The 57,671-nt window shown below is 40.0% G+C and carries 43 protein-coding genes (2 of these 43 running past the window's edge); 21 read left to right on the plus strand and 22 right to left on the minus strand.

What is annotated here, in order from left to right; translation table 11 throughout:
• Positions 1-542 carry the 3' portion of a murein tripeptide/oligopeptide ABC transporter ATP binding protein OppF gene (gene oppF, locus VXS03_RS06180; RefSeq protein WP_327762613.1) on the plus strand. It extends 445 nt beyond the left edge of the window, so only the last 542 of its 987 coding nucleotides appear in the window; its start codon lies beyond the left edge, outside the window; its stop codon occupies positions 540-542.
• 41 nt (positions 543-583) lie between these two features.
• Here the strand turns inward: oppF and VXS03_RS06185 are convergent, their stop codons facing one another.
• The 6 genes from VXS03_RS06185 to VXS03_RS06210 all read right to left on the minus strand — a co-directional run bounded on the left by VXS03_RS06185 (position 584) and on the right by VXS03_RS06210 (position 8,322).
• Positions 584-2,185 (minus strand): diguanylate cyclase, encoded by a 1,602-nt coding sequence (locus tag VXS03_RS06185; protein ID WP_327762614.1) that lies wholly within the window; start codon positions 2,183-2,185, stop codon positions 584-586.
• Positions 2,178-3,752 carry an EAL domain-containing protein gene (locus VXS03_RS06190; protein ID WP_327762616.1) on the minus strand — a complete coding sequence of 525 codons (1,575 nt, stop codon included), beginning with the start codon at positions 3,750-3,752 and terminating at the stop codon, positions 2,178-2,180. Before VXS03_RS06190 ends, VXS03_RS06185 begins: the two co-directional genes overlap by 8 nt.
• 353 nt (positions 3,753-4,105) lie before the next feature.
• A complete protein-coding gene (gene purB, locus VXS03_RS06195; protein ID WP_327762618.1) occupies positions 4,106-5,473 on the minus strand; it encodes an adenylosuccinate lyase in 1,368 nt (455 codons plus the stop codon).
• Between the two features lie 88 nt (positions 5,474-5,561).
• Complete coding sequence (hflD, locus tag VXS03_RS06200) at positions 5,562-6,179, minus strand: high frequency lysogenization protein HflD (protein WP_327762620.1); 618 nt, start codon at positions 6,177-6,179, stop codon at positions 5,562-5,564.
• A 14-nt stretch (positions 6,180-6,193) separates the two neighbouring features.
• The gene (mnmA, locus tag VXS03_RS06205; protein ID WP_327762622.1) at positions 6,194-7,309 is read right to left on the minus strand and encodes a tRNA 2-thiouridine(34) synthase MnmA; all 1,116 of its coding nucleotides are present in this window, start codon (positions 7,307-7,309) and stop codon (positions 6,194-6,196) included.
• A gap of 362 nt (positions 7,310-7,671) precedes the next feature.
• Positions 7,672-8,322 carry a pseudouridine synthase gene (locus VXS03_RS06210; RefSeq protein ID WP_327762624.1) on the minus strand — a complete coding sequence of 217 codons (651 nt, stop codon included), beginning with the start codon at positions 8,320-8,322 and terminating at the stop codon, positions 7,672-7,674.
• Positions 8,323-8,465: 143 nt separating this feature from the next.
• Here VXS03_RS06210 and icd point away from each other — a divergent pair, with 143 nt between their 5' ends.
• A complete protein-coding gene (gene icd, locus VXS03_RS06215; protein WP_327762627.1) occupies positions 8,466-9,719 on the plus strand; it encodes an NADP-dependent isocitrate dehydrogenase in 1,254 nt (417 codons plus the stop codon).
• Between the two features lie 510 nt (positions 9,720-10,229).
• Here the strand turns inward: icd and cspD are convergent.
• Positions 10,230-10,451, minus strand: a complete 222-nt coding sequence (gene cspD / locus VXS03_RS06220) for a cold shock domain-containing protein CspD (RefSeq protein WP_080157901.1) — start codon at positions 10,449-10,451, stop codon at positions 10,230-10,232.
• A gap of 220 nt (positions 10,452-10,671) precedes the next feature.
• Between cspD and clpS the strand changes: the two genes are divergently transcribed.
• Both clpS and clpA read left to right on the plus strand, forming a co-directional pair.
• Positions 10,672-10,992 carry an ATP-dependent Clp protease adapter ClpS gene (gene clpS / locus VXS03_RS06225; protein WP_080157900.1) on the plus strand — a complete coding sequence of 107 codons (321 nt, stop codon included), beginning with the start codon at positions 10,672-10,674 and terminating at the stop codon, positions 10,990-10,992.
• Positions 10,993-11,039: 47 nt separating this feature from the next.
• On the plus strand, positions 11,040-13,310 hold the full coding sequence (gene clpA / locus VXS03_RS06230; protein WP_327762630.1) for an ATP-dependent Clp protease ATP-binding subunit ClpA: 2,271 nt from the start codon (positions 11,040-11,042) through the stop codon (positions 13,308-13,310).
• A gap of 160 nt (positions 13,311-13,470) precedes the next feature.
• On the opposite strand, the gene infA is transcribed toward clpA, so the two are convergent.
• From infA to trxB, 6 genes are all read right to left on the minus strand, one after another.
• Positions 13,471-13,689 (minus strand): translation initiation factor IF-1, encoded by a 219-nt coding sequence (gene infA, locus VXS03_RS06235; RefSeq protein ID WP_005368778.1) that lies wholly within the window; start codon positions 13,687-13,689, stop codon positions 13,471-13,473.
• A gap of 208 nt (positions 13,690-13,897) precedes the next feature.
• Positions 13,898-14,599 (minus strand): arginyltransferase, encoded by a 702-nt coding sequence (locus VXS03_RS06240; RefSeq protein WP_327762632.1) that lies wholly within the window; start codon positions 14,597-14,599, stop codon positions 13,898-13,900.
• An 11-nt stretch (positions 14,600-14,610) separates the two neighbouring features.
• On the minus strand, positions 14,611-15,315 hold the full coding sequence (gene aat, locus VXS03_RS06245; protein ID WP_327762634.1) for a leucyl/phenylalanyl-tRNA--protein transferase: 705 nt from the start codon (positions 15,313-15,315) through the stop codon (positions 14,611-14,613).
• Positions 15,316-15,441: 126 nt separating this feature from the next.
• Entirely contained in the window at positions 15,442-17,166 is a 1,725-nt protein-coding gene (gene cydC, locus VXS03_RS06250) for a heme ABC transporter ATP-binding protein/permease CydC (protein WP_327762636.1), read from the minus strand.
• Positions 17,159-18,931, minus strand: a complete 1,773-nt coding sequence (gene cydD, locus VXS03_RS06255; RefSeq protein WP_327762638.1) for a heme ABC transporter permease/ATP-binding protein CydD — start codon at positions 18,929-18,931, stop codon at positions 17,159-17,161. Before cydD ends, cydC begins: the two co-directional genes overlap by 8 nt.
• 112 nt (positions 18,932-19,043) lie before the next feature.
• Positions 19,044-20,006 carry a thioredoxin-disulfide reductase gene (gene trxB / locus VXS03_RS06260; RefSeq protein WP_327762640.1) on the minus strand — a complete coding sequence of 321 codons (963 nt, stop codon included), beginning with the start codon at positions 20,004-20,006 and terminating at the stop codon, positions 19,044-19,046.
• Positions 20,007-20,651: 645 nt separating this feature from the next.
• Between trxB and lrp the strand changes: the two genes are divergently transcribed.
• From lrp to VXS03_RS06300, 8 genes are all read left to right on the plus strand, one after another.
• Positions 20,652-21,146 (plus strand): leucine-responsive transcriptional regulator Lrp, encoded by a 495-nt coding sequence (gene lrp, locus VXS03_RS06265; protein WP_005368765.1) that lies wholly within the window; start codon positions 20,652-20,654, stop codon positions 21,144-21,146.
• 479 nt (positions 21,147-21,625) lie between these two features.
• Complete coding sequence (locus VXS03_RS06270) at positions 21,626-24,520, plus strand: DNA translocase FtsK 4TM domain-containing protein (RefSeq protein ID WP_327762799.1); 2,895 nt, start codon at positions 21,626-21,628, stop codon at positions 24,518-24,520.
• A 104-nt stretch (positions 24,521-24,624) separates the two neighbouring features.
• On the plus strand, positions 24,625-25,245 hold the full coding sequence (gene lolA / locus VXS03_RS06275) for an outer membrane lipoprotein chaperone LolA (protein WP_327762642.1): 621 nt from the start codon (positions 24,625-24,627) through the stop codon (positions 25,243-25,245).
• A 67-nt stretch (positions 25,246-25,312) separates the two neighbouring features.
• A complete protein-coding gene (locus tag VXS03_RS06280; protein WP_327762801.1) occupies positions 25,313-26,659 on the plus strand; it encodes a replication-associated recombination protein A in 1,347 nt (448 codons plus the stop codon).
• Between the two features lie 126 nt (positions 26,660-26,785).
• Positions 26,786-28,093 carry a serine--tRNA ligase gene (gene serS / locus VXS03_RS06285; RefSeq protein WP_327762644.1) on the plus strand — a complete coding sequence of 436 codons (1,308 nt, stop codon included), beginning with the start codon at positions 26,786-26,788 and terminating at the stop codon, positions 28,091-28,093.
• Positions 28,094-28,397: 304 nt separating this feature from the next.
• Entirely contained in the window at positions 28,398-28,586 is a 189-nt protein-coding gene (locus tag VXS03_RS06290) for a hypothetical protein (protein WP_327762646.1), read from the plus strand.
• Between the two features lie 204 nt (positions 28,587-28,790).
• Complete coding sequence (locus VXS03_RS06295; RefSeq protein ID WP_327762647.1) at positions 28,791-30,581, plus strand: bifunctional metallophosphatase/5'-nucleotidase; 1,791 nt, start codon at positions 28,791-28,793, stop codon at positions 30,579-30,581.
• A 346-nt stretch (positions 30,582-30,927) separates the two neighbouring features.
• Positions 30,928-31,845: a DMT family transporter gene (locus VXS03_RS06300; protein WP_327762648.1), complete on the plus strand. Its 918-nt coding sequence runs from the start codon at positions 30,928-30,930 to the stop codon at positions 31,843-31,845.
• An 81-nt stretch (positions 31,846-31,926) separates the two neighbouring features.
• Here VXS03_RS06300 and VXS03_RS06305 read toward each other — a convergent pair whose 3' ends face one another.
• Entirely contained in the window at positions 31,927-32,484 is a 558-nt protein-coding gene (locus VXS03_RS06305; protein WP_327762649.1) for a sugar O-acetyltransferase, read from the minus strand.
• 1,162 nt (positions 32,485-33,646) lie between these two features.
• Between VXS03_RS06305 and VXS03_RS06310 the strand changes: the two genes are divergently transcribed.
• Positions 33,647-33,805, plus strand: a complete 159-nt coding sequence (locus VXS03_RS06310; protein WP_327762650.1) for a hypothetical protein — start codon at positions 33,647-33,649, stop codon at positions 33,803-33,805.
• Between the two features lie 313 nt (positions 33,806-34,118).
• On the opposite strand, the gene VXS03_RS06315 is transcribed toward VXS03_RS06310, so the two are convergent.
• The 4 genes from VXS03_RS06315 to metG all read right to left on the minus strand — a co-directional run bounded on the left by VXS03_RS06315 (position 34,119) and on the right by metG (position 41,049).
• The gene (locus VXS03_RS06315) at positions 34,119-35,438 is read right to left on the minus strand and encodes a dicarboxylate/amino acid:cation symporter (RefSeq protein WP_327762651.1); all 1,320 of its coding nucleotides are present in this window, start codon (positions 35,436-35,438) and stop codon (positions 34,119-34,121) included.
• 419 nt (positions 35,439-35,857) lie between these two features.
• Complete coding sequence (locus tag VXS03_RS06320; protein ID WP_327762653.1) at positions 35,858-37,186, minus strand: CoA-disulfide reductase; 1,329 nt, start codon at positions 37,184-37,186, stop codon at positions 35,858-35,860.
• A gap of 71 nt (positions 37,187-37,257) precedes the next feature.
• Positions 37,258-38,658 carry an L-cystine transporter gene (locus tag VXS03_RS06325; protein ID WP_327762802.1) on the minus strand — a complete coding sequence of 467 codons (1,401 nt, stop codon included), beginning with the start codon at positions 38,656-38,658 and terminating at the stop codon, positions 37,258-37,260.
• Between the two features lie 348 nt (positions 38,659-39,006).
• Positions 39,007-41,049, minus strand: coding sequence for a methionine--tRNA ligase (gene metG / locus VXS03_RS06330; protein WP_327762655.1), 2,043 nt, complete (start codon positions 41,047-41,049; stop codon positions 39,007-39,009).
• A 259-nt stretch (positions 41,050-41,308) separates the two neighbouring features.
• Here metG and apbC point away from each other — a divergent pair, with 259 nt between their 5' ends.
• The 8 genes from apbC to VXS03_RS06370 all read left to right on the plus strand — a co-directional run bounded on the left by apbC (position 41,309) and on the right by VXS03_RS06370 (position 52,079).
• The gene (gene apbC / locus VXS03_RS06335) at positions 41,309-42,397 is read left to right on the plus strand and encodes an iron-sulfur cluster carrier protein ApbC (protein WP_327762657.1); all 1,089 of its coding nucleotides are present in this window, start codon (positions 41,309-41,311) and stop codon (positions 42,395-42,397) included.
• A 149-nt stretch (positions 42,398-42,546) separates the two neighbouring features.
• On the plus strand, positions 42,547-43,191 hold the full coding sequence (gene udk / locus VXS03_RS06340; RefSeq protein ID WP_080157880.1) for a uridine kinase: 645 nt from the start codon (positions 42,547-42,549) through the stop codon (positions 43,189-43,191).
• 187 nt (positions 43,192-43,378) lie between these two features.
• Positions 43,379-43,972: a dCTP deaminase gene (dcd, locus tag VXS03_RS06345; RefSeq protein WP_327762659.1), complete on the plus strand. Its 594-nt coding sequence runs from the start codon at positions 43,379-43,381 to the stop codon at positions 43,970-43,972.
• Positions 43,973-44,182: 210 nt separating this feature from the next.
• Positions 44,183-46,303, plus strand: a complete 2,121-nt coding sequence (locus VXS03_RS06350) for an AsmA family protein (protein WP_327762660.1) — start codon at positions 44,183-44,185, stop codon at positions 46,301-46,303.
• Between the two features lie 189 nt (positions 46,304-46,492).
• Positions 46,493-47,479 carry an inner membrane protein YhjD gene (yhjD, locus tag VXS03_RS06355; RefSeq protein WP_442957426.1) on the plus strand — a complete coding sequence of 329 codons (987 nt, stop codon included), beginning with the start codon at positions 46,493-46,495 and terminating at the stop codon, positions 47,477-47,479.
• 414 nt (positions 47,480-47,893) lie between these two features.
• Positions 47,894-49,216 carry an anaerobic C4-dicarboxylate transporter gene (locus VXS03_RS06360; protein WP_327762661.1) on the plus strand — a complete coding sequence of 441 codons (1,323 nt, stop codon included), beginning with the start codon at positions 47,894-47,896 and terminating at the stop codon, positions 49,214-49,216.
• Positions 49,217-49,550: 334 nt separating this feature from the next.
• Entirely contained in the window at positions 49,551-50,792 is a 1,242-nt protein-coding gene (gene codB / locus VXS03_RS06365; RefSeq protein WP_327762662.1) for a cytosine permease, read from the plus strand.
• Between the two features lie 9 nt (positions 50,793-50,801).
• Positions 50,802-52,079, plus strand: a complete 1,278-nt coding sequence (locus VXS03_RS06370; RefSeq protein WP_327762664.1) for a cytosine deaminase — start codon at positions 50,802-50,804, stop codon at positions 52,077-52,079.
• 101 nt (positions 52,080-52,180) lie between these two features.
• On the opposite strand, the gene VXS03_RS06375 is transcribed toward VXS03_RS06370, so the two are convergent.
• The 4 genes from VXS03_RS06375 to rne all read right to left on the minus strand — a co-directional run.
• A complete protein-coding gene (locus VXS03_RS06375; protein WP_080157875.1) occupies positions 52,181-52,615 on the minus strand; it encodes a phosphate-starvation-inducible protein PsiE in 435 nt (144 codons plus the stop codon).
• Positions 52,616-52,773: 158 nt separating this feature from the next.
• Complete coding sequence (cobO, locus tag VXS03_RS06380; RefSeq protein WP_327762667.1) at positions 52,774-53,379, minus strand: cob(I)yrinic acid a,c-diamide adenosyltransferase; 606 nt, start codon at positions 53,377-53,379, stop codon at positions 52,774-52,776.
• Between the two features lie 122 nt (positions 53,380-53,501).
• Positions 53,502-55,058: a SulP family inorganic anion transporter gene (locus tag VXS03_RS06385; RefSeq protein ID WP_327762669.1), complete on the minus strand. Its 1,557-nt coding sequence runs from the start codon at positions 55,056-55,058 to the stop codon at positions 53,502-53,504.
• Between the two features lie 245 nt (positions 55,059-55,303).
• Positions 55,304-57,671, minus strand: the 3' portion of a protein-coding gene (rne, locus tag VXS03_RS06390) for a ribonuclease E (protein ID WP_327762671.1). It continues 911 nt past the right edge of the window; the window shows 2,368 of its 3,279 coding nt (coding positions 912-3,279); the start codon falls outside the window, past its right edge — the gene reads right to left on this strand; its stop codon occupies positions 55,304-55,306.

Below are 57,671 nucleotides of genomic sequence, written 5' to 3' on the forward strand. Positions count from 1 at the left end.
GGTTATTACCAAATGTTATCAACCGTTACCCACATGAATTTTCTGGTGGGCAATGTCAGCGAATTGGTATTGCACGAGCACTCATTTTAAAACCAAAAATGATTATTTGTGATGAGCCTGTTTCAGCACTTGATGTATCAATTCAAGCACAGGTAGTGAATCTGCTTAAATCATTACAAAAAGAGATGGGATTAAGCTTAATCTTTATTGCTCATGATTTATCAGTTGTTAAGCATATTTCTGATCGTGTTTTAGTTATGTATCTAGGTAATGCTGTTGAAATGGGAGATAGTAAAACATTATTTGCTAATCCTCAGCATCCTTATACCAAAGCATTAATGTCTGCGGTGCCAGTTCCTGATCCCGAATTAGAACGTAATAAACAGATTGAATTGTTAGAGGGGGATTTACCATCACCAATGAATCCACCATCGGGATGTGTATTCCGTACTCGTTGCCCTAAAGCTGTTGCTCTTTGCGCCCAAGAAAAACCGATATTAGTAGGCACTCACCAACATGCTGTTTCATGCTTACAAATTTAAAGGAAAAAATATGAGTAACGCTTTAATTGACTATGTGAGCGTTACTCTTTTTTCGAAAAAGAGGGCGGAGATTTAAAAACATAATTTTTTAACTGTTGTTGTAGGGCTTTTCTATTTTCAGATTTATTTTTTTTATTTTGATATAACGCTTTATCAGCACGTACTAATGCATCATGTAAGTTTTCATTAGCTTTAATCACCGTACAACCAGTAGAGATCGCTACTTTTATATGATAATGACAAAAATAGCCGCTAAAAATAGCTAACTCAAGGCGATCTGCCATTAGTAAGGCTTGTTCTAAATCGGCATTGGGTAAAATAATACAAAACTCATCACCACCGAGTCGAATACAAATATCACTATCGCGTGTTATATCGCTAATGGTTGATGAGATATGTTTTAATGCTAAGTCGCCAATATCATGTCCATAAGTGTCATTAATTGTCTTAAAATCATTGGCATCAAAAACAATTATTGAGATTGGTTTATTTATTTTTCTATTTTCTTCGAGTGTTTCTTGGATAACGGTATCAAGCACTCGACGGTTGAATAATCCTGTTAATTGATCTGTATATGCCTCTAATTGATAATATTGTTTTTGATATTTATATTTTCGTAAAGTGGCATTCATATAATTTAGCGTGATCAAGATAAGCACTCCAAACGTTATAATTTGGATAGCAAAAGAAATAAAAAACGCTGATGAAATATTCGCGTGTATCAGAATATTATTACTTAAACGAGTATAAACCTCTATTGCTGGCAACAAGGTTGATTTATATCCTTTATAAATATCAATCCTCTTTTCCTTATTAACATCATATAGATATAAATTTAATGAAGATTTTAATTTATTAGGTAAGGTGATTGACGATAACAATGATTTAACAGGAATGTCAACCCCAATATCACCGACGACCTGATCTTTATTATAAACGGGTGATTTAATCGTAATAACCATGCGGTTAGAGAAAAAATCAAGATAAGGCGCCGTATAATAAAAGCCATTATATAATGATGTTACAGGCTGAGACTCCGAACGCTGATCTTGATATTTTGGCGATGAAAAAAACTTTTTAGTGGCATTAAAATTAATTGCATTTGATTTTGATGAGAGGTAAAAATACTCCAATGCATGAGAGATATAATAATAATTATAAGTAATTGCATGGTGTTGCTGTTCAGCCCACAGATCATCAAGCAAAGCAAAAATATGGGTATCATTTTGGATATATTCATTCGGCTGTCCTGGGCCAAGTAAAGTTCCGTTAAGGAGATTATCGGAATAGATACCACGATTGAAACCAAATTCTTTTAATTGAGGGTAATAATGTATAGTAACTAAAGCCTGCAATTCTTGATTTTTTAACTCATTAATTGCTTTTGTTACTGTGCTAGCATAACGCTGATTTCGAAATGCTAACGTATTCATGGATTTTTTTATTTGATTTAAATTTTCTTGAACGTATAGTTTTGTTTCATGTACATCATTACGAATACCAATAGTTAGCAACCCTATTAATATTAGTATGTTACATAAAATAATAATTGTTTTTTTAACGATTTTATTTTTGCAAAAAAAATGATTAAATTTTCGCTCAGAATCGTTTTTTTGTAAAATATGATGCTCTATTTTAGACATGAAAATGTTTATCGTTAGTTAACAAGTTAAATGGCATTGGTTTGCTATATAAGAAACCTTGGTGATAGCGTATACCAATATCAAGTAAAATATCAGCCTGTTGTTGTGTTTCAACGCCTTCAGCAATGACTTCTACTTCTGCTTTTTCTGCAAATGCGACTAATGATTTAATGATAGTATTTGCGGATAATGAGTTAATATCATCAATAAATACTTTATCTATTTTAATCGTCGTCGCTTGTAATTTTTGTAGTGATAGTAAGTCATTATGACCATTTCCAATATCATCGAGCTTAATTTGAATTCCCATTGCATTTAGCTTTTGACAGTTTAATTCTGCTTGCTCAATATTATCTATTGGAGTTCGCTCTGTTAGTTCAAAAGCTATATTATGAGCTGCAATATGATAGTGAGCTAATGCTGAACGTGTAATATCAATAAGTTCTGGGTCTTGCAATACGCTCGCGCTGATATTAATACTGAAGTAGTAAGGCAGTGTTTTGCCATGTATTACCTCTAATTTATGAATATCACGTGCCACTGTATTAATTAATTGAAAGGTTAGTGGTGTAATAACACCATTTGCTTCACATTGAGGAATAAATTCATCAGGTAAGATTACGTTACCTTTCTTTGTCTCCCAGCGAATCAACACCTCATAACCGCAAGTTAAATGTTTTTCTGCGTCAATAATTGGCTGGTAATAAGGCACTAAGTTATTCTGTTTGATTGCATTAAGTATTAAATATTTAATAATACTCGTGCTGCGATAGCGACGGTGTAACATCACTAAGACGATAACAATTAACCCACCTAATATCAGTAATAAAAAGGGTTTGATTTGAGCACGGTAGTCAGTAATAACTTGTGGTGTAACATAATATTTTATCAATGCACTATTATAAAAAGGCATTGATAAAATAGGCTCTATCTCCTTATTTAAGGGGCGATGTTTTACTGTTGGTTGTTTAAACCGAGTCTGGGATGCATTTTCTGTATTACTGGTATATAGGGTAATGTCGCCACTTTCTATCGTCTGGATCCAGCATTTATTACAGGCATTGGCTAATAATATATCGGTGGGTTGCTTTTCGATATCAACAGTAATAGTACCACCAACAAACTTCTTACTATATTGAAGGATAGATTCGGTATTATTTTCATTCGCGACCATTGTTAGATTGCGATTCAATTGAATTTTTTTAGTTGGAGAACCATACATCTGACTAAGATTGGTGCGATCGCCACAGACTTTACCTGAATTAGTTGTAAGGCTGATATTACGAATATTTGATGAATAATAGCTTGTTCGTTCAAGCTCTGATATATCTTCATTATCACAGGTATAGGACAGGTGATATTGTAGATTATCAAGTAGAACAGCAGTGGATTGAATGCTTTGTAAGTAGTTGTTACTTCGCTTATGTTCAAATGATTCGAGATTATATTTAAATAACTGGCGGCCAATTGTCTGTGAAGTAAGTGCTAACGTCACGAAACCTATAGCTATAAATAACGTCGTTAGTACAATGCTATATAACGAGATTGAAGGACGTTTGATAGTCACGATGAAAGAGCTCCACTATTTTTATTTTTTAATTATCATAATTAAAATAGCAAAAACAGATCTAAGATGCTCCTGAAGAGTTATGAAAACAATAAAAACATAAACAACGAACTATTTATTATTTTTTATATATCTCTAAGGCGTTGTTTTGGCGTTGGGTGAATATGTTATTTATAAATAATAATGCTATAAATATTTACTATAACGGATACTATTAATTAATGAAGAGAAGTATAAGATAAAATAATATTGATAGCGTCAACAAACCGTCAATAAATTATCAGTGTACCGTTAATAAAAAAGGACGTTATTAAATAACGTCCTTATTTCATTAATTATAATCTATGACTGAGTTATAGATTATCGGTTAATTTAACTGCGTCGCCAATATAGTTAGCCGGCGTTAAAAGTTTAAGACGTGCTTTTTCATGTTCAGGTAATTCTAAACCATCAATGAATGTACGCATACCTTCGCCATCAACACGCTTGCCACGAGTTAGCTCTTTTAGCTTCTCATAAGGTTTTTCGATGCCGTAACGACGCATAACGGTTTGCACTGGCTCTGCAAGTACTTCCCAATTACGGTCTAATTCAGCAGCAAGAGCTTCTTGATTAAGTTCAAGCTTGCTAATACCTTTAAGTGTTGATGTGTAAGCAATGATTGCATAACCACAACCTACACCAAGGTTACGTAAAACAGTTGAGTCAGTGAGATCACGTTGCCAGCGAGAAACTGGTAGCTTCTGTGCTAAGTGACCAAAGATAGCATTTGCTAAGCCAAGGTTACCTTCTGAGTTTTCAAAATCGATTGGGTTAACTTTATGTGGCATGGTAGAAGAACCAATTTCGCCAGCAATTGTTTTTTGTTTAAAGTGGCCTAAAGCAATATAACCCCAAATGTCACGATCGAAATCAAGCAAGATAGTGTTGAAGCGAGCAAACGCATCAAATAATTCTGCGATGTAATCATGTGGTTCGATTTGTGTTGTGTAAGGGTTGAATGTAATCCCTAGCGCAGTGACAAATTCTTCGCTGTATTGATGCCAGTCGATATCAGGGTAAGCAGATAGGTGAGCGTTGTAGTTACCCACTGCGCCATTGATCTTACCTAGAATTTCAACGTTTTCGATTTGCTTATATTGACGTTCCATGCGGTACGCCACGTTTGCCATTTCTTTCCCCATTGTTGATGGAGATGCTGGTTGGCCGTGGGTACGGGTAAGCATTGGAATATCACGGAATTGATTAGCAAGTGCTTTAATCGCATCAATAACATTACGTACTTCTGGTAGCATTACTTTTTCACGTGCTTCAGTCAGCATCAGCGCATGAGAAAGGTTATTGATATCTTCTGAAGTACATGCAAAGTGGATGAATTCATTAACCGCATGGAGTTCAGGTAATTCAGCTACTTTTTCTTTTAGAAAATATTCAACCGCTTTTACGTCATGGTTTGTTGTACGCTCAATTGTTTTAATACGTAGCGCATCTTGTTCACTAAACTCAGCAGCAATACTATCTAAGAATGCATTTGCTTCAGCGCTGAACGCAGGAACTTCCACGATAGCATCAGTAGCAGCTAATTTTTGTAACCAACGGATCTCAACGATAGTACGGTATTTTAGTAAACCGAACTCACTAAAAATACTGCGTAATACGCTTGTTTTGCTTCCGTAGCGGCCGTCTACTGGGGAAACAGCTGTCAGTGCTGACAGTTCCATGTTGATTTCTCCTGGTGTATGAGAGTTAAAACAAAATTAATATTCAGCCTGATATTTCAGGCTGAATTGAAGTTAGCAATGCGTTAATTTAGTTTCGAGCGAGCAATATTTTTGCTTGTTCTAGCATTTGCTTACGACCAAATAATAAATGACGACGTTTACCGCCGACTTGGTTCCAAAGTACAGCACTACGAACGGCAGCAAGTAGCAATGCACGAACACGATGCTGAACATGAGGCAATTGTAATTGCGCAGGCGTACCAGACACTTGAATACGAGGTCCTAGTGGACTGATAATATCCAGGTAAATACTGGCAATATTACTCAACATTTGTTCGTCAAGTAGTTCAAAATGGACCGTTTGGCGCTTCAATGTGTCAACACGATCACTCAGTTGTGCCATGCTATCGCGACGAGCCGATAGTTTACGTTCCAGTGCCATAACACCTACAAGGTAACGTGTTATTTCACTGCCAGATGATGAACCATCAATATCACGCACCATAGCTTCTAAGCCAATGCGTAGATCAGCTTCGCTGCCGTAGACACCTACGGTGTTGGCTGGATCTGTTGCCATAATGCTATTGAGCATTGTGCTTAATGCTGCTGAATCGCAATTGCCATTACGGGCAACGTCTTGAACTAATTTGACTGCTTGGCACATACCAGCAAACGCAATCGTTCGATCATAAATAGAGTAAGCCACGCGCAAAAACTCCTTTAAATTCGCTCTTCAATAATGCCGCCACCAAGACAGATTTCACCGTTATAGAACACAGCTGATTGTCCCGGCGTTACTGCAATTTGAGGCTCATCAAAAATCACTTTAATAGTTTCATCATCCATTGGAATGACAGTACAAGGAAGATCTTGCTGACGGTAACGTGTTTTTACCGTACATGCCATTGTCTCGCGAATAGGTTGACGATCAACCCAATGCAACTGAGAGGCAATCAAACCGTTTGATTTTAAACGAGGATGATCTTTACCTTGGCCCACAATAAGCACATTACGCTTTAGATCTTTATCAACGACATACCATGCATCTTCAAGGCCATTACCGCCTTTTTGACCACCAATATGTAAACCTTTACGTTGACCTAATGTATGGTACATCAAGCCTTGATGTTCACCGATAACAAGGCCTGTATCTGCCACTTCAATTTTACCCGGCTGAGCGGGTAGGTATTTACCTAAAAACTCAGTAAATTTACGCTCACCGATAAAGCAAATGCCAGTTGAATCTTTTTTCTTTGCTGTGATCAAACCTTGCTCTTCGGCAATGCGGCGCACTTCTGGTTTTTCAAGTTCACCAACAGGGAATAAGCTGCGGGCGATTTGCTCGTAGCCTAATGTGTATAGGAAGTAGCTTTGATCTTTGTTGTTATCGACACCGCGCAACATTTGAGGTTTTTCACCTTCAACGGTTGGGAAACTACGACGGGTATAGTGGCCCATTGCAATATAGTCGGCAGCCAGCACTTCATCTGCAAATTCGAGGAAGGCTTTAAATTTGATTTCTTTGTTGCACAGAATATCTGGGTTTGGCGTACGGCCTGCTTTATATTCAGCAAGGAAGTATTCAAACACGTTATCCCAGTATTCAGCTGCAAAGTTGATGGTATGCAGCGTAATACCAAGTTTGTCACATACCGCTTGTGCATCAGCGAGATCTTCTGCAGCAGAGCAGTATTCGTCGTTATCGTCTTCTTCCCAGTTTTTCATAAACAAGCCTTCAACTTGATAACCTTGTTGAAGGAGCAGGTAAGCGGATACCGATGAATCTACGCCGCCGGACATGCCGACAATGACTTTCTTTTGGCTGTTATCAGACATATTTCTCTACTGTCGCTAATTTAGTGTTAAGGGCGTAATTCTAACAGAAACCCAGCGCCTGAAACAGATCGAGAGCAGAATCACACTTCAATAAATAATGATTAACGATGGTAACGGTATAAATAAAAACCAAGATAATAAAAAAAAACATTTAAAAACTGAGGTATAGATTAAGAATGGCCATGATTTTTTATTATTACTATCTTGATGAAATCAAATAGCAAACGTTTGCTATTTGTCGCAATCATAGAGGATGTAACCAAAAATGTGTAGTTTTTTGTTGAGGAAAATAGTTTTGCAGCATGAAAGGGAATAGTGCGCTCCAATGTTAGACACAGAGCGCGAATGGCGTGAAGGGATAATTATGCTAGGTTTGGACTTGGAAGCGTAATTTCTTTCCATTCTCCCGGCGCTAAATCTGCCACCGTCCATTGTGCCATTTGATAGCGAATTAAACGTAATGTTGGAAAGCCAATATGTGCTGTCATACGGCGCACCTGGCGATTGCGGCCTTCACGTAATGTAATCGCAAGCCATGTTGTTGGGATGTTTTTACGTTCACGAATTGGGGGAGTACGCTCCCATATTTGTGGTGATTCGATCACTTCAACGCCAGCGGGCAATGTCGGGCCATCTTTTAATGTCACGCCATCACGTAATTGCTGTAAATCTTCAACTGTTGGCGCGCCTTCAACTTGCACCCAATAGACTTTGGCTTGCTTTGATTGTGGTTGGGTTAATCGCGCTTGTAAAATACCGTCATTAGTTAATACCAGTAATCCTTCACTGTCTTTATCTAACCGTCCAGCAGGATAAACATCTTTAACCGGAATAAAATCCGCTAAGGTGCTATCACCCGGTTCACCTGAAAATTGGGTCAAAGTGTTATAAGGTTTGTTAAATAAAATAACTTTTTGTGGGCCACGAGGACGCTTGGGTTTATTTATTTTTCTTGACGCTCTACGCTCATTATTGGCACGAAGAGGTTGACGATTTGTGGTGTTTGGCTTCATAAATACGCGTTGTTGTAAGAGTTGATGAGTTGGACAGCCTTATTATACGTGAAAAATTACACAATTGACGTATTGATAAAATTTAAAGTATGATTTGCTCGCTTCTTACAAAATGATAACAAATGGATGCCAGGAGATTTAAAATGGATAGTAAAGTAATTATACCGACAGCGGGTCAGAAAATCACAGTAGATGCTGCAGGTAAATTGGTTGTTCCTAATACCCCGATTATTCCGTACATTGAAGGTGATGGTATCGGGATCGATGTAAGTCCAGCAATGATTAAAGTTGTTGATGCCGCAGTTAAAAAAGCGTATGCCGGCGATCGAAAGATTGAGTGGATGGAAATCTACACGGGTGAGAAATCAACCCAAGTTTACGGCGATGATGCATGGCTTCCACAAGAAACTCTTGATTTTATTCGTGAATACAAAGTCGCTATTAAAGGCCCACTAACAACCCCTGTTGGTGGCGGTATTCGTTCCCTTAATGTAGCATTACGTCAAGAGCTTGATCTCTATATTTGTGTTCGACCTGTTCGCTATTTTGATGGTGTTCCAAGCCCTGTTAAACGCCCGCAATTAACCGATATGGTTATTTACCGCGAGAATTCAGAAGATATTTATGCTGGCGTTGAATACCAAGCAGGTACACCTGAAGCTGATAAAGTCATTCAATTTTTACAGCAAGAAATGGGGGCGACAAAAATTCGCTTCCCACAACAATGTGGTATCGGTATTAAACCCGTATCAGAAGCGGGGACTAAACGTCTAGTACGTGCTGCAATTCAATACACCATTGATAATGATCGTGACTCGTTAACCTTAGTACACAAAGGTAACATCATGAAATTTACTGAAGGCGCGTTTAAAGATTGGGGCTATGACATCGCTCTACAAGAATTTGGTGCAGAATTACTAGATGGCGGTCCTTGGATGACATTGAAAAATCCAAAGACAGGCAAAGAGATTGTGATCAAAGATTGTATTGCTGATGCTTTCTTACAGCAGATTTTACTGCGCCCTGAAGAATATGATGTTATTGCAACTATGAACCTTAATGGCGATTACATTTCGGATGCTTTAGCTGCTCAAGTGGGCGGTATCGGTATTGCTCCTGGTGCTAACATTGGTGATGGTGTGGCGTTATTTGAAGCAACCCACGGTACGGCACCTAAATATGCAGGCCAAGATAAAGTTAACCCTGGTTCATTGATTCTTTCTGCTGAAATGATGTTACGCCATATGGGCTGGACAGAAGCCGCTGATTTAATTCTTAGTTCAATGGAAGCGGCAATCAGTAATAAGACGGTAACCTATGATTTTGAACGTTTAATGGAAGGTGCTAACTTACGTAAATGTTCAGAATTTGCAGATGATATGATTGAGCAAATGTAATCATTATTGCAGTTCAAAACATATGAAGCTCAGTATTTACTGGGCTTTTTTTATTGCTGTTATATGTGCTGTTGATGAGTTGTATCGATAGGCTATAAGTAACGAGATAACAAATATCATACTCTCGTGCGCTAACTCTCAAACAGAGAATAATAGAAGTTAACCAGTGTAGGCAGTGAACTAAAATTGGCATAGGATAGCAATAGTTGCAGCGTGATGTGTATTTCTTGTTAAATTTAATGTCGCTCTAGTCTTATTTTTAATATCACAATCAATGGTGTTTTTTTATGCGTGTTTTATTCAAATTTAGTGCGTTTAAAAAACAGTGATTTTATATGATTGTTGGATTTTTCAGCATAAAAGCATATGCGAAGGATTAATCGCAACAGATGACTGTCGAAGTCGAAGTGTAATTGGTATATTGTACCTGTTACTATAAAATTGGCTTCGAGTTAACAAATAAAAGGTGAGACAACTCACCTCTTAATGTGCAATAAATACGGGATCGGTTTATTTGGCTTCATCGCCTTGAGCGGGAATAATAGCGCTGGCATGGTAACCTTTTGGGCCAGTTTGAACTTCATAGTTCACTTGCTGACCCGCCTTTAGTGTTCGGTAACCATCCATCTGAATTGTTGAATAGTGAGCAAAAATATCATCCTCACCTTCTTCTGGGCAGATGAAACCAAATCCTTTGGCGTTATTGAACCATTTTACTGTACCTGTTGCCATGCTATACATCCTTTTTGCATTCAAGTTCCATTTGACATTAGTTGCTTATCGAGTAATGTTTGATTGCATACTAATGCGATTTTGATGCAGATTACATCTACTATATTTTACAATGTAGTAAAATTAACTAGTCAGTCAAGTATTCTTTGTAACATTTTGATAAAATCTTTTATTAACTTGGCTATAGCCAGCTCACGAATTAATGAACTAAGATAAAACTATGAGTAAGTTATACGAATGGATGAATCCTGAATCTGATGTCTTAGATAAAGAAGAAATCCAAGTTAAGCCGCCATCGATGTATAAAGTAGTGCTAAATAATGATGACTATACACCGATGGATTTTGTGATTGATGTGTTACAAACATTTTTTTCCATGGATCTGGAGAAAGCTTCTCAGTTGATGCTTGCGGTGCATTATGAAGGTAAAGCCATTTGTGGCACTTTCACTGCCGAAGTAGCAGAAACAAAAGTTGCGCAAGTAATGATGTACGCTCGGGAAAATGAACACCCGTTGTTGTGTACGATGGAAAAAGCATAATCTTTTTCCGGCACGCCATATTGAGTGGTTTTTAGGGGAGGTGCCTTATGCTAAATAAAGAACTTGAAGCAAGCCTGAATGGTGCATTTGCACGAGCAAGGGAAAAGCGTCATGAATTTATGACGGTAGAACATTTATTGATGGCACTGTTAGATAACGTAGCCACACAAGAGGCGTTATTAGCGTGTCGTGCTGATCTTGAGCTGTTGCGTAAAGAGCTAGATTCTTTTATTGAACAAACAACACCCTTAATTCCAGTGGATGATGAGAGCCGAGAAACCCAACCAACATTGAGTTTTCAACGGGTGTTACAACGTGCCGTATTCCATGTTCAATCATCAGGCCGCAGTGAAGTTACTGGTGCGAATGTATTGGTCGCTATTTTTAGTGAGCAAGAATCACATGCTGCATACTTACTTAAGAAAAGTGATATTAGTCGTCTTGATGTGGTGAATTTTATTTCTCATGGCACGGTGAAAGGCAGTGATAATGATGATGTAAATCCGTCAGAGATTGGCAATAACGAAGAACAACGTACCGAACAAGCAAGCTCCGAAGACAAACTTGAGAATTTTGCCACAAACCTCAATCAACTTGCCAAATCGGGTGGTATTGATCCTCTGATTGGTCGAGATAAAGAACTTGAGCGTACGATTCAAGTTTTGTGCCGCCGTCGAAAAAACAACCCTTTATTAGTGGGTGAAGCGGGTGTGGGTAAAACCGCAATTGCTGAAGGTTTGGCTTGGCGTATTGTTGAAGGTCAAGTTCCTGAGATTATTCAAGATTGCGTGATTTACTCGCTTGATATCGGTTCTCTTTTAGCGGGCACAAAATACCGTGGTGACTTTGAAAAACGTTTCAAAGGTATTTTGAAGCAGCTTGAAAAAGAAGAACATGCGATTTTATTTATTGATGAAATCCATACCATCATTGGTGCAGGTGCAGCCTCTGGCGGTCAAGTTGATGCTGCTAACTTACTAAAACCATTATTGAGTAGTGGTAAGCTTCGCTGTATGGGGTCAACAACTTATCAAGAATACAGCAATATTTTTGAGAAAGAGCGTGCCTTATCGCGTCGTTTCCAAAAAATTGATGTGGTTGAACCTTCATTGGATGACACCACTAAAATATTGATGGGCTTGAAATCTAAATATGAAGCGCACCATGAAGTTCGTTTTACCAATAAAGCGATTCGTGCCGCGGTTGAGTTATCAGCCAAATACATTAACGAGCGTCATTTACCTGACAAAGCGATTGATGTGATTGATGAAGCGGGTGCGCGTTGTCGTTTAGCGCCTGCAAGCCGTCGTAAAAAAACGGTTAATGTCGGTGATATTGAAGCGATGATCGCTCGCATGGCGCGTATTCCTGAAAAATCAATTTCAAGCAGTGATCGTGATGTACTCCAATCTCTTGATACTCGTCTAAAAATGCTAGTCTTTGGTCAAGATAGTGCGATTGATGTACTAACCGAAGCGATCAAGCTTAGCCGTGCAGGACTTAGTGCTGATAATAAGCCTGTTGGTTCATTCTTATTTGCCGGTCCTACTGGTGTTGGTAAAACGGAAGTAACAGTCCAGTTAGCACGTACAATGGGTATTGAGCTGCTACGTTTTGATATGTCTGAGTACATGGAACGTCATACAGTAAGCCGCTTAATTGGTGCACCTCCTGGTTATGTAGGTTATGACCAAGGTGGTTTATTAACGGATGCCGTCATTAAAAATCCTCACTCCGTTGTTTTACTTGATGAAATTGAAAAAGCGCATCCTGATGTGTTCAATTTACTATTACAAATAATGGATAACGGCACGCTTACCGACAATAACGGTCGTAAAGCGGATTTCCGTAATGTTATTTTTGTGATGACAACTAACGCCGGTGTGACGGAAACAGTACGTAAATCGATTGGTCTTATTCAGCAGGATCATAGCCATGATGCGATGACAGAGATCAAACGCGTATTTACGCCAGAATTCCGTAACCGTCTAGATAATATTATTTGGTTTAACCATCTAGAAAAAGACATTATTGGCCAAGTGGTTGATAAGTTTATTGTGGAATTACAAGCACAACTTGATGCGCGTGGTGTATCAATGGAAGTCTCTGAGCGTGCACGAGAGTGGATGTCAGATAAAGGTTATGACAAGGCGATGGGTGCGCGTCCGATGGCGCGTGTGATTCAAGAGAACCTTAAAAAGCCACTTGCGAATGAATTATTGTTTGGTTCATTGGTTAATGGTGGTTCTGTTCGTGTTGACTACATTAATGGTGAACTTGATTTCCAATTCAGTAGTGAAATGGAAGCTGCCCACTAACAGCACTTTGTTAGGGTATGTTGCATAAACAAAAACGCCGTAGATAGTAACAACTATCTGCGGCGTTTTTATATTACGACTCTTGGTACCGTCATTCGCTAAAATAAAACCCAGCAAATAGGCTGGGCTTTATTTGCAGCACTAATCTTCTAGAGAAAGATTAACGTGCGCGGAAGACGATGCGACCTTTAGTTAGATCGTAAGGAGTCAGTTCCACTGTTACTTTGTCACCAGTAAGGATACGGATGTAGTTTTTACGCATCTTACCAGAGATATGAGCAGTAACAACGTGACCGTTTTCCAGCTCAACACGGAACATAGTATTTGGTAGTGTATCTAGTACAGTACCAGCCATTTCAATTACGTCTTCTTTTGCCATTGAATCCTCTTAGGCTACCAGCCATTCATCTTGATCGGGCTGGATAATGCCTTGAAACTGTTTGAGTGTAAAGTTTAGGACGTAATTTTACCCTCGCTAGCTGTTTTTGTCAGCTTTTGTTCGCGATTAATCCATTTTTTCTCAGCTAATTAACAAAAGCAGATGTAAAACATCAGTTGTTGCGGTTATTTTAACCGCTTTGTTTTTTTTATAATAATGAAGAAATCCATTCACCATTGATTAATTTCTGATGTGGCGTGAAGCGAATTTTATAGTTCATCTCGCGACATTGATCAATTTGATAGCCAGGGTAGAGCCATTGACGCTGTGTTTGGTTACAGACTTCAACTTGTAATAGGACACATAATGTACCTAGAGAAAGTTTGTGCTCAGGTTCAAAAAAACTGTAAACCGCGCTGAGAGAATCAGGAAAAACATCAGTAACAGCAATAGCTATTAATTGATTATCTTGATAAAGATGTAAAAATGCCGTGTTCATCCAAGGTGCACTAACAAAATCAAAAAATTGTTCTTTATTGGCTGGAAACATTGAGCCACTGGCATGGCGACCATTAATATAGCGCTCATAAAGCTCAAACCAATTAGGATCGAGTTGTTGTTTAAATTCCCATTGCAGCTTTTTGAGTTGGTTTTGCTGCCGTTTCTGGCTTTTTGATGGTGTAAATTCAGTGCAATTAATCCGTAATGGAGTACAAGCATTACAGTTTTTACACATGGGTTTATAAATAACACTACCGCTACGACGATAACCCGAGCTAATTAAGAGATCATAGCCATTAGGGTTTAGCCACGGTTGATCCATTACAATACCAAGCTGATCACGTTGTTGTGGTAGGTAATTACAATCACTTTCTGGTGTTAGGCCTAGCTGTAAGGATAATTCTTTCATCATTAATTCATTTATAGCACTAAAGTTTGAGGGTGATAACAGGCTGCGGGTAAGGCACTATCTCGTTGTTGATGTAATTGGCGAATAAAAGCTGAGCGGTTTAATTCGCATGCTCCTAAAGAGGCTAGATGTGGATTCATCATTTGGCAATCAATGAGAGTGCCACCATGGTTTGAAAAATGGTGACAGAAATACCATAACGCAATTTTTGAGGCGTTATCAGCCAAGGAAAACATCGATTCTCCACAAAAAATACTCCCTACGGCAACCCCATAAAAGCCACCGACTAATTGCTGATCTTGCCATACTTCTACTGAGTGACAGTCACCCTCATTATGTAATTTTTGATAAGCCGCAATCATAGCTTCAGTGATCCATGTGTGTTCAGGGCCACGAGACTCTGCACAGTGGCGAATCACCGCATGGCAAGCATGATTTAAGGTGATGGTATAAGGCGCTTTTCGCATAAACTTGCGTAAGCTTTTACTGGGGATGAATTGCTGTGGAACAAAAATTCCACGTGGAGTTGGACTCCACCATAAAATAGGCTCGCCTTGTGAATACCAAGGGAAAATTCCATGACGGTAAGCTTGACGTAGACGTTGTGGACTAAGATCTCCTCCAAAAGCCAACAGACCATTGGGATCAGCAAGGGCGGTATTTGGATCAGGAAATTGTAATGATGAGGGTTCAATTTCAGGTATATAAATCGTCATTTATTATCAATAACATGCAAGTCAAAGGTTACTAGTGGCAATATAACATTTAACGGTAAATAAAAAAAACGCCAATAATCACGGGGATTATTGGCGCTAGTTTCGTTCTAAAGGGTTAATGCTTGATTAAATTCGGCGACATAATTCAGCATAGCGACCATTTTGAGCCAGCAATTGTTGATGCTGACCGCGTTCAATGATCTCACCTTCATCCATTAAGCAAATTTGATCCATGCTATCGAGTCCAACTAAACGGTGAGTAATAAAGAACACTGTTTTGTCTTTGGCAAACTCAAGTAATAAACTTAATATTTGTTGCTCAGTTCGACGATCAAGTCCTTCGGTTGGTTCATCTAATAACAGAATCGGAGCATCATGAAGTAATGCGCGTGCAATACCGATTCGACGACGTTCCCCCCCTGAAATATGTCGGCCACCGTCACCAAGCCATGTATCTAAACCATTGTCATCAAGCAAACCGCTTAAACCTACCTTATTGAGAGCATCCACAAGTTGTTGCTCGGTAGCATTAGGTTTGGCTAATACAAGGTTCTCACGTAGTGAACCATTAAAGATATCGACACGCTGGCTTACAACGGTTATTGCACTGCGTAATGCAGGTTCGCTCCATGTCGGTAGTGGTATACCATCAATGGAAATTGATCCTTGTTGTGGATCCCAGCTGCGAGTGAGTAATTGTAATAAGGTTGATTTGCCACAACCTGTACGGCCAAGTAAGGCCAGTTTTTCACCTTGCTTAATTTCAAGAGATAAGTGTTTAACAACGGGTTTATCACTGCCGTAATAGGTGTAACTGATGTCACTAAAGCAAATATCACCTTGGGCTACTGCGTCATAACCTTGAGGGTCAAACACCGTATCTGGTGTTGCTTCAATAATTTCATTAAGACGCTTTGCTGATGATAATGTTTGGCCTAAATATTGAAATGCACCCGCAACAGGCATCATCATTTCAAAACTTGCCATGGTAGTAAAAGCCACCATTGCCACAAACGGATCCGGTGCATGCCCTGCAATACCGTTAGCTGCAATCCACAGGATAATCACTAATGTCCAGCCTGTAGCTGCCATTAATAAGCCGTTAGCAATACCCGTTAATCCCGCCATTTTTCGTTGAGCATCAAGTAGTTTATCTTGTTCTGCTTCTGCTTGCTGACGGTAGCGTTCTTCTGCATTAAACAGTAATAATTCAGCGTGACCTTGAATCCAATCTAATAGTGTAATGCGGTAGTTTGCTTTGGCATGAGTTAATGTTTCACCGTTACGTTTACCTAAACGATAAAAAACGATAGGTAAAATAATCATTAAAGCCAATAAGATGCCACCAAGAGTAAAACCAATAGTGGGATCAAACCAAGCTAAAAAGCCAGTAACAATAACAATGCCTAGCACACCGATAATCAGTGGGCTAACTAAACGCAGATAGACGTGATCCATTGCATCAACATCCGCGACTAAGCGGTTAAGTAAGTCGGCATCACGTAAATTAGCATGGCGGCCGGGAATTAATGGTGTCAGTTTACGGAAAAAGAATAACCGCAAATCAGCGAGTAGTTTAAAGGTTGCATTATGGCTAACAACCCGTTCTGCCCATCGCCCGGCTGTACGTGCCATAGAAAAGCCACGTACGCCAGCCCCTGGCACCATGTAATTAAATGTTTGACTACTAAGCAGAGTTAGACCTGCTATAGCAGAGGCGGCAATAAACCAACCTGATAGCGTTAATAGACTGATGGCTGACAATAATGTCAATAAACCTAAAATCATGCCTAAGGTTAAACCAAACCAGTGTTTACGGTAGAGTTTAAGGTAAGGGATTAAATCATGCATCGAGATCCCTCTTATCAGTAGATGTGAGCATGTCAGCTAATAAACCTTGGTGACTAATGGTATCAAAAGCCCCGTTTTGAACTAATTTACCGTTATCCATAACAAGAATTCGGTCCATAACATGCAATTGATCTAAACGGTGACTCACCATCAGTGTGGTGCGATCAGTAACCGCAATAGCTAAACTTTCTAGCACTAAGCGTTCACTGTTAGCATCAAGGCTTGCTGTGGGTTCATCAAGTAGCCAGAAAGCGCCGTTTTGTAACATTGCACGGGCAACTGCAATACGTTGTGCTTGACCGACAGACAAGCCACCTGAGCGATCACCAACATGATGTTCATAGCCTTTTTCAAGACGTTGAATAAATTCATCAGCGTAGGCTTGGCGAGTAACTTGGTCGATATCGGCATTACTGGCATTTGGATTACCTAATGTAATGTTATCGCGAACCGAACCATGGACTAATAATGGATTTTGACCGACCCAGCTGATCGCTTGACGCCATTGATCATGTTTAAGTTGATTGAGTTCAACGTCGTTTATTTTAATACTGCCGCGGTAAGGCAAAAAGCCAAGTAGGGCATTGAGTAAACTGGTTTTACCCGCGCCACTTGGGCCAATTAACGCCACATGTTCTTTGGTATTAATAGTAAAGCTTAGTGGGCCTGCCAATATTTGACCTTCAGGACTCAATACCTCAAGATCGGTCACTGTTATGTGAATTGCATCAGGGTTTGGTAATGGTGTATCACCGTCACTCATTTCATCTGCTTCAATGTTTAAAAACTCAACAATTGATTCTGCAGCACCAATGGCTTGTGCTTTAGCATGGTAGAAGGTACCCAGATCACGCAGAGGTTGATAAAACTCAGGTGCAAGCACTAATACAAATAAGCCAGTAAAGAGTGATACAGGAATACCGTAGTTACCAAAATTAAGCTCGCCAATGAAAGCGAAACCAAAATACACAGCGACAATGGCAACAGAGATTGCTGAGAAAAATTCTAATACCGCGGAGGATAAAAAGGCGAGTCGTAGTACTTCCATGGTGCGTTTACGTAGCACATGAGAAGCCGCGTCTAAATTTTCAGCTTCCGCATCAACGCGATTAAATAACCGTAGGGTTGATAAACCTTGCAAGCGGTCATAAAAGTGGCCAGATAAACGTTGTAACGCTTTAAAATTACGACGGTTAGCATCTGCAGCACCTAAACCTACTAATGCCATAAAAAAGGGGACTAACGGCGCAGTGATAAGGAAGATTAAACCAGCCGCCCAGTTAAGTGGGAATACCACCACTAAAATCACCACCGGAATTAATACCGCGAGTGACATTTGTGGCAGATAGCGAGCAAAGAAATCTTGCATTTCTTCTACTTGCTCAAGCACTAAGCTTGCCCATACGCCAGCGGGTTTGCCTTTTATATAAGCAGGACCAAGATTTTGTAAGCGGTTGAGAATGAGTTGACGAATATGGAGTCGAATTTGTTCACCGCAGCGGTAACCACAAACTTCTCGTCCCCAGCTACATAAAGCACGTAAACCTACGATAACAATAAGACCAACAAACTGATTAACAAGCTGGTATTTATCGGTATGCTCCATGATCAGCTGATGCAAAATATTGGCTAATAAAGCCGCTTGCCCGACAAGCAATAATCCCGAAATAAACCCTAAGCTGATGCTGAACATCATCCAACGTTTGGCGAGTTTACTTTGGGATTTTAACCATTTGGTCAAATCGCGTTGTAATTGTTTATCCATATAAATAAGGTTTCATTACGGTATTTATGGTAAATGCTCTTACAGCAACATCCGTTGAGATAGATGTTGCTGTAAGGAAAAAAGCCACTGTATAACAGCTGCTTGTTGTGACTTATTGTTGGTCTGCTAGGGCGTCTAAATAGCGTTCAGCATCCAGGGCCGCCATACAGCCAGTTCCTGCTGATGTGATGGCTTGACGATAGGTATGATCCATAACATCACCTGCGGCAAAAATACCTTCAATACTGGTTTGAGTGGCATTACCGTGGATACCAGATTGAACTTTAATGTAGCCATTTTCCATTTCTAACTGGCCATTAAAAATAGCAGTATTAGGCTGGTGGCCAATGGCAATGAATACGCCCATTACATCAAGTTCTTCAGTTGCATCTGATTGAGTATCTTTAAGGCGCAAACCTGTTACACCCATATCGTCACCTAAGACTTCATCAAGGGTACGATCTGTGTGCAAAATGATATTACCATTTGCGACTTTGTCCATCAGACGGTTGATTAGAATCTTCTCAGAGCGGAAACTGTCACGGCGGTGAACAAGGTGAACTTCTGCAGCAATATTTGATAGATATAACGCTTCTTCCACCGCAGTGTTACCACCGCCAATAACCGCCACTTTTTGGTTACGATAAAAGAAACCATCACAAGTTGCACAAGCGGATACGCCGCGGCCTTTAAATGCTTCTTCAGAATCTAAACCAATGTATTTTGCAGAAGCTCCCGTTGAAATAATAAGCGCATCACAAGTGTATTCACTGTTTTCGCCTTTTAAGCGGAAAGGGCGCTGACTAAAATCAGTTTCACTAATAAAGTCAGTGATAATTTCAGTCTCAAATTTTTCTGCATGGGCTTTCATGCGATCCATAAGTGCTGGGCCTGTTAGCTCATCAGCATCACCTGGCCAGTTTTCGATTTCAGTGGTCGTCGTAAGTTGACCACCTTGCTGCATACCTGTGATCATTACTGGTGAGAGGTTTGCACGTGCAGCATAGACAGCAGCAGTATAACCGGCTGGTCCAGAACCAAGGATGAGTAGTTCACAATGTTTTACGTTACTCATTTTTTCTCCAGGCTGAATATTATTATTATGGAAGACTGATTGTAGGTAAATTGCAGTCGTAAAGGAAGAGGATGTGAGACAATCAATTATTTGCTTGTCCTATTAAATACGGGCGACAAACGTTTAATACCGTTTCAATTTTCATAAGGAATGAATGTTAAATTAAGTACAAAAATACCGTAGCAAGCCGTATTTTTGAAGTGTTAAATGTGAAAAGTCAGATCGTGTTTATTTTGATCTAGCACAAATTTCATTAAGAAAAACCCCCTATATCTGTGATTCTAAATTTTTGAATAATGATTGTATAACTATTGCTGTAATAGGTAGATAGGTGATTAAAACGCGCAGTTGTTAAATTATGTTAATGTATTTGGATTGATATGATTAATTTACTTTGATAATCCGTTTTGTTTTGGTACAACATAGTTAAATATTTGTTTTTGATGAGCTGCTGCTAGTGAAATCCTTAAATATTTGAGGGTGGTCATAGTCATAGGTATGAAATAAAATCTAACAATATCGTAACTAAATAGCATGATCGTCTTATATTTATCACGGATTGTTTGACTATTAGAGTATTTGATTCTAAAAATAGATAAGATGTAGTATATTTTTTTGCAAGGAAGTGAGAAGGTGGAATAAAAAATGGTAGATACCAAAAAGAAACCATCCAAGGAATTGGATCGCATAGACCGTAATATTTTGAATGAACTTCAAAAAGATGGTCGAATTTCAAACGTAGAGCTTTCTAAGCGTGTTGGTTTGTCACCGACACCTTGTTTAGAGCGTGTACGTCGATTAGAGCGTCAAGGCTATATCAGCGGTTATACTGCATTGTTAAACCCACAGTTTCTTGATGCATCACTACTTGTGTTTGTTGAGATCACTCTCAACCGTGGTGCGCCAGATGTTTTTGAGCAGTTTAATAAATCGGTACAAGAACTAGAAGATATTCAGGAATGTCATTTAGTTTCTGGTGATTTTGACTATTTGTTGAAAACACGTGTATCTGATATGTCGGCTTACCGTAAATTGCTTGGTGAAACCTTGCTACGTCTTCCTGGTGTTAACGATACTCGTACCTATGTTGTTATGGAAGAAGTTAAGCAAAGCAACAACTTGGTTATTAAAACACGCTAGATATTTGTGCTTTAAGCAATCGAAGATTGAAAAATATATACACCCTGAATAACGTGATTGTTATTCAGGGTGTATTTGTTTATGCGCTATAAAAATAATAATTGGTGATTAATCATCCAAACGATTCTACAAATTGACATAATGATGAATTTATTTGATGGCAGACCGTCTAAAATAAGTAACGACTAGCCATTTGAGATAATTGGCTTTTATTGCTGACTATATAAAAATAATTTTATTTTAAAGGGCGACGAACACAGACAATGTGGTCTTTTAGTATAGAATGATGGCATTAAGACATTTACTTTATATTTGTGAGTTTGCCGACAACGTGGCTGGGTATTGGATGTAGCGTTGTTGTTAGCAGCAAAGTCGTCACTTTGGTCGCTGAAAATATCAGCTTGTTGGCAAAACATTCGAATTTGATAGAAACACCGGAGTTATTCTTGAGGAAGTTTAAAGGTAAAAAACTGCCCAAAATGCGTTTATCGGGTGGGCAACGCATTATTGAAGGTTTTTTGATCATCAGTATTTTAGTCGCCATTTATATGATGGTAGCGTTAGTCACATTTAATCCGGCAGATCCATCTTGGTCGCAGACTGCTTGGGAAGGTGTCGTTCAGAATAAAGCTGGCTCATTTGGTGCGTTAGTCGCAGATACCCTGTTCTTTATTTTTGGGTCACTGGCTTATGTTATTCCTATTATTTTAGTGTCGTTAGGCTGGTTTGTTTTTCAGCGTCGAACCAAAATGCTGTCAATGGATTATATGGTCTATGGCACGCGCTGGTTAGGATTGATTTTATTAATTTTAAGCAGTTGTGGTTTAGCTGATCTTAACTTTGATGATATTTGGTATTTCTCATCAGGCGGTGTCATTGGTGATGTAGTCGCTAATATATCGTTACCATTACTTAATGTTTTAGGTGCGACTTTACTTCTCATGTTTGCATGGGCGATTGGCTTCACCTTATTTACTGGCGTTTCATGGACAACAATTGTTGATCAATTGGGTGAAAAAACACTATCAAGTCTAACTTGGCTATTGAATAAATTACGTTCAGATAAACATGAAATGATGCGTCCGTTTGCCACTGAAATTGCAGCTGAGGCTGATATGCCTTATGCCAAGCATTTGCAGGAAGTTAATGACGAACAAGATGATCCTTTATTATCATCTTATGCGCATTCATCTGATGAAGAACCGTCTGCTGCTCACTCTTTTGAGCGTAAAGTGCCGGTTTATAATGCAGCACAACAAACTCCGATTATTCATTCAACAACCGCTATTGCCGCTGATCCATTAATGGATACTGCAACACCACAAGTTGAACCTCAGCCATATGTTGCGCCAGTAGAACACGTTGCGCCACAGGTTGAATCTCAGCCATATGTTGCGCCAGTAGAACACGTTGCGCCACAAGTTGAACCTCAGCCATATATTGCGCCAGTAGAACACGTTGCGCCACAAGTTGAACCTCAGCCATATATTGCGCCAGTAGAACACGTTGCGCCACAAGTTGAGCCGCAGCCATATGTTGCGCCAGTAGAACAATCGGCACCGATACAAGGTTTATCTGTTTCAGCACTTGAGCGCGAGCTTGAAAAAGATGAAGATTTTACTGTTGCGGTTGATGAGCAAACACAGCATGTAATTAATGCTGTCGTTAGTGAGCAACCTACTGCATCACAAGTCTATGCTGAACCTGTTGCGGCGTCTTTTGCACCGACTGCGGCTGTTGATACTTCAGAAGAGGGGTTAACAGACGAGGAAATTTTCCTAAAACGTATTCGTGATAAACAAAAAGAACAAGCACACCTTGCAGGATTAGATAATCCTTTCTTAATGCAAAAAGAGCCTGATCTTCCGGTTCCAACATCACCAATGCCAACATTAGATTTACTACAGCCAGCACGTAAAACGGTTGAAAAAGCATCTGATGAAGAGTTACAAGCGACAGCGGCACTAATTGAATCAAAACTTGCTGATTATAAAATCAAAGTACAAGTTAAAGGTATTTATCCAGGCCCGGTTATTACACGCTATGAGCTTGACCTTGCCCCTGGTGTAAAAGTGAGTCGTATTTCTGGGCTATCAAAAGATTTAGCGCGTGCATTATCAACCACATCAGTACGTGTGGTTGAAGTGATTCCAGGTAAACCTTACATTGGTTTAGAGCTGCCAAATAAGAGCCGTGAAACGGTTTATATGTCGGAAGTGGTTGCGAGTGAGCAATTCCAGCATGTTGGTGGTGCACTACCTATCGTTTTAGGTAACGATATTGCGGGCGATGCTGTTGTGGCTGATTTAAGTAAAATGCCACACTTATTGGTTGCAGGTACCACAGGTTCTGGTAAATCAGTTGGTGTGAATGTCATGATTCTGAGCTTACTTTACAAATGTAAACCAGAAGATTGTCGTTTCATTATGATTGACCCGAAAATGTTGGAGCTATCAATCTATGAAGGTATTCCGCATCTATTAACCGAAGTAGTTACTGACATGAAAGATGCTGGTAATGCGCTTCGTTGGTGTGTCGGTGAAATGGAACGTCGTTATAAAGTGTTAGCGGCTTGTGGTGTACGTAACCTTGCAGGTTATAACGCTAAACTTAAAGAAGCAGCAGAAGCTGGTCACCCAATTCATGATCCATTATGGAAACCGGGTGATACCATGGATGAGTACCCACCGTTATTGGAAAAAATGCCAAGTATTGTGGTGATTGTCGATGAATTTGCTGATTTAATGATGGTTGTGGGTAAAAAAGTAGAAGAACTGATTGCTCGTTTGGCTCAAAAAGCTCGAGCGGCAGGTATTCACCTTGTATTAGCCACTCAGCGTCCTTCTGTTGATGTAATTACAGGCTTGATTAAAGCTAATATTCCAACGCGAATGGCATTTACTGTATCAACTAAAACTGACTCACGCACTATTCTTGATCAAGGTGGTGCAGAAACATTGTTAGGCATGGGTGATATGTTGTACTTACCGTCAGGTCAAAGTCATACCATTCGCGTTCATGGTGCATTTGCATCTGATGATGACGTGCATAACGTGGTTAACGATTGGAAAGCACGTGGCAGACCTCAATATATCGATAGCATTTTAAACACAGATCAAGGTGCCGATAGTTTGCTTCCGGGTGAAGCACCATCGGGTGACGATGATTTAGACCAGCTATTTGATGAGGTGGCTGCTTTTGTAGCAGAAACGCGTCGAGCATCTATTTCAGGCGTACAGCGTCGCTTTAAGATCGGTTATAACCGCGCCGCTCGTATTGTTGATCAATTACAAGCACATGGCATCGTGAGTGCTCCGGGGCATAATGCTAACCGTGAAGTATTAGCGCCGCCACCAGTACAGCATCTCGATTAATGGCTAGCGATAAATAGCTACGTATGCTGTAAGCACTAAAGTGTAAATAAAACCGCTGTGATAGAGATTGTCACAGCGGTTTAATACTAAAGAGGTTAGCGAATATGATGAAGAAACTCGTAATGAGCATGTTAGTTGCCGCACCAATGTTGGTTGCGTCAAGTGCATGGGCTGCAACACCACAACAAGTACTAAGTAGCCGTCTTGATAAAGTGAATGCATTTAGCGCTAACTTTACTCAAAAAGTCACCAGCCCTGATGGTGACGTTTTAGTAAATGGTACTGGCGATTTATCGATTAAACGCCCTAATTTATTTCGCTGGAAAACCGTAACACCGGATGAAAGTTTATTGGTTTCTGATGGTAAAACTGTATGGTATTACAGCCCGTTTGTTGAGCAAGTAACAGCAATGTGGCTTAAAGACGCCACAGAGCAAACACCATTTGTATTGTTAACCCGTAATAGTGCCAGTGATTGGTCAAAGTATAATGTCGCTCAGTTAGTGGATACTTTTACCTTAACTCCAAAAGATAAAACATCATCAATGGATAAATTCGTGGTCACGGTATCAAAAGCAGGTGATGTACGTAATTTCTCAGTGATTGAAACTGATGGACAACGTAGTCAGTATGTCTTGAGCGATTTTAAACGCACAACGCCAGCTGCCAGTTTATTTACCTTTACACCGCCCAAAGGTGTGGAGTTGGATGACCAACGTAACTAATTGTTATTCTAATTAATTATTATGAGAAGGTGGCGAATGAGCCACCTTTTTCTGTCTTAGGGGAGTCATTATATTGAATAATTTCAGCCTAGATTTTTCCTCAGATTTTAGACCTTTGGCAGCAAGAATGCGGCCACGAACGGTAGAGGAATACATTGGTCAACAACATATTCTTGGTGAAGGTAAGCCATTACGTCGAGCATTAAAAGCAGGCCATCTGCATTCGATGATTTTATGGGGACCACCCGGTACAGGTAAAACCACGCTGGCTGAAGTTGCGGCTAATTATGCCAATGCGGAAGTTGAACGTGTCTCTGCAGTTACCTCGGGTATTAAAGATATTCGCGCGGCGATAGATAAAGCGCGTGATAATAAAATGGCAGGCAGGCGGACTATTTTATTTGTTGATGAAGTCCATCGGTTCAATAAAAGCCAGCAAGATGCATTTTTGCCACATATCGAAGATGGCACCGTAACTTTTATTGGCGCAACCACTGAAAATCCTTCGTTTGAGCTTAATAACGCTCTGTTATCCCGTGCGCGGGTGTATAAATTAAAATCCCTTGAAGATGATGAAATTCTTGAAGTGATTGAACAAGCGTTAACAGATAAAGAGCGTGGTATTAGTGAAACCGATTTTGAATTTGTTGGTGAAGTAAAACAGCAATTGGCTGAATTTGTACGTGGTGATGCAAGAATGTCACTCAATTATCTTGAACAGTTAATTGATATGGCTGAAGAAGATGAGCAGGGCATCAAACAAATCACGGTGGAGTTATTAGCTGAAGTAACCGGTGAAAAAGTTGCTCGGTTTGATAACAAAGGCGATCTTTGGTATGACATGATTTCTGCGGTACATAAATCTATTCGTGGTTCTAATGCTGATGGTGCGCTGTATTGGTTTGCGAGAATGCTGCAAGCTGGCTGTGATCCACTGTATGTTGCGCGTCGATTATTAGCCATTGCGTCAGAAGATATCGGTAATGCTGATCCACGAGCAATGCAAGTGGCAGTATCGGCATGGGATTGTTATACCCGTGTTGGTGCCTATGAAGGTGAACGTGCTATTGCGCAAGCGATTGTGTATTTAGCCTGTGCAGCCAAAAGTAATGCGGTGTATGTTGCGTTCAATCTTGCTAAAGCCGATGCGCGTGAATTTCCAGATTTTGAAGTACCGCCACATTTGCGTAATGCGCCGACCAAACTGATGAAAGAGTTGGGCTATGGTGAAGGGTATCGTTATGCTCATGATGAACCAGGTGCTTATGCTCCCGGTGAAGTGTATTTACCGCGCGAAATTCGTGATCGAGTTTATTATCAGCCTTCAAAACGGGGCTTAGAGATAAAAATATCAGAAAAGTTGGATTATCTTGCTTCTTTAGATGCAAAAAGCCCGCTAAAGCGCTACCAATAATAAGGCTTTTTGGGTATCGTTAAGTGATTGGCAACAATTTGTTATGGTTGCCTCCCAACTACAACTATTTTAATAAGAAATGCCTAAATAACGCGCATTTCAGACTATTAAGAGCACAGGATTAGCATGCTAGATTCTAAATTACTTCGAACTGAGCTGGATGAAACAGCTGCAAAACTCGCGCGTCGTGGTTTTAACCTTGATGTAGAAACTTTACGCAACTTAGAAGAGCAACGTAAGTCTCTTCAAGTAAAAACAGAAGAGCTTCAAGCACAGCGTAACTCGCGATCGAAGTCGATTGGTCAGGCAAAAGCAAAAGGTGATCACGCTGAAGCTGAGCGTATTATGGCGGAAGTCGGCAACCTAGGTTCTGAGCTTGATGAAGCAAAAACAGCATTAGCTGAACTTCAAACTCAACTTGATACTATCACTCAAATGCTACCAAACATTGCTGATGAGTCAGTACCAACGGGTAAAGATGAGTCAGAGAACGTTGAAGTTTCACGTTGGGGTCAGCCAAAAGCGTATGACTTCGAAGTGAAAGATCACGTTGATCTTGGTGAAATGGCTGGTGGTCTAGATTTCGCAAGTGCTGTAAAAATCACTGGTGCACGTTTCATTGTAATGAAAGGCCAATTTGCTCGTTTACACCGCGCAATTGCACAGTTCATGCTAGATCTTCACACTGAAGAGCACGGTTACACAGAAATGTATGTACCGTACCTAGTGAACGCTGACAGCCTATTTGGTACAGGTCAATTACCTAAATTTGGTGAAGATCTATTCCACACTCAACCGCTAACTGAAAAAGTGAACGATGAAGAGCCTCGTGTGCTTTCATTAATTCCAACAGCGGAAGTGCCTGTAACAAACATGATGCGTGACACTATTACTGATGAAGCAGATTTGCCAATCAAGATGACTGCACACACACCATGTTTCCGTTCAGAAGCGGGTTCTTACGGTCGTGATACTCGTGGTCTAATCCGTATGCACCAGTTCGACAAAGTTGAACTTGTACAGATCACTCGCCCTGAAGATTCAATGGCAGCACTTGAAGAACTAACAGGTCACGCTGAAAAAGTACTACAACTTCTAGAACTACCTTACCGTAAAGTTGTTCTTTGTACTGGTGATATGGGCTTTGGTTCTTGCAAAACTTACGACTTAGAAGTGTGGGTTCCTGCTCAAGAAACTTACCGTGAGATTTCTTCATGTTCAAACATGTGGGATTTCCAAGCACGTCGTATGCAAGCGCGCTTCCGTCGTAAAGGCGAGAAGAAGCCTGAGCTACTACACACACTAAACGGTTCTGGTCTTGCTGTTGGTCGTACTATGGTTGCTATTCTTGAAAATAACCAAGAAGCTGATGGCCGTATTATGATCCCTGAAGTACTACGTAAGTACATGCGTAACGAAACACACATCGGTTAATTACTGATGCTGTAAGAAAGCATATTGCTAAAAACCCAGTCGATAAGGCTGGGTTTTTTTATGGGCGAAAGGTGGTGAAAGGGTTACAAGCGAGAGTAGTAGATGGTGAAGGTTGAGCCTTAAAGTAATAACTAATAAATCGATAAGTTATTGTTAGTGTAATAATAATGAGACAAGTTGGTTGAAAATAATACAAAATCATTAGCGACATGAAGCAGTTCTGAGACAGTATGAAGTATCTCTATTATTCACTTGTATATAATGAACTCGAATTTTATTTATTATTGGTTTTATGGAGAATTTCATGGATAAGAAATGTCAATATTGCGCGCTTCCACAAAATGAATGTACTTGTGCTGATTGCAGTGTTTGTCATAAGACAAAAACTGAGTGCACTTGTGTTGAATGTGGCGTTTGTCATAAAGCGAAAGCTGAGTGTTCATGTGTAACTTGCAATGAATGTGGTGCAAAGGAAGTCGATTGCTGTTGTTAATATGCCTTTTTCCAAGATAACATTAGGCCGCTTTATTGCGGCTTTGTTCTATTACTTAAAACGTCACTCTGACACTTAAATGTAAATTTCCGACTATAAATCACATAATTATTATGAATTTTAGGAATATTAATACATTTGCCTGTGTATAATTATGCTCTTATGTCATAGGTGATTTAAGTCAACAGATGAGTAATTTAAGTAATGAATAAGAACATTTATAAAACGGTATTATTTTCTCTTCTAGTCAGTTCACCCGCTGTATATGCAGAGCAAGTCGATATTACGATTTTAGGTACATCTGATCTTCATGGGCGATTTATACCTTGGGATTACACCACTGATAAACCTAATTTATCTGGCAGTTTGAGCCAAATAGCGACCAAAGTTGGCGAACTAAGAAAGCAAGATCCTGAAATTATTTTGGTCGATGCTGGAGATGCAATTCAGGGTAACAATATCGAAACCTTTAAAAACGATCCTATCAGCCCGATGATGTTAGGCTTTAATCAATTAAAATATGATGCTTATGTATTGGGTAATCATGAATTTGATTTCGGTTTAAAGGTACTTAAAAATACCATTACAACCTTTAATGGTACGCCACTAGCCGGTAATATTTTCCATAATGCAACCTCTCCTTTTTTACCGTCTTATAAAATCGTTGAACGTAAGGGCGTTAAAATTGGCATTATTGGTATGGATACACCAATGATCGCCGCTTTTGCTAATGGTAGTGATCGTTTGCAAGATTTGACGTTTAGTAATCCAAGTCTAGAAGTTAAAAAAGTCATTACGCAAATTAAAGATAAAACTGATGCCATCATTTTAGTGGCGCATATGGGTATCGATAATGAAAATAACATTGCTGATACTGGTGTGGGTGATATTGCACGCGCCAACCCAGAGTTAGCCGCTATTGTTGCGGGCCATATGCACGTTAAAGTGGATAAGGCGATGATCAATGGGGTAATTATTACTGAACCGTATAAATATGGTCGCGCGTTATCTCGCATTGATTTGAATTTCAAAAAAGATGCGCAGGGTAAGTACACCCTCATTAATAAAGATAGCTTCACTTATAATATGAATGGATTACCATCAGACGTGACGATGGAAACTATTTTTAAGCCTTATCACCACAAACTTCAGCAAGATGCGAATAAAGTTATTGGCCAATTAGAAGGTCAAGATCTTGTGCCGAAAAATACCATTACAGGCATTCCTGAAAGCCAATTACATGACACAGGATTAACGTCATTATTTCAAGAAGTCGGTTTTTATTTTGCTCCTCAGGCCAATGTTATTGCGGTTCACCTTGATAATATGAATCCATCGTTACCTGTGGGCGATATTAAAGTTAAAGATATTAATTTTAACTATGAATATGCTGGTGGTGAATACACAGTTTATGAAATGACAGGGAAAGATTTAAAAACCTACATGGAATGGTCTGCTGGATACTTCAATAGTGTTAAGCCTACTGATCTAACCTACAGCTTTGATGCTAAACGTCGCTCATCAAAATATAGCACTCATGATATTTTTGGTGGCGTAACATACCAAATTGACTTAACCAAAGCGGCAGGCCACCGTATTACCAACCTTAAAATGAATGGCAAGCCCGTTACGGATGCACAAACTATTAATTTAGGCATGAATAGCTACCGTATGGGACATTTAACGAAAAAAGGCGGAGTACTTGAAGGCCGTAAATTTAAGGTGCTATTTGATTCAAAAGCCCATTACGGCACTGAAGCGGGCACTATTCGTCAATTAACCATGCGTTATATTCATGAGGTTAAAAACGGTCATATTACGGGTAAAGCTGAAAATGATTGGTCTGTTATTGGTTTATCAACCTCAAAAGCTGATCAACAACGCATCGCTAAACTGGTTAATAGCGGTAAAGTTGCATTACCAAGTATAGAGAATGGTCGTTACACCAATACTGCGGCATTAACAGCCGCTGATTTAACCCGTAATACGCACTAATTTTATCAACGATAGTTATTGGTTGTATTATATTAAGTACGCTATGAAAGGGCACATTATGTGCCCTTAATATATTTTACTTATGTTGTTTTTTGTTCAATAAGTGGAATATATTAAGGCGATATTGAAGGCTCATTAATAGACCTTGTAAATAATAATGTCTTTTCCTTGTTTGACTTTAATAGAAAAAAATGTAATTTTGAGTGTTAATGTGGTTTTTTTTTCTATATTCACTGTGAAATTTAGAAGTAAATGAAACTTATTTTTCCGATGACGTCTTTATACTGTAATGCATTATTATCGCGCTACAGAATGATAATTTAAATAATTATTAATCGGGAACATTATGAATTCAAAGCTACTTACTATCTTTCTTTTTACCTCGGTTTGTTTAATTTGGGGAACGACTTGGTTTGCGATGGAAGTCGCATTGAATTCTATCCCACCTATTTTTGCCACGGGGCTACGCTTTTTAGTGGCAGCACCTCTATTGGTGGTGTTGACGAAGGTCTTTAATCAACCATTGCTATTTCCAAAAGGTAAGCGTCGGTGGTTATTTATTGTTGCACTGATGTACTTCGCGATTCCATTTACGTTGATGATCTTTGGTGAGCAATACATTTCATCTGGTTTAGCATCAATAATCTTTGCCAATATGCCCGTTGCAGTAATGCTGATGTCAGGTCTGTTCCTCAGTTTAAGATTGGCAAAGCACCAAATATTTGGGTTAATTACTGCTGTTGTGAGCTTATGCCTAATTCTTGCAAATGAAATGCAGATGGGAAGCGATGATTATCTCGTTGGTACTGTTTGTTTAGGCGTTGCTGTTGCTATGCACGCGACTATGTATGTATTGGTACAAAAATACTGTAAAGACATTGAAGTGCTGACCTATAACGCGCTACCAAGCTTCATTGCTTCTCTATTTTTATTTGCAGTTTCAGCTGTGACTGAAAATGTAAATGTTGAAGCTTTTAGTTGGGATTCAATTTCAGCGGTTGTTTATCTTGGTTTGGTGGCGAGTGTTGGCGGTATTGTTGCTTATTTCAAATTGGTGCAGGTATCAACACCTTTTAAAGCGTCTATCTGTTTTCTCATTTTTCCTGTAGTTGCGCTGTTTATCTCTAGTTATATTAATGGCGAAGCACTGTCTCAACAATCATTAATAATGATGCTGCCTCTTCTTGCGGGTATTTTATTGACTAAAGTACCTAAGGGGGTTTTCAAGCAGCGTCGAGCTTTAAAAACAGTGAATAGTCATTAATATTGATTTTCTATTGCAGCCATCAAAGGGTGAAAAGCTTGTTTTTGGCATAGACAGCTATTTGTTGTCTATGCCTTTTGATTATTGATTTTCGTGAATAACTCTAATTAATTTTGCAGGTGTACCACCATAAAGAGAATCGGCGGGTACATCACAATTAACCACAGAATTTGCGGCAATAACAGAGCGTGCACCAATGGTCACACCTTGATTGATTACTACGTTGCCGCCAACCCATACATCATCTTCAATCGTAATTGTATTCCAGATGGTTTTCCAATTACGACGATTACGATAATTTAAGTCATGACTAGCGCAGTAAAATTGTGTGTTTGGACCAATTAATACATTATTACCAATAGTGATTTTAGCACCGTCTAACATAGTGACATTCATGTTGATGTAGGTGTTTTCTCCAATCGAAATTGTTTTACCAAATTCACAATAAAACGGCGAGCGTACAATACTGGATGGTGAAATATTCCCCATTAGCTGTTGAAACAGTTCATCACGCTGAGAGCTATCTATATTTTGGTTAATAACTTGCAATAGATTTAATGCATTTTGACGAATATTTTCAATACAATCTGAGCCCGCATCAAAATCTTCGCCTGCAAGCATCTTTTCAAATTCAGTCATGTTGTCTCTCAACTTATTTTGTATGGGTTTATTTAACGATAATTCTATCACTGGTGATGTTATTTATTTATCACTCGATATTATAGATGAGACAGTGAGTCATATTTTTGCTGTTTATTCGAAAAGAGTAAGAGTGAATGCCAAGCCCAACCTCGTCACTTTCTATAGTAAATGCCAACCCCAACCCTAAATGCCAAATCACTCCGTCATTTCCTACAGTGAATGCCCGCGAGGGCGATAGGGAATCTACTGTCCGCGCGTTGTAGAGTCAGTATTTTTGTTGGGATTTTAGCGTATTTTCATTGGTGTTTTTGAGGCTCAATCACGAGGTGAGTCGATCCCGAATAGCCTCGACCGTCAACTTTCGGGATGACGATAATGGGCTGAGTGAATGCCAAGCCCAATCCCGTCACTCTCTATAGTAAATGCCAAGCCAACCCCGTCATTCCCTACAGCGAATGCCCGCGAGGGCGATAGGGAATCTACTGTCCGCGCGTTGTAGAGTTAGTATTTTTCTTGGGTTCTAGCGCATTTTTATTGGTGTTTTTAAGGCTCAATCACGCGGTGAATAGATCCCGAATAGCCTCGTCCCTCAACTTTCGGGATGACGATAATGGGCTGAGTGAATGCCAAGCCCAACCCCGTCATTCCCTACAGCGAATGCCCGCGAGGGCGATAGGGAATCTACTGTCCGCGCGTTGTAGAGTCAGTATTTTTGTTGGGGTTCTAGCGTATTTTCATTGGTGTCTTTAAGGCTCAATCACGCGGTGAGTCGATCCCGAATAGCTTCGTCCCTCAACTTTCGGGATGACGAATAATGGGCTGAGTGAATGCCAAGCCTAATCCCGTCACTCTCTATAGTAAATGCTAAACCAACCCCGTCATTCCCTACAGCGAATGCCCGCGAGGGCGATAGGGAATCTACTACTCACGTGTTGTAGGGTTAATTTTATCTATTTTAGGGATTATGACTGTTAAGTATCGCCAATTAGGTGTTTTCATTGTTGTTAACATGAGTAACAAATTAAATACACCATGTTTAGGCTAATTATTTTGAAGAAAACGTATCAAAACAAGATCTAAGCGATACTTTTTATATGAATAGAGATCGTATAGTACGGATTAAAATTTCTTACGTTAAATGACCAATGAGGGTTTTATATTGAAACGTCAATTTGTTAGTTTTGAACAGTATAAAAAAAAAGCATTACAAGACCCAGAAATCAAAAAAAGTTATGACGATCTAGCTGAAGAGTTTAAATTGATTAGTGATCAAATAGCATTACAAAAACAAAGCAATAACAACACAGCAGAGCAATAGTTGAAGTAGTAATTTGTGAATTAGGTAACATCACAACGTGGGTTTATCTCTGTTTTCACTTAGAAAAACCATTAAAACACCAGCTATTCTGTTCGTTCTAAATGAATAGCGATCATGTTGAGTACACATAAATCCCCATACTGTTAAATCCCGCCTCAAAAGGCGGTATTTTTATACTCGAAGCATAACCATCAATCAGAGAGTTGCTGTTTCTCGTCCCTAATACCTCGCTTCTATAACCCTATTCAAACCAAAAAAAAGGGCACGAAAAGTGCCCTTGAGTTATGTTGTGTTCGCAAGTTTTTACTCGCTGTTATGATTTCTGTGCTTGAGGGGTTGAATGGAAACGAACCGCTTCATCTTCTGTCGCTGCGAGTGGATCGTTGAAACGTTCAACATCCATTTCACCTTCTGATTTAGCAACAATACAGGTTACGACGCTATCACCCGTGATGTTAACGGCTGTACGTACCATATCAAGCAGACGGTCAACACCCATAATCAGTGCGATACCTTCAACCGGTAGACCGACTTGGTTAAGTACCATTGCTAGCATAATGAGACCAACGCCTGGAACACCTGCCGTACCGACGGAGGCTAGTGTTGCGGTTAGAATAACCATGATGTAATCAGTCATTGTAAGGTCAATATTAAACGCTTGGGCAATAAATACTGTTGCCACACCTTGCATGATGGCGGTGCCGTCCATATTAATGGTTGCGCCAAGTGGAACGGTAAATGAGGCAATCTTGTTGTTAACACCTAAACGCTTAGTCGCCGTTTCCATCGTTACAGGAATGGTGGCATTTGATGATGCGGTTGAGAATGCAAACATCACTGCATCTTCCATTTTCTTTAGGAAGGTAATTGGGCTTAAACCTGTAAAGGCTTTTAGCATCACGCTGTAAGTGACCAATGCATGCAGTAATAGTGCAGCTACTAAAACAAGGAAGTAGTTAATTAAGCTATAAATAGCGTCAAGACCTAATCCTGTAAACAGCTTCGCCATTAAGAAGAACACACCAAATGGTGCAATGTTCATCAATAATGCTACCAGCTTCATGATCACTTCATTTAAATCAGCAAAGACTGCTGCCAGACGCTCGCCCGGTTTACCTGCGGCACTGATTGCAATACCAAATAAAACGGCAAAGACAATAATTTGAAGAGTGTTACCACTTGCCATTGCGCTAATAGGGTTAGTTGGGAACATGCCTACAATAACGCTACCTAGTGATGGCGCTTCTTTAGATGCAAATGTTGTTGCTGCACTTAAATCAGCACCGGCACCAGGTTGGAAGATATTTGCCATGGTCAGTGCAAGGGTAATGGCTAATGCCGTCGTTGTTAGATAAAACGCGAGAGTCTTACCGCCTAAACGCCCCAGTGTTGCTAAATCTTTTAATGAACTAGTACCACAAACTAGCGATACAAATACTAGAGGAACAACTAACATTTTTAAGCTGGCAATAAAGATTTTACCACCGACATCAAACAGGCCATTTACGATATAGTCATGAATAAAAGCGACATCAGCAAAAAGGGAACGGATCATAAATCCTGTCAGAATACCTAAAACCATACCGAGGATCACTCGGCCAGTCAGTGACATTTTTTTCTTTTCTGTAGTCATTAGAATTTATCCTTAATATTTATTTCTCTCTGTCCATCGATTATCAGAGTCGTTCGGAGAGTAGCAGTTATTTGTCTGTTAACGCGAAGTAATAATTGTTATTAATCTCTAAAATCTGCGTCAAGTCACAAATTTTATACCGAATTAATGTTTATAAAATCTATTTTTAACTAATTTTTAACAGAAAAAACGATTTGAATGTATAAGTTGGTAATAAAACGTTGTTTTTTCGAGGTGTATAATCGGAATTTTCGAGGGATAATAAGTGATGGGAAAAATGATGAATAACAGCTTTGTTTGTAAAAAGATTAAAATCAGAGACAAAAAAGAGGGGCGTAAGACAGCCACGTATTGTGCGGTTGAAACTTTATTAAAATACGTGACTGTAAGTTACAGGTCGGTGTGGTTAGAGCGGAGGATTATTTAGCAACATTACCAGCGACATTCATGATATCCCAAGTACGGGCAAATGGCGGTGCATAAGCAAAATCCATCATGCCTAATTGTTCCGTTGTTGCGCCAAGGCTGATAGCTACGGCAAGGGCATCAACACGATGAACCGCTCCTTTATTACCGATCATTTGTCCACCAAGTAAATTTTTATTATCAGAGCGGTAAACCAATTTAATATAAAGTGGCGATTGACCTTCACAGTAGTTGGTGTGGCATTTATCACTGATATATACGGTGTTGTAATCAATATTTGCTTGTTGAGCTTCACGCTCAGAAAGTCCAGTGCGTGCAGCTTCTAAACCTAAAACTTTGACACAACTGGTGCCTAATGTGCCGTCATAACTGAGGTTTTTTCCTGCGATATTTTCACCGACTAAACGACCCATTTTATTGGCACCGGTTGCGAGTGGAATATAAACAGGTTGTTGTAATTGTGCATGCCAAATAGTGGCGCAATCGCCAGCTGCCCAAATATTATCTAGTGATGTTTTGCCTTGTTGGTCAATGATTATTGCGCCATTGGCTAAACGTTCAATGCCTGTTGCTGCAATAAAATCTGTATTGGGCTTCACACCAGTACAGCAGATAACGAGATCTGTTGTATAAATATCTTTATCGGTTTTAATGCTAGTAACACGATCGTCACCAATAATTTCACACACCGATTCTTTAAGGTGAATTTGCACGCCGGCACGTTCAAGTTCAGGTTGAATATGTTGGCTGATTTCAATATCAAACGTATCAGGAATTAAACAAGCGGCACGCTCAATTAAGCGTACTGTTTTACCCTGGTGGATCATGGCTTCAGCGACTTCTAAACCGATAAAACCAGAACCAATAATCGTGACGTTTTGGCAATGCGGATCGGCAAGAGCGGTTTTAATATCAAGACCATCTTGCATACGACGTAATGAATAAACCCCTTGTTTTTCAAGGCCTGCAATTGGGGGTAATATTTCTTTTGCCCCTGTTGCAATCATTAAACGATCATATTTAACGGTGTGTATTTCCCCTTGATGTTCAACCATTAATTGCTGTTGTTGTGGGTCTAGATTAACAACTCGGTGCTGCGTTAATACTTGAATCCCTTTTTCTGCAAATTGTGCTGGAGTGAATTCGGCCATGAAGTTGGCATCAGAAAATTCATCACCAATGTAATACGGTAAGCCACAAGCACCAAAAGAGATCACATAAGACGCTTCATAAACAACAATCTCAGCGGTTGGATTAATGCGTTTTGCTTTTGCTGCTGCGCTCATGCCAGCGGCTTCACCACCAATAATGATAATTTTCATATGATTGTTTATTCCTTGCAATAGAGAAAGGGAGGCAATGAACCTCCCTTAAAACGAGTGTTTAATATTGATTAAGCCGCTGATTCTTCGCCATCTAAGTTAACAACGTCATCGCTGTTAAAGATAGCCATATCTGTTTCGCCCATTACTTTACTGGTGATTGTGCCAGCAGTAATTGAGCCTGAAACGTTAAGCGCAGTACGACCCATATCAATTAAAGGTTCAATTGAGATCAGAAGACCTGCAAGTGCTACTGGCATATCCATCGCTGATAGCACAATCAGTGCTGCAAATGTTGCACCACCACCAATACCGGCAACGCCAAAAGAGCTTACGGTAATGATTGCGACTAAAGTACATAGAAAGCCGATATCCATTGGGTTAATGCCGACTGTTGGTGCAATCATCACTGCCAGCATGGCTGGGTAGATTCCTGCGCAGCCATTTTGACCGATAGTTGAACCAAATGAAGCGGCAAAGTTAGCAATACCAGATGGAATACCAAGGCATTTTTCTTGGGTTTGCACGTTCATTGGAATTGAACCTGCGCTTGTACGTGATGTGAAAGCAAAAGCCAGTACTGGAATGATTTTCTTTAAGTGGCGTAGAGGATTAATACCAACAAGCGCTACAAGTGCTAAGTGAATCATAAACATCAGAATTAGTGCTGCGTATGATGCAAAAACAAAGTTCGCAAGGTTAACGATATCGGTATAGTTTGAACCTGAGATCACTTTAGTCATCAGTGCTAATACGCCAAATGGTGTTAGACGTAATACTAACGTTACCATACGCATAACAATCGCTTGGGCTACTTTAATGAAGCCTTCAAATTGTGCGAAAATTTCAGGTTTTTTCTTAGCAATGCCCGTTGCTGATAAGCCAATGAAAATAGAGAAGATAACCACTGCGATAGTTGAAGTACGACGTGCACCTGTCATATCTAAGAATGGGTTGGCAGGAATAAACTCAATCACTAATTTAGCAAACGACATTGCTTCTACATTAGAAAGGGTTGATTCAAGACTTTTAGCACGTGCCATTTCAGCCGCACCTGATGTTAGTCCTTCTGCGGTAAGCCCAAAAAGGTTAGCCATTAGAATACCGACACAAGCGGCAATCATGGTAGTAACAATCAGAACCCCTAGAGTCAGGCTACTGATTTTACCAAGTGAGGTGCCACCGTTAAGCTTTAAAATGGCGGAAATAATAGACACCATTACTAATGGAATAATGATCATTTGTAATAGACGCACATAGCCTACGCCGACAATGTCAAAATACTCAATCGATGTTTTGATGACCTCAGAGCCAGCACCATAAAAAACTTGTAGCGCAGCACCAAAAGCAATACCTAATCCTAAACCGGCAAACACACGTTTAGTAAAACTGTAGTGTTTATTTTGCATATGATATAGAAATGCTATCAAGCCAACAAATATGGCGAGGTTCGTTACAATACCTAGAGTCATCATGAATCCTTCATATCAAATAAAAAAGTAGGGTATTTTTATTGTTCCTATCTATTTAGGGTTAAATTTTGCTGGTTTTATAATTAATTACAAGCAAATTAACGCAATTAATGTAAGGGATATTGTCAGAAGGGAAAACGATCAAGATCGCTAATTATGAACGAGAGATGAATGTTTTTTTATAAAATTAGAGTTTGCAGCGGAGCTAGATCAATATTCAACAATCTATTAACAATGACAAATAAGTTGATGTATTTGATGCGATATAAGAAGGGGAATGTATAAAAAAAAGACAAAAAAATACCGACAACAGAGTTATCGGTATTCAGTATTAAAATGTAGTGTAAATTACATTACACGCATACCTGGTTGAGCACCTTCATGGGGTTCTAAAATCCAAAGATCTTTACCACCAGGGCCAGCTGCAAGGATCATACCTTCAGACATGCCAAATTTCATTTTGCGTGGTTTTAGGTTAGCAACCATTACTGTTAGTTTGCCAACAAGCTCTTCTGGTGTGTAAGCTGATTTAATACCAGAGAATACTTGACGCATTTCACCACCGATATCCAATTGGAATTTCAATAGTTTGTCTGCTTTTGGCACGGCTTCACAAGAAACAATCTTCGCGATACGCATATCAATCTTAGCGAAATCATCAAATTCGATTTCAGCTTCAATTGGCTCTTCTGTTAATGGGCTTTTTGGTTGAGCAGCTTCAAGTGCAGCTTTATCAGCCGCCGCTTCTTCTTTTGATGCTTCAACCATTGCAGCAACATGTACAGGATCGATACGATTAAACAGTGCCTTGAACTTAGTGACTTCATGGTTTGTTAATGGTGTTTCGATACCTTCCCACGTTAACGTTTCGTTTAAGAATCCTTCAGTACGTTCTGCAAGTTTTGGCATTACAGGTTTTAGGTAAGCCATTAACACGCGGAATAGGTTGATACCAACAGTACAGATTTCCTGTAGCTCTTGATCTTTACCTTCTTGCTTAGCAACAACCCAAGGTGCTTTTTCGTCAACATACTGGTTAGCTTTGTCAGCTAGCGCGGTGATTTCACGAATTGCGCGGCTGTATTCACGGCTCTCATAAAGATCACCAATGCGTGCTGCTGCTGCAACGAACTCAGCGTAAAGCTCTGGTTCTGCAAATTTCTCAGATAACATGCCGTCAAAACGCTTAGCAATAAAGCCTGCGTTACGTGATGCTAGGTTAACAATCTTGTTCACAACATCGCTGTTTACGCGTTGAGTGAAATCTTCAAGGTTAAGGTCTAGATCATCAATACGGTTGTTGAGTTTTGCTGCGTAGTAGTAACGTAGGCATTCAGGATCAAGGTGGTTTAAGTAAGTACCTGCCTTAATAAATGTGCCTTTAGATTTTGACATCTTTGCGCCATTCACGGTTACGTAACCATGCACGAATACGTTATTTGGCTTACGGAAACCAGCGCCATCTAGCATTGCCGGCCAGAATAGGCTGTGGAAGTAAACAATGTCTTTACCGATGAAGTGGTAAAGCTCTGTTGAGCTGTCTTTGTTCCAGAATTCGTCAAAATCAAGATCATCACGTTTGTCACAAAGGTTTTTAAATGAACCCATGTAGCCGATTGGTGCATCTAGCCATACGTAGAAGTATTTGCCAGGTTCGCCAGGGATCTCAAAACCAAAGTAAGGTGCATCACGAGAGATATCCCACTGTTGTAGGCCTGACTCGAACCACTCTTGCATTTTGTTTGATGTTTCATCTTGAAGTGCGCCAGATTTTGTCCATGCTTTTAGCATGTCTTCAAACTGTGGCAAATCAAAGAAGAAGTGCTCTGAGTCTTTCATGATTGGTGTCGCGCCAGACACAGCTGATTTTGGATTGATCAGATCTGTCGGGCTGTAAGTTTCACCACAGTTGTCACAGTTATCACCGTATTGATCTTCAGCTTTACACTTAGGGCAAGTACCTTTTACAAAGCGATCTGGCAAGAACATTTCTTTCTCAGGGTCAAATAACTGAGAAATAGTGCGGCTAGTAATAAAGCCTTTTTCTTTTAACTGGGTGTAAACAAAAGAAGCAAGCTCACGGTTTTCAGGCGAGTGTGTGCTGTGGTAGTTACTAAAGTCAATATCGAAACCGGCGAAGTCAGCTTGGTGCTCTTTGCTCACTTCTGCAATCATTTGCTCAGGTTCCATACCCATCTGCTGGGCCTTAAGCATGATTGGAGTACCGTGTGCGTCATCTGCACAGATAAAATGAACTTCGTTGCCGCGAAGGCGCTGGTAGCGCACCCAAATATCCGCTTGAACATGCTCTAGCATGTGACCTAAGTGGATAGAACCGTTAGCGTACGGCAGGGCGCAGGTCACCAGAATTTTTCTTGGATTAGCAGCCATAATTACTTCTTTCGCTCATGATGGGTAGAAAAACATAGCCATAAATACTACCTGATGGACAGCATATTGACTAGCATCGGATACTGATTTATCTGTTTTAGGACGGGGGAAATCGGGCAGAAAGGGTACTTTGGTGGTAGCATTAGGAAAAAGAGGGAAAAATTACCCCGCAGCATCAACGTTACTGGTTGTTTTCTATACTAATACTGTGACGTAGATGTTGCTAATAAGCTATGACATTTATGTGGAGTGCTAATTTATGGCAATAGAAACAAACCATTTCGATAGCGTTGGTGATATCAGTCAATGGCTAAATCAATTTGAACATCCACTTTTGAGTGTGGAATGGGCTGATGTGCCACACTTTGTCTCGGTATCGGCCGAGGGTGTTATTGTTATCACGATTCCATTTGCAGCCAACGAATTAGCGCAACAATTGCGTCAATGGATTGCAGAGCAACAGCAACAAGGTATCGTTAAAGCAGCGCTAAAATTTGATGTTCGTTGTCGAGTGGCGACGTTAGCTGTTGCAGAAAAGCAGCCTCTTAGAGGTGTTAAAAACATCATTGTTGTGAGTTCTGCAAAAGGCGGCGTGGGTAAATCAACAACGTCGGTTAACTTAGCGTTAGGTTTACAGCAGCAAGGCGCAAAAGTGGGGTTACTTGATGCTGACATTTATGGTCCTTCAGTACCTATGATGTTAGGCACAATGGATGCTAAGCCGCAATCGTCTGATGGCAAAATGATGTTACCGATTGAGGCTCATGGTTTATATACCAATTCTGTGGGTTATTTAGTGCCAGCAGAAAGTGCCACTATCTGGCGTGGTCCTATGGCATCAAAAGCACTGGCGCAGATTATCAGTGAAACATGGTGGCCAGATCTGGACTATCTTGTGATTGATATGCCACCGGGTACGGGTGATATTCAGTTAACGCTATCACAGCAAATTCCTGTAACTGGAGCGATTGTCGTAACTACGCCACAAGATCTTGCTTTAGCTGATGCGATTAAAGGTATCAGCATGTTTAATAAAGTTGATGTGCCTGTGCTGGGTATTGTTGAAAATATGAGCTATCACATTTGTAGTAATTGTGGTCATCAAGAACATATTTTCGGTACGGGTGGTGCGGCTAAAATGGCACAAGACTATGCCGTGCCATTATTGGCTCAATTACCACTAGATATCAAAATTCGTGAAGATATTGACAACGGTAAGCCGACAGTTATTGCAGCTCCTGAGTCTGAACAAGCCGGCGCATACATTCTGTTAGCTGCAAATATAGCCAGCCGATTATATTGGCAGGGTGAAGCTGTGGCTGAGCAGATTACTATTCGTACAATGTAGTTGTTTGGTAATCAAAAAACGCTTAGATTATAATCAGATATGACAGAGGCCTCATTTTTGCTGGTATCTGTCATTGCAACTGCTTATAATCGGAGGGTTTAATTTATCCATATTCGCCTTGCTACGTGGTCTAATAGGTACTTTCTGATATGTCTGAAACTTCACACCAATGCGTTATTATCGGTATTGCAGGCGCTTCTGCTTCCGGTAAAAGTCTGATTGCCAGTACAGTTTACAAAGAGTTAAAAGAAAAAGTCGGCGATCATCAGATCGGTGTAATCACGGAAGATTGTTACTATAACGATCAAAGTCACCTGACTATGGATGAACGAGTTAAAACTAACTACGATCATCCAAGCGCACTAGATCACAATTTATTATGTGATCATTTAGAGCAGTTAATGAAAGGTGAAGCAGTAGAAGTACCACAATATAGCTACAGCGAGCATACTCGTTTGCAAGAAAGTACCACGATGACACCTAAAAAAGTGATTATCTTAGAAGGTATTTTATTGTTAACTGATCCTCGTTTACGCGACATCATGCACGCAAGTATCTTTATGGATACACCACTTGATATCTGTTTGTTACGCCGTCTGCAACGTGATGTTGCTGAACGTGGTCGTACAATGGAGTCAGTGCTGGTGCAATACCAAAAAACTGTACGTCCAATGTTCATGCAGTTTATCGAGCCTTCAAAACAATATGCGGATATTATCGTCCCTCGAGGTGGTAAAAACCGTATTGCAATCGATGTGTTAAAAGCACACATTGCTAAATTGCTGCGTTCGTAATGATTTGAAATGAATAAGGCTGACAATATGTCAGCCTTATTTTTATGGTTATTATTGTTGGGTATAACCCCGTTACCCTTTGCTGACCCATCAACGACACTGAGTCTTATTGATGTGTTTTGGTATACCACTCGCATGTGCTAAGCACTAACAGGATCGAGTGTGTATTATGCAGGAGAGAGTTTAAATGAGACTTTGTGATAGAGATATCAGGGCTTACCTTGATGAAGGTAAAATCAGCATTGAGCCTCGACCTTCAGATGATTGTATTAGTGGTTTAACGATTGATGTAAGTCTTGGAAATAATTTCCGCGTCTTTAATGATCACGGTGCGCCATTTATTGATCTATCGGGTAAAAAAGAAGATGTAGCCGCTCAGCTTGATAAAGTCATGAGTGATGAGATTGTGGTTGCAGAAGAAGATGCATTTTTCCTTCACCCAGGTCAATTGGCATTAGCGGTGACTCATGAGTCTGTTACTCTTCCCGATAACATTGTAGGTTGGTTGGACGGTCGTTCATCATTAGCCCGTTTAGGTTTAATGGTGCATGTGACAGCCCACCGTATTGATCCGGGTTGGTCTGGACGTATTGTGCTTGAATTTTATAACTCAGGTCGCCTACCTTTAGCATTACGTCCTCACATGCCAATTGGCGCGTTAAGTTTTGAGACCTTGTCTGGTCCGGCGGAAAAGCCATATAACAAGCGTACTGATGCGAAATATAAAAATCAGCAGGGCGCAGTGGCAAGTCGTATTAATGAAGATGACAAACAAAGTTAACCTGTTTAGGTGCTAACTGTTATTGTTATTATTTATCCATATTATTAAAGGCAGCCTTCGGGTTGCCTTTTGTTTAGCTATTCTATTTATGATGAACTAATCTTGACGTTAATGGTCTTAATGACATTGATTTGTAGGGTTAATTTTCAACCAATTATTTTTGCATAGCACACGACGCATTGTAATGTTGCATGCATATCCGAGGGCATAATGAAAAAAATACTTTATATATTACTCGGGCTGATTTTATTAGTCGTGATTGGTATTGGTGCGCTAGTAACCTTTGTTAATCCTAATCAGTTTAAGCCAATGTTGACTGAGCAAGTGAAGAAAATGACGGGCCGTGACCTCGTTATTAATGGTGATATTAGCTGGCGTTTCTTTCCAACATTGGGGCTTAGTGTTGGTGAAACTGAATTTCGAAATCCAGTAGGGTTTGCTGAACCAAATTTGATTCAATTTAAACAAGCAGATCTATCTGTTTCAGTTCTACCGTTGTTATCTCAACACCTTGATATTGGTGAAATGCGGTTAGATGGGGCGCATGTTTTTGTTCAAACATTAAATAATGGTGCGACCAATCTTGATGGTTTAACTGCTAAAACTGCCGTTGATGAAAAAACAACAGCTGGAAATACAGTGACGCATGGTGAGAAAAGCACGCCTTGGAATGTCTCTGTTGCAGGTATTAAATTAGTTAACGCCAGTGCAGAACTGCGCAATGATAAAACCAAAATGGTTGCGCAACTTGATCATGTTAATTTCACCCTAGATAGTTTTCAGCCGCAAACATGGACTAAAGCAACTTTTGATGTACAAGGTAAAGTTAATGCATTGACTTTTAGTGCTAAAGGCAGCACTGAAATTAACCTTGCAGCTAATTATAAGAATGTACGATTAAAAGCATTATCAGCGACCATGAACATGGTTGATGGCAATACAGAGATTAAAAATGCACAACTAGGGCTAGACCAATTTAATCTTGGTCAATGGTCAAATATGACTTTTTCTGTTAACGGTAAAGTACCTAATCTACACTTTGATACTCACGGTACAGCGAAAGTAAAATTATCAACAGATCATAATGTTATTAGTCTGCAAGGGCTAAAAGTCACCAATGACTTAGAGGGTAAGACATTACCTCGTCCTACAATCAACTTAGTGGTTGATGCTGATGCAACGTATGACATTAGCCAAAAATTAGCGTTAGTGAGTCAGGTTTCTATTAATGCTGACGGCACGAAAGCGTCAGGTTCCGGTTCATATTTAGCAACGGCTATTCCTGATGTTCGTTTTGCTTTATCAAGCGATAATATTAATCTTGATAGTTGGTTACCGGCAACAAATACCGTGACTAATGCTAACAACAGTACTTCAGCCGCTGGTGCTGCTGCGATGAATGCACCTGCCGTTACGGAACCTGCCTCAACCTCAAAATCCTCACCGGCGGAGCCTGATCTTAGTGCGCTAAAAAATATTAATCTTGCGGGTATGATCGCGATTAAGCAATTAACCGTTGACCACGCTAACGTGACAAATGTTAAAGTGGTGACTTCAATTAAACACGGTGTTGCAACCATTAATCGTTTTGAAGCGAATTTATATGGCGGTAAGGTAACCGGTAATGCATCTATTGATGTAAATAGCGCATTGCCAAGTTATCGCTTAAAAAATACCATTTCTAATGTCGATCTTTTACCGCTCCTTAAAGCTGTTGCGAATAATAATCTGCTAGCAGGTAAAGCTAATATTACGACGGATTTAAGCGGACAGGGGCTATCTGATACAAATATTCGTCATAATATTGCGGGTTCAATTAGGATTAATGTTTCTGATGGCGCAGTATATGGGGTAAATATTCCTGACTTGTTGCGTAATGCTAAAGCTAAATTGAAAGGTCAGGCTGACACTGGGAATGATACGGCGAAAAAGACCGACTTTTCAGCATTAACAACAACGTTAACACTGCATAATGGCATGGCATCAACGGATAATTTTAACTTAGCTTCACCATTAGTGGCTATCACTGGTGAAGGTAATACGAGCCTTGTTAATGAAAGTATTGATTTGATGATCAATTCTAAGATTGTGGCAAGTGGTAAAGGGCTCGATGAAATTAAAGGTATTGCAGTGCCAATTCATGTGACAGGTACTTGGAATAAACCAAAATATAACTTAAATATTAAAGACTTATTTAAAAATAACGCGGTACTAGAGAGTAAAGCTAAGAAAGAAATTAATCGAGGCTTAGAAAAACTGTTTGGTGATAAAGCTAAAGATGAAAACATTAAAAATGCCGCAGATAAGTTACTGAAAGGATTATTTAATTAATCCTTCACCAGTGGCGTGGCTAGCGTAAACGACAGTAGAAAAGGTTTGCCGTTATTGGCAAACCTTTATTTTTTAATTATATAATCAATTATGTAGCAGGTAGCTAATGACTTGTTATTATTAGATTGGGTTTGTTTTTATCCATTGCTAATATTGTTGAGTATTTTTTATGACACACCCAATCAAATTATGACTAATAAAACAATATCTTCTGAAAAATCGACATTTCTCTCTAAAATCATGGGAGTGCTTACTATTATTGGTAATGCGATCAAAGCGTTACCTCCGATTGATCATTTTATTCGCGCAGCGGATCGTTTTAATGATCGTTTAGGTAGTCAGTTTGGTGCAGCAATCACCTATTTTTCTTTTTTATCATTGATACCCATTTTAATGGTGCTGTTTGCTGCAGCTGGTTTTGTGTTAGCGTCCAACCAAGTGTTGCTGACCAATATTATTGATAAAATTGTTGCCGGTGTCACTGATCCGAATTTAGCTAATACGCTTAAACAAATGGTACAAACGGCAATTAACCAGCGTACAACAGTGGGTTTGAGTGGTTTAGCGATTGCATTTTATTCTGGCATTAGTTGGATGGGGAACTTGCGTGAAGCCGTTCGTGCACAAACTCGTGATGTGTGGGAACGTAAACCGGAAGACAAAGAACATATTTTATTGCAATACTGTAAAGATCTTATTGGTTTAACTGGGTTGGTTGCCGCATTGATTTTTACCGTGGTGTTAACCTCTGTTGCAGGCTCGGCACAAGCGGCAATTGTTGATGCACTAGGGTTAGGTGGCATTAGTTGGTTACGCCCAGTACTTACCACTATCGCATTGACTATTTCTATCTTAGCAAACTATCTGATGTTCTTATGGATATTTTGGATGTTACCTCGTCGCCGTTTTAACCGTAAGACATTAATGCAGGGAACATTACTTGCTGCGGTTGGCTTTGAAGCGATTAAATTCGCGATGACATTCTTATTACCCAAACTAGCAAGTTCACCTTCAGGTGCTGCTTTTGGTTCTATTATCGGTTTAATGGCTTTCTTCTATTTCTTTGCGCGCTTAACGTTGTTCTGTGCAGCTTGGATTGCGACGGCAAAAGAAAATCGTCCTGGTTATGGCGTTACAGAAACGCCTGCTGATGGTGATAGTGAAGAGCCGTTGTAGCAATAACAATAAACTAAGTTTATAAATTAAAGGATAGCGTTAGTGCTGTCCTTTTTTTTACATTTTTGTTACGGATGATGAGGTTGATACTATTTATATATGGATATTAAATGCAAATTGATGAGTATTATTGTTGTTGTATAAAGCATCGCTACGATCCATTTGTCAGCTATTCAGGTGTTTGAGGTTGCTGAGTGGTGATCAATTTGTAATTTAGTGTGATTTGAATGGTGATAAAGTTGTTTTTCTGTGGCAGCAGTTATTTGTGATAGTTCTCAGAAGTGAAATTAAGCGTTGGTTGCTATTAAGTAGTTTGATATTTATCAATATATCTGATGAATATAAGAGGCATTTTGCTCCTAATAATCGGTACTGTGGTTAACAGAGTATCAATGATATATAGGGAGATAGGTCATGTTGTATTTGGAATTTTTATTCCTGTTGTTAGTGTTATATGCAGGTAGTCGCTTTGGCGGTATTGGACTTGGGGTTGTTTCAGGTTTAGGTTTGCTGGTGGAAGTGTTTATCTTCCGTATGCCACCGACATCGCCACCTATTACCGTAATGTTGATTATTCTTGCTGTTGTAACGTGTGCGTCAATTCTTGAAGCTGCAGGCGGTTTAAAATACATGCTGCAAATCGCAGAGCGTATTTTACGTAGTAATCCCAAACGCGTCACTATTGTCGGCCCGTTAGTGACTTACGTGATGACGTTTATGCTAGGTACTGGTCATGCGGTATATTCAATTATGCCAATCATTGGCGATGTTGCTCTTAAAAATGGCATTCGCCCTGAGCGCCCAATGGCGGCTTCCTCTGTTGCCTCTCAACTTGCTATAACAGCCAGTCCTATTTCTGCAGCTGTCGTTTATTATCTTGCTCAACTGTCAACGATCACTGAATCAATTCATTTATTATCCATTTTGATGGTGACGGTTCCTGCAACGCTAGGCGGCACATTACTATTATCATTGTACAGTTTACGTCGTGGTAAAGAGCTGGCTGATGATCCTGAATACCAACGTCGATTACAAGATCCTGTATGGCGTGATCAAATTCTTCATACCACAAAAACCTCACTGAATGAGCAATTACCCCGTTCTGCTATGCATGCTGTAATGCTGTTTGTTCTTGCATTGGTGACAATTGTGATTGTGGCGATGGTGCCAGAAATTCGCACTATTGGTGACGCTAAGCCTATTTCCATGTCATTAATTATTCAAATGATGATGCTAGGTTTTGGTGGTTTGATTCTGTTAGTGACACGTACTAATGTGCAAAAAGTGCCTGAAGGGGTAGTGTTTAAATCGGGTATGGTTGCTGCGATTGCTATTTTTGGTATTGCGTGGATGAGTGATACCTATTTCCAATATGCAATGCCATCGTTCAAATCGGGCATCACGGCAATGGTACAAGATTACCCGTGGACCTTTGCATTAGCGCTATTTACTGTTTCTGTGGTTGTTAATTCACAAGCAGCAACTGCACGAATGATGTTACCTGTTGGTTTGGCTATGGGATTAAATCCTGCGTTATTAATTGGTTTAATGCCAGCGACATACGGTTATTTCTTCATTCCTAATTATCCGTCAGATATTGCAACGGTTAACTTTGATGTTACGGGGACGACTAAAATTGGTAAGTGGTACTTCAATCATAGTTTTATGATGCCAGGTTTAATCGGGGTTATCTCTGCCTGTTGTATTGGTTACGTGCTCGCTCAAATGATCATCTAACCCATTTATTATCCATAATAAAAAGGCACGGTGAGTGCCTTTTTTTTATACAAAATAATTAAATATATTTTAATAAGTGTTTTGTTTGATATGTGTGTTTAGATTGATGATTGATATCATATTATTGCTCTAATTTGTTTCAAAATGTTATTTTAATTTTTAATATTTAATTTTATCTTGTTGTTATTTATCAATAATTTTAGTTAAAGTTAAATATTAACGTTTGCTTGAGTTATATATCGTTGACTATCTTGTTTTTATAATCATAATACGCGCCGTTTATCCATGGCATCGAGCTTAATTTTAATGTTTGTATTAGATTGTGGTGGTAAGAATGGCAACTGATAATAATTATAGTCTTGGGCCGGTTCCAATGACGGCGAGAAAAGGCGTGATATCGTTAACCATGGTAATGCTTGGCTTAACGTTCTTTTCTGCCAGTATGTGGACAGGGGGGGCTTTAGGTATTGGGCTTTCTTTTGATGACTTCTTTCTTGCTGTCGTTATTGGCAACCTTATCCTCGGTATTTACACTTCATTTCTTGGTTATATTGGTGCTGCAACGGGCCTTTCGACACATCTTCTTGCACGATTCTCTTTTGGTATAAAAGGCTCTTGGTTACCTTCGGCATTATTGGGTGGCACTCAAGTCGGTTGGTTTGGTGTGGGGGTGGCAATGTTTGCGATTCCTGTCCATAAAGCGACTGGCATTGATACCAATATTTTGATTGTGGTCTCAGGATTACTGATGACGGTGACAGTCTATTTTGGCATGTCAGCGTTAATGATTTTATCGGCAGTTGCCGTTCCTGCCATTGCTTTATTGGGTGGATATTCTGTTATTGATGCCGTTGTTAGTATGGGAGGCGTAAGCGCAATTAAAGCATTAGAACCTGAAGTCAGTATCGATTTTTCTGTTGCAGTCGCAATGGTTGTTGGTTCTTTTGTCAGTGCGGGAACGTTAACGGCTGACTTTGTTCGTTTTGGTAAAAAACCAACCAGTGCTGTGTTAGTGACCATGGTGGCTTTCTTTATCGGTAATTCATTGATGTTTATTTTTGGTGCTGCAGGTGCTGCGGCAACAGGTGAGTCCGATATCTCTGAAGTGATGATTGCACAAGGATTATTGCTTCCTGCGATTATTGTGTTGGGGTTAAACATTTGGACCACGAACGATAATGCTTTGTATGCTTCTGGTTTGGGCTTTTCAAATATTACAGCATTCCCAAGTAAATACATTTCAATGGTTAATGGTGTTATTGGTACATTATGTGCGCTATGGCTATACAATAATTTTGTAGGTTGGTTAACCTTTCTTTCATTGGCCATTCCACCTATTGGCGGCGTGATTATTGCTGATTTTGTGGCGAACCGAGATCGTTATAAAGATTTCGCGACGGCTGAATTTAAAACGGTCAATTGGGCTGGCATTATTGCCGTTGCCATTGGTGTGGCAAGTGGGCATTTTTTACCGGGTGTGGTACCTGTTAATGCTGTTCTCGGCGGTGCATTAAGCTATTTAATTATTAATCCTCTTCTGACTAAAAAGCGTGCGGCTGACATTCAACCTGCGTAAGGACATATCATGACAACTTTATTAATTAAAAATGCCACGCTACAAGGTGAGGCGACGTTAAAGCAAATTCTGATTGAGAATGGCCAATTTAAACGAATCGAAGACAATAATCTTGATTTAGGTTATCAAGGTGAAATACTTGATGCTGAAGGTGGACTTGCTGTAGCCCCTTTTTGTGAACCTCATATTCATTTAGATACGACCCAAACAGCAGGCGAACCAAGCTGGAATATTTCAGGCACTCTATTTGAAGGTATTGAGCGTTGGGCTGAACGTAAACAGACGTTATCGATTGAAGATGTGAAATCTCGCGCGAAACAAACACTGAAATGGCAAATAGCTAATGGTGTACAACATGTTAGAACGCATGTTGATGTATCTGACCCAACTTTAATTGCGCTAAAAGCAATGGTTGAAGTGCGTGAAGAAATGAAGCAATGGGTTGATATTCAGATTGTGGCTTTTCCACAAGAAGGGATTTTATCATACCCAAATGGTAAGCAATTATTAGAACAAGCAGTGCAATTAGGTGCTGATGTTATTGGTGCAATTCCTCACTTTGAATTTACCCGTGAATATGGTGTTGAGTCATTGCATTATGTGTTTGAATTGGCACGTAAGTATGATTGTTTGATTGATGTTCATTGCGATGAAATTGATGATGAACAATCTCGTTTCGTTGAGACTGTTGCAGCATTAGCCCATAAATATGAGATGGGTGAAAAGGTGACAGCGAGTCATACTACTGCAATGGGATCTTATAATGGAGCATATGCGTCTCGATTGTTCCGCTTATTGAAAATGTCTGGCATTAATTTTGTTGCCAACCCTCTAGTAAATATTCATCTTCAAGGACGTTTTGATGATTACCCTAAACGTCGTGGTGTCACGCGTGTAAAAGAAATGCTGAATGCTAATATCAATGTTTGTTTTGGCCATGATGACGTGTTTGATCCTTGGTATCCGTTAGGGACAGCGAATATGTTGCAAGTGCTGCATATGGGGCTGCATGTGTGCCAAGTTATGGGGTATGAGCAAATTAATCAGTCATTGGATTTGATTAGCAAAAACTCAGCACGCACACTGAATATTCAACATCACTATGGTATTGAACTCGGCAAACCGGGTAGCTTACTGATTTTACCTGCGGAAAATGGATTTGATGCTGTTCGTCGTCAAGTACCTGTGCGCTATTCGATTCGTCAGGGTAAGGTGATTGCAACAACGCAACCTGCTATTACTCAGATTCATTTAAATGCAATAGAATCGGTATCATTTAAACGTTAGTTCTTGCAGTAATAACCAGGAATGATAAAAGGGCGAATGATACCATTCGCCCTTTTTTGATCTTTATTATTTTGCTTTAAGTCGATTATTTACAGTCACTATTAATCGTCAGATTGTTTCTTACCTGGCTCTTCCGGTTCTTCGTAAGGCCAATAGTGATGACCAATTCGAATTAAAACAGTCGCTGCGGCAAGAATAAATGCTGCCAGTGATAACCAAATAATAAATGTACCATCAAGCTCTTTCATACCAAGAGTGATATAACGCGCAATGGCCATTATGGCGATATACAGTGGATATCGTACTGGAATCTTACCGTGAGCTACAAATTGCTGCACCATGGCGAGGATTTCAAGATAGATAAACATTAATAATATGTCGGTTAATTGAATATTACGGTTAACAAACACATGGATAAATTCATTCACCATTGCAACAACGGTTGCTAGGGTGATAGCGATTAATAATATAGCTTCTAAAATATGAAAGACTTTTAGAAACGGTTTACTAAATGAGCGGGGTAAATGAGACGGCATATTTTCTCCAGCTATAACGCTGTTTATAATTTTAATAGGCATTGCTGTATTATAAAATGTAACGCTTATTCTAATAGTAAAATATCATCCACTTTAAAAGAGTGTTACTTTATTGTTCGAGTTGAGCTATTTTTAAGCGTATTAAGGCTTGGTTATTTTTACCAATCAACGCCTTTACGGGCTTTTATTCCTTGCTCAAAAGCATGTTTAACATTACGTACTTCAGAAACCGTGTCGGCAATATCAATCAAACGACGATGGGCCGCACGTCCCGTAATAATTACGGTTTGGTGTGATGGTCTGGCGTTGATTGCGTTAATGATTTCATCTAAATCAATATAGTCGTAAGTCACCATGTAAGTGAGTTCATCTAATAATACGACATCTAATGTATTATCCGCTAACATTGCTTTACAGTCAGACCATGTCGCTTGAGCTGCAAGGGTATCTGCCGCTTTATTTTGGGTTTCCCATGTAAAGCCTGTCGCCATAACAGAAAACACCACGCCGTGTTGTTGTAGCAAGTTACGCTCACCACAATCCCAGGTGCCTTTGATAAATTGACCAACACCACATTGCTGATCATGACCAACGGCGCGCGCAATCATGCCAAAACCAGAGGTTGATTTTCCTTTACCGTTGCCCGTAATAACTAGCACTAAGCCTCGTTCTTGTTGGGCTGCATTAATTTTATTATCAACCTGTTGTTTTAAACGTTGTTGACGAGCTTGGTGACGTTCATCCTTGGTGGTTGAATCAACCATAATTTCCTCTTTGATAATATTGCTGTATTTAGCATAAATACAATCATAACGTATTGGTGATTATAAACGAAAGCCCGTGCAGTCATAGGACAACACGGGCTTTATTTTGATATCTAAAGTGATTAACCTAGCACATCTGTTGCAACTTTGTAGGTTGGATCTTCAAGCATATCGACTTCCACTAGGTTACCTGCTTTTTGTAGTAATCGACGACATTCAGGGCTTAGATGGCGTATATGAAGATTTTTGTTACGGTTTGCATAACGTTCAGCAAGGGTATCAATCGCTTCAATTGCGGAGTGATCGGCCACACGAGAATGGGCAAAATCAATGATCACCGTTTGCGGATCGTTGGGCGCATCAAAGAGTTCAAGGAAATGAGAAACCGAACCGAAAAACAGTGGGCCATTAACTTGATAAACTTTAGCACCGTTATCATCAATGTGTGAGCTTGCATAAATTTGCTTAGCATGGTTCCACGCAAAGACTAGTGCTGAGTAAATAACACCAACGAACACAGCTACAGCTAGATCCGCAGCCACCGTTACGCAAGTTACCAGAATAATGGTAAAGAAGTCATGTTTTGGCACTTTACGCATCATACGTAAGCTTGCCCATTCAAAGGTACCAATAACCACCATAAACATCACACCAACCAGTGCTGCAAGTGGAATCATTTCAATGAATGCTGATCCAAATAAAATAAATACTAGTAAGCCAATGGCTGCAGTAATACCGGATAAACGGCCACGACCACCGGAGTTAATGTTGATCATTGACTGACCAATCATTGCACAACCACCCATTGCACCAAAAACAGAACAGGTGATGTTTGCCATACCTTGACCGACACATTCACGGTTACCATGACCACGGGTATTGGTCATTTCATCAATAACTGTCAGCGTTAGTAATGACTCGATTAAGCCTACCGCAGCTAGAATTAAAGAATAAGGCAGAATGATTTTAAGGGTTGCTAGATTGAAACCAACATCGGGTAGGGCAAAAGTGGGTAGTGAGCCTGCCAATGTTGCATTAGCGTCACCACTCATTGTACGTACGAAATCGACGACTGTACGTGAATCTAGACCTAATATATGCACCAGTGCTGTTACGGTTAAAATGGCAACTAACGAAGAAGGGACCGCTTTGGTGAGTTTAGGTAAAAAGTAGATGATAGCCATGGTTAACAATACTAAGCCCAGCATAATGTAAAGCTGAGTACCTTGCATCCATTCTAAGCCACCTGTTGTAGAAGGAACTTTAAACTGACCAAGTTGTGCTAAGAAGATAACTATCGCAAGACCGTTTACGAAACCAATCATAACGGGGTGCGGTACCATACGAATAAATTTACCGAGGCGGAATACACCTGCCAGTATTTGAAATACTCCCGCTAACATTACTGCGGCAAACAGGTATTGAATACCATGCTGAGCAACAAGGCTAACCATGACAACAGCCATTGCACCTGTTGCACCAGAGATCATGCCAGGACGACCACCAAAGATTGCAGTAATTAGACCAACAATAAATGCAGCATACAGACCAACCATAGGATCGACACCTGCGACAAAAGCAAAAGCAACCGCTTCTGGTACAAGGGCAAGTGCGACAGTTAATCCAGAAAGGATATCATTTTTGACTGATTGTTGTGAGACTTGAGGAAATTCAGGCATATATTAGGCGTTCTTCTCTTCGCTAAAATGAATGGATAAGTTAAATAGATTGAGTAACAGAATGTTACCGAAAGATTTACAACGCTTCAACTTACGGCGTCAAATGATGTAAAGATATGCTTTTTAACTGTGCTAATGAAGTCAAACTCACTGATTGTTAAAAAAGCTGGTTATTTTTGACTCAAAAGCGGAATAATAAAAAAGCCATGCAGATGCATGGCTTTTTATTGGCAGGTTACATTGACTTAGTCAAAAGATGGCTTAGTCATGGGTGCTGCTGCTGTGTTGGTTGCTGTTTGGCTACCCGCAGAGCGTGTCGTTGCAAGCTGACGTAATGGTGCTGCTTCAACGTGAACTTTTGCTACTGTTTCTACAGGCGCTGGCGCTTTAGTCATCGCTGCTACCGCATGGAAACCACGTGGTGACGTTGCTGTAACTGCTACTGTCTCAGTAACAATTTTCGTCATTGGCGCAGATGCTGTTTTAACAACTGGTGCTTCAACAACAGGTGTTTCAACAACAGGCGCTTCAACAACAGGCGTTTCAACAACAGGCGTTTCAACAACAGGCGTTTCAACTACAGGCGCTTCAACAACAGGTGTTTCAACAACAGGCGTTTCAACAATAGGTGCTTCAACAACAGGCGCTTCAATAACTGACGCTGCACGTAATGGGAATGCTTTACCCATTGCCAGTTCAGGCATAGCAACACCACCTAGAGCGGGTTTTGACTCTACTTCAGGTAATGCTTTCGCGATTTCTGAGTCATTAACAACAATAATATCATCGTTGGTTTCAGCAACAGCTTCAGTCACAACAGGCGCTTCAATTGTTGGCTTAATGCGAGACCATACTTTACCCATTGCCATTTCCGGTGTTGCTACACCTGAAGTTTGGCGTGGTGCCTTAGGTTTCTCAACAATAGAAACAACATTTACCATATCGCTGATAGTGTCTGTTGCTTCAACAACGGCGTGCTCAACAGCATCAGCAACGTTGTAACAGCTTGGATCTTCATGCTGTTCGTAATCTTGTTTTTCAACACGAGTATCACGAATACGACGACGGCGTTGGCCGCTAGCGCGCAGGTGGCGTGGAGAACGACGATTACGACGTTGATTGTTGTCTTGCTCATTTGTTTCTGATTGCTCATCAACAATAGCGTTATCTTTTGTCGATGTTGTTTGTGCTTCTTTAGCAATCGTTGTACCCATTTCCATTAATGGTGATGGCGTCGCGATGGCTGCAGTTTCAACAATCAGTTGCTCTTCAACAACAGGTGCTGCTTTGTCAGTAATACGAATTTTCTTCTGTAGCTGACGACGTTGACGACGCTGTTTTACCTTAACAACATTTTTGTCTTCGGTTTCAACTTGATCTTCAACGACAACGTTTTGAGTTGCTTTTGCTTTAACTTCGTTTGCTTGTTGGCGTTGTTGCTTCTGCGCTTGAATCTCTTCTTTACGAGACTGGCGTTGCTGCTCTTTCGCTTCTTCAGAACGAGGTTGACGCTGTTGCTTCGCTGGACGTTCTTGAGGCTGACGGTTTTTGTCCGTACGCTCATTGCGACGACGAGATTGACGCTGCTCGTTGTTGCGATCTTGCTGTTCAGCTTTGTTGTCTTGATCACTCTCTTGGTTGCCATTACGGCGAGTGTTGTCGCGGTTACCTTGACGGTCATTACGACGATTATCATTACGACGGTTATTGTTGTTGCGACGATTATTATTCGCTTGTTCTTTTACTGGTGCTTCTACTTCTTGTTTAACTGCGGCTGTCTGCTCAGTACCGTTGTTAAAGAATGAAGAAATTGCAGCAAAAATACGGCTAAAGATGCTAGGCGCTTGAGCAATAATCGTTTGTGGTTTAATCGTTGGTTGTGCTTCAGGAGCACTTGCCACAGGTGCAGGTTGTTTTGGTGCAGCAAAACCATGTAGAACAGGTTCTTCACGTTTTCTTGTACTGCGCTCTTGTTGAGGAGCCTCAGTCGCTTCTGCTTCTTTCAGAGCATCAATCGCATTAGGAAGATGGTATGAAAGTGTATCTTGCTCTTCGCCTTCACGAATACGTAACACTTCAAAGTGTGGCGTTTCCATGTTTGCGTTTGGCACGATAACAACATGCACATTATGGTATTTCTCAATGTGCTGTACCGCAGGACGCTTTTCGTTTAATAGGTAAGAGGCAACGGGCACAGGTACAATTGCAAGTACTTGTGAGCTGTTATCTTTTAATGCTTCTTCTTCAATTAAACGCAAGATAGAAAGTGATAGTGACTCATTATCACGCACAACACCTGTACCAGTACAACGTGGACAAACGTGGTGGCTTGCTTCAGCTAAAGATGGGCTTAAACGTTGGCGTGACATTTCTAGCAAACCAAAGCGAGAGATACGGCCAATTTGTACGCGTGCACGGTCAACACGAACAGCTTCACGTAAACGGTTTTCTACTTCACGTTGATGACGAACGGGTGTCATATCAATGAAGTCGATAACCACAAGACCACCAAGATCGCGTAGGCGTAATTGACGAGCAATTTCATCAGCGGCTTCTAGGTTAGTTTGTAATGCTGTTTCTTCGATATCGCCGCCTTTTGTTGCTCGAGCGGAG

The sequence above is a fragment of the Photobacterium sp. S4TG1 genome (genome assembly GCF_036040035.1).
Lineage (GTDB): Bacteria > Pseudomonadota > Gammaproteobacteria > Enterobacterales > Vibrionaceae > Photobacterium.

Bases quoted from the DNA above. Each gene is read 5' to 3' on its own strand.
- VXS03_RS06185 (WP_327762614.1), bottom strand. From the start codon at position 2,185: ATGTCTAAAATAGAGCATCATATTTTACAAAAAAACGATTCTGAGCGA.
- trxB (WP_327762640.1), bottom strand. From the start codon at position 20,006: ATGAGTAACGTAAAACATTGTGAACTACTCATCCTTGGTTCTGGACCA.
- clpA (WP_327762630.1), top strand. From the start codon at position 11,040: ATGCTAAATAAAGAACTTGAAGCAAGCCTGAATGGTGCATTTGCACGA.
- VXS03_RS06370 (WP_327762664.1), top strand. From the start codon at position 50,802: ATGACAACTTTATTAATTAAAAATGCCACGCTACAAGGTGAGGCGACG.
- cobO (WP_327762667.1), bottom strand. From the start codon at position 53,379: ATGGTTGATTCAACCACCAAGGATGAACGTCACCAAGCTCGTCAACAA.
- lrp (WP_005368765.1), top strand. From the start codon at position 20,652: ATGGTAGATACCAAAAAGAAACCATCCAAGGAATTGGATCGCATAGAC.
- udk (WP_080157880.1), top strand. From the start codon at position 42,547: ATGTCTGAAACTTCACACCAATGCGTTATTATCGGTATTGCAGGCGCT.
- VXS03_RS06375 (WP_080157875.1), bottom strand. From the start codon at position 52,615: ATGCCGTCTCATTTACCCCGCTCATTTAGTAAACCGTTTCTAAAAGTC.
- aat (WP_327762634.1), bottom strand. From the start codon at position 15,315: ATGACGATTTATATACCTGAAATTGAACCCTCATCATTACAATTTCCT.
- VXS03_RS06320 (WP_327762653.1), bottom strand. From the start codon at position 37,186: ATGAAAATTATCATTATTGGTGGTGAAGCCGCTGGCATGAGCGCAGCA.
- icd (WP_327762627.1), top strand. From the start codon at position 8,466: ATGGATAGTAAAGTAATTATACCGACAGCGGGTCAGAAAATCACAGTA.
- cspD (WP_080157901.1), bottom strand. From the start codon at position 10,451: ATGGCAACAGGTACAGTAAAATGGTTCAATAACGCCAAAGGATTTGGT.
- VXS03_RS06325 (WP_327762802.1), bottom strand. From the start codon at position 38,658: ATGACTCTAGGTATTGTAACGAACCTCGCCATATTTGTTGGCTTGATA.
- metG (WP_327762655.1), bottom strand. From the start codon at position 41,049: ATGGCTGCTAATCCAAGAAAAATTCTGGTGACCTGCGCCCTGCCGTAC.
- yhjD (WP_442957426.1), top strand. From the start codon at position 46,493: ATGACTAATAAAACAATATCTTCTGAAAAATCGACATTTCTCTCTAAA.
- infA (WP_005368778.1), bottom strand. From the start codon at position 13,689: ATGGCAAAAGAAGACGTAATTGAAATGGCTGGTACTGTACTAGATACA.
- VXS03_RS06295 (WP_327762647.1), top strand. From the start codon at position 28,791: ATGAATAAGAACATTTATAAAACGGTATTATTTTCTCTTCTAGTCAGT.
- VXS03_RS06290 (WP_327762646.1), top strand. From the start codon at position 28,398: ATGGATAAGAAATGTCAATATTGCGCGCTTCCACAAAATGAATGTACT.
- VXS03_RS06385 (WP_327762669.1), bottom strand. From the start codon at position 55,058: ATGCCTGAATTTCCTCAAGTCTCACAACAATCAGTCAAAAATGATATC.
- VXS03_RS06270 (WP_327762799.1), top strand. From the start codon at position 21,626: ATGCGTTTATCGGGTGGGCAACGCATTATTGAAGGTTTTTTGATCATC.
- mnmA (WP_327762622.1), bottom strand. From the start codon at position 7,309: ATGTCTGATAACAGCCAAAAGAAAGTCATTGTCGGCATGTCCGGCGGC.
- VXS03_RS06240 (WP_327762632.1), bottom strand. From the start codon at position 14,599: ATGAAAGAATTATCCTTACAGCTAGGCCTAACACCAGAAAGTGATTGT.
- dcd (WP_327762659.1), top strand. From the start codon at position 43,379: ATGAGACTTTGTGATAGAGATATCAGGGCTTACCTTGATGAAGGTAAA.
- clpS (WP_080157900.1), top strand. From the start codon at position 10,672: ATGAGTAAGTTATACGAATGGATGAATCCTGAATCTGATGTCTTAGAT.
- VXS03_RS06315 (WP_327762651.1), bottom strand. From the start codon at position 35,438: ATGACTACAGAAAAGAAAAAAATGTCACTGACTGGCCGAGTGATCCTC.
- VXS03_RS06210 (WP_327762624.1), bottom strand. From the start codon at position 8,322: ATGAAGCCAAACACCACAAATCGTCAACCTCTTCGTGCCAATAATGAG.
- cydD (WP_327762638.1), bottom strand. From the start codon at position 18,931: ATGGATAAACAATTACAACGCGATTTGACCAAATGGTTAAAATCCCAA.
- VXS03_RS06305 (WP_327762649.1), bottom strand. From the start codon at position 32,484: ATGACTGAATTTGAAAAGATGCTTGCAGGCGAAGATTTTGATGCGGGC.
- cydC (WP_327762636.1), bottom strand. From the start codon at position 17,166: ATGCATGATTTAATCCCTTACCTTAAACTCTACCGTAAACACTGGTTT.
- VXS03_RS06360 (WP_327762661.1), top strand. From the start codon at position 47,894: ATGTTGTATTTGGAATTTTTATTCCTGTTGTTAGTGTTATATGCAGGT.
- codB (WP_327762662.1), top strand. From the start codon at position 49,551: ATGGCAACTGATAATAATTATAGTCTTGGGCCGGTTCCAATGACGGCG.
- VXS03_RS06300 (WP_327762648.1), top strand. From the start codon at position 30,928: ATGAATTCAAAGCTACTTACTATCTTTCTTTTTACCTCGGTTTGTTTA.
- lolA (WP_327762642.1), top strand. From the start codon at position 24,625: ATGATGAAGAAACTCGTAATGAGCATGTTAGTTGCCGCACCAATGTTG.
- VXS03_RS06350 (WP_327762660.1), top strand. From the start codon at position 44,183: ATGAAAAAAATACTTTATATATTACTCGGGCTGATTTTATTAGTCGTG.
- serS (WP_327762644.1), top strand. From the start codon at position 26,786: ATGCTAGATTCTAAATTACTTCGAACTGAGCTGGATGAAACAGCTGCA.
- purB (WP_327762618.1), bottom strand. From the start codon at position 5,473: ATGGAACTGTCAGCACTGACAGCTGTTTCCCCAGTAGACGGCCGCTAC.
- apbC (WP_327762657.1), top strand. From the start codon at position 41,309: ATGGCAATAGAAACAAACCATTTCGATAGCGTTGGTGATATCAGTCAA.